Source organism: Micromonospora sp. DH14, assembly GCF_029809455.1.
Taxonomy (GTDB): domain Bacteria; phylum Actinomycetota; class Actinomycetes; order Mycobacteriales; family Micromonosporaceae; genus Micromonospora; species Micromonospora parva.
The window spans coordinates 113,245-166,182 of sequence record NZ_JARVKT010000015.1; the positions used below are offsets into that span (position 1 = coordinate 113,245).

Below are 52,938 nucleotides of genomic sequence, written 5' to 3' on the forward strand. Positions count from 1 at the left end.
GACGGCGACCGGCACCGAGTAGATGGCGAGCATCGGCAGCCCGGCCAGGGCGGGCCGACGCAACCCCACGGCCAGCACGTCCACCAGCACGGCGACCGCACCGACGCCGAGGACGGCGATGAACAGCAGCGGGTCAGTGTCCGGAACCTCGACCCCGTACGACCGCATGTCCTGCATGGAGCCGGCGAGCAGGTCACCGAAGTACGCGAAGGTGCCCGGGGTCGGCAGGATCGCGAGCAGCTCCTCGCCGCTGGGGAACAACCAGGTCAGGGCAAGCATCAGGCCGGCCAGCATGCCCAGCACCTGACCCCACAGCGGTGCCCGGACGAGTCGGGTCAGCGCGGCCACCCCGGCCACCACGGCGACCGCGATGATGGACTCGATCAACCACGTCCAGCCCTGGAAGATGGCCGACAGCGGCGCGGCGGCCAGCAGCGTGGCCACCGCCGCCACCACGCCGATGTTCCGACTGCTGATCATGAGGGGAGCCTTCCGTTCATCGCACACCGCCGGCGACCGTCTCGGCCAGCGCGGCCCGCATGGCGAACCCCTGCGCACCCCGGCCGGCCTGCGGCCACAGCGCCGGTAGCCGGCCGCCGTGGTCGACGCCGACCACCCGCCAGCCACTCTGCAACATGGCGAGGACGGCGGCGGCGTGCGCGTGTTCCGCTTCGGCGCGGGCCTTCTCGGGCAGGCTGAGCCAGGTGGAGCTGTTCAACAGGAAGCCGACGCAGGTGGCGTTGTTGCCCCGCAGCCCGGCCAGCAGCTCCGCCTCGGCCACGCTGACAGTGCCGAACAGGCCGATGATCAGACCACCGTCGGAACGCTGGCGGACCCGCTGCACGAGGCCGGTGACCTCGGCACGCTGATCCAGTCGTACCTCGGCGAGGTGGTCGAGCAGCGCCCCGTCCCCGCCGGCCTCCGAGGCGTCCACGTCCGCCCCCGCGCCGGTGACCAGCCGCAACTTGTAACCGGCCTGCCGCAGGTGGACGGCGATGCTCGCGGCGGCCGAGACCGCCCACTCGAAACTGGCCGTCGGCCCCTCGCCGCGGTGGCCGTACGCCCGGGTGTCCAGCACGACGGTGGCGCGGCTCTCCCAGGGCTGCTCCTCGCGGCGCACCATCAGCTCGCCGGTGCGGGCGGTGGACTTCCAGTGCACCCGGCGCAGGTCGTCGCCGCGCCGGTACTCCCGGGTCGCCGCGTCGTCCTCGCCGTGCACCGCCACCGAGCGGGCCCGGCTGTCGCCGCTGCCCGCGTACTCCCCGGGGAGCCGGACCGACGGCAGCGGGGTGACCTGCGGGATGACCGTCAGGTGGTCGGTGCTGGGGAACGAGCGGGTGAGCTCGCAGAGGCCGAACGGGTCGGTCATCCGGACGACCAGCGGGCCCACGTCGTAGCGGCCCCGCACGTCGGCCCGCACCGTGTACGCCACGGAGCTGGCCTGGTGCGCGCCGAGCCGCTCCAACACGACCCGGGGCCGGCTGCCCAGCGCGTAGGGCAGCCGGTCCTCCAGGAGCAGGGTGCCGGTCGGCAGCCGGGAGAGGTTCTGCAGGCGCAGCACCACCCGGGAGTTGGCCCCGACCGGAACCCGGTGCGGGTCCAGGGAACGGTTGCAGGCCAGCTTGTAGCGGCTGCGCCCGACGTAGGCGGCGGCCAGCAACGGCAGGATGGCCAACAGCACGGCCACCCGCAGCAGGTCCTTCTCGCCGAGGATGCCGGCCGAGATCGCCGCCGCGACCGCGGCGGCGAGGAAGGACCGCCCGCGGGTGGTCAGCCCGCGTAGCCCGGCACGCACGTCATGGCCTCCGCGGCTCGTAGGGCGCGCGGCCGTTTCCGGTGGCGGGCCGGGTGTCGTACGGGTTGCGCTGCCGGTCGTGGGGGAGCGGCAGGCGATGCACCAGCTCGGAGACGATGGCGTCGGTGGTGCGTCGGGCGAGCTGCGCGTCGGCGGTCGGGATGATCCGGTGGGCGAGCACCGGCACCGCCAGGGCCTGCAGGTCGTCCGGGAGGACGTAGTCGCGGCCCTCCAGGGCGGCCACCGCGCGGGCGGTGCGCAGCAACTGCAGGGTCGCCCGGGGGGACGCTCCGAGCCGCAGGTCGGGGGCCTCGCGCGTGGCGGTGACCAGGTCGATCGCGTACTGCTTGACCGCGTCCGCGACGTGCACCTGCCGGACGGTGGCGATGAGCTGTCGGACGATGGCCGCGTCGGAGACCGCGCGCAGCTCGTGCAGCGGGTCGGTGGCGCCGTGCCCGTCGAGCATGGCCAGCTCGGCGTTGGAGTCCGGGTAACCCATCGCGATGCGGGCGGTGAACCGGTCGCGCTGCGCCTCCGGCAGCGGGTAGGTCCCCTCCATCTCGATCGGGTTCTGGGTGGCGATCACCATGAACGGGGTCTGGAGCTGGTACGTCACCCCGTCGACGGTGACCTGCCGCTCCTCCATGCACTCCAGCAACGCCGACTGGGTCTTCGGCGAGGCCCGGTTGATCTCGTCGCCGACCACCAGGTTGGCGAACACGGCGCCCGGACGGAACTCGAAGTCGTGCGTCTCCTGGTTGTAGACGCTGACCCCGGTGACGTCGCTGGGCAGCAGGTCGGGGGTGAACTGGATGCGCCGCACCGTGCAGTCGATGGACCGCGCGAGGGCCTTGGCCAGCTTGGTCTTGCCGACACCTGGGACGTCTTCGATCAGGAGATGACCCTCGGCGAGCAGGACGGCCAGGGCGAGCCGCACGGTGGCGGTCTTACCCTCGATGACCTGCTCGATGTTGGCCACGATGGCCTCGCTGGCGGCGCGGAACTCGTCGTGCGGCAACAAGCCGCCCACCTCGTCCCAGGTCTGTTGTGTCACGGGCCTCCTCCTCGTCGCCGTCACGGCAGCTCTGCACAGAGAGCACCTGGACCCGCCGTTGGGTTCGCGACGCCGAGCCTCGTTTGCCGCAGGAATCTCACTGGTCTCTCAGGCTAACCATGTTTGTCGTTATCGCCGACCCCCGCAGGTAGTCCGCCGCTTACGCACCGATATTCGCCAGCTCGGGGGAACGGCTCCGAGCCGCCCGGGGGCCGGCAGGACGAACCGTGGGCGGGGTACACTGCGGGGCATGGCCGGAGTCTTCCTGCTTCTTACCGGGCCGTGCTGATGCGCTGAACGCAGCGACAGCACGGCGGCCCCTCCTGCGCGAGGGGCTTTTTTGTGCCCGCCGCCGGCCCGGCCCGGTGGTGCCGAGACGAAGCGAAGCGAAGCGAGGAGAGACGATGAGTGAGGCAGCCGCACCGGCGGGCGACATTCCCCCGTTCCGGTACACCGCGGCCCTGGCCGACGAGATCGAGATCCGTTGGCAGGACACCTGGGCGCGCGAGGGCACCTTCCACGCACCGAACCCGACCGGGCCGCTGGCCGACCCGACCCACCCGCGTGCCGGCGCGGAGAAGCTGTACGTGCTGGACATGTTCCCGTACCCCTCCGGCGCGGGCCTGCACGTCGGCCACCCGTTGGGCTACATCGGCACCGACTGCTACGCCCGTTACCAGCGGATGGCCGGGCGCAACGTGCTGCACGCGATGGGCTTCGACGCGTTCGGTCTGCCCGCCGAGCAGTACGCGGTGCAGACCGGCACCCACCCGCGCACCACCACGGTGGCGAACATCGAGCGGTACAAGGCGCAGCTGCGCCGGCTGGGGCTGGCCCACGACGAGCGCCGTTCGGTGGCCACCATCGACACCGACTTCTACCGCTGGACCCAGTGGATCTTCCTGCAGATCTTCAACTCCTGGTACGACCGCGACGCCGGCCGGGCCCGCCCGATCGCCGAGCTGATCGCCGAGTTCGAGGGCGGTAACCGGCCCACCCCGGACGGCCGCGCCTGGGCCGAGCTGAGCGTCGCCGAGCGCCGGCAGGTCGTGGACGACCACCGCCTGGCGTACGTCTCGCAGGCGCCGGTGAACTGGTGCCCGGGGCTGGGCACCGTGCTGGCCAACGAGGAGGTCACCGCCGACGGCCGTTCCGAGCGGGGCAACTTCCCGGTCTTCAAGCGCAACCTGAAGCAGTGGATGATGCGGATCACCGCGTACGGTGACCGGCTGCTGGACGACCTGGACAGCCTGGACTGGCCCGAGCCGATCAAGCTGATGCAGCGCAACTGGATCGGCCGCTCGCAGGGCGCGCACATCGACTTCGCCACGGCCGGGGCGCCGATCCGGGTGTTCACCACCCGGCCGGACACCATCTTCGGCGCCACCTACACGGTGCTGGCGCCGGAGCACGAGCTGGTCGACACGCTGGCGCCGACCAGCTGGCCGGCGGGCACGCGGGACGCCTGGACCGGCGGGCACGCCAGCCCCCGGGAGGCCGTCGAGGCGTACCGGAAGGCGGCAGCCGCCAAGACCGACGTCGAGCGGCAGTCCGACAGCAAGGAGAAGACCGGCGTCTTCATCGGCGCGTACGCCACCAACCCGGTCACCGGCGGGCAGATCCCGATCTTCATCGCCGACTACGTGCTGGCCGGCTACGGCACCGGCGCGATCATGGCGGTGCCGGCGCAGGACGAGCGGGACTGGGCGTTCGCCGAAGTCTTCGAGCTGCCCATCGTGCGGACCGTGCAGCCGACGGAGGGCTTCGACGGCAAGGCGTACACCGGGGACGGCCCGGCGATCAACAGCGCCGCGCCCGAGCACGGCCTGGACCTGAACGGCCTGGGGGTCGCCGACGCCAAGGCGGCGATCATCGCGTGGCTGGAGGCGAACGGACACGGCACCGGCGCGGTCACCTACCGGCTGCGCGACTGGCTGTTCTCCCGGCAGCGGTACTGGGGCGAGCCGTTCCCGATCGTCTACGACTCCACCGGCGCGGCCATCGCCCTGCCGGAAGAGATGCTGCCGGTCGAGCTGCCGGAGGTGGACGACTTCTCCCCGAAGACGTTCGACGCCGACGACGCCGACAGCAACCCGGAGACCCCGCTGTCGCGGCGGCGCGACTGGGTCGAGGTCGAACTGGACCTGGGCGACGGGCCGCAGCGCTACACCCGGGAAACCAACGTGATGCCGCAGTGGGCCGGCTCCTGCTGGTACGAGCTGCGCTACCTGGACCCGAGCAACTCCGACCGGTTCGTGGACGCGGAGAACGAGCGGTACTGGATGGGCCCGCGCGGCGAGGGCGACTGCGGGGGCACCGACCTGTACGTCGGTGGCGCCGAGCACGCCGTGCTGCACCTGCTGTACGCGCGCTTCTGGCACAAGGTCCTGTTCGACCTGGGGCACGTGTCGTCGTTCGAGCCGTTCCGCAAGCTGTTCAACCAGGGCATGATCCAGGCGTACGCGTACACCGACTCGCGCGGCAGCTACGTGCAGGCCGAGGAGGTCTTCGAGCGCGACGGCGCCTACTACCTGGGCGACCTGGCGGTGAACCGCGAGTACGGCAAGATGGGCAAGTCGCTGAAGAACGTGGTGACCCCCGACGAGATGTGCGCCGCCTACGGCGCTGACACCTTCCGGGTGTACGAGATGTCGATGGGCCCGCTGGAGGTGTCCCGTCCCTGGGAGACCCGGGCGGTGGTCGGCTCGTACCGGTTCCTGCAGCGGGTCTGGCGGGCCGTTGTCGACGAGCAGACCGGTGCCCTGCGGGTCAGCGAGGACCCGGCCGACGAGGCGACCCGCCGGCTGCTGCACAAGGTCATCGACGGGGTCCGTGGCGACATGGACGGCATTCGGTTCAACACCGCCATCGCCAAGCTGATCCAGCTGACCAACGGGCTGACCGGGCTGTCGGCGACGCCCCGCGAGGTGGCCGAGCCGCTGGTGCTGATGGTGGCGCCGTTCGCCCCGCACCTGGCCGAGGAGTTGTGGCGCAAGCTGGGCCACGACACCTCGCTGACGTACGCGGACTTCCCGAGCGCCGACCCGGCGTTGCTGGTGGCCGACACGGTGACCTACCCGGTGCAGGTCAACGGCAAGGTTCGTGGCCGCATCGAGGTCGCCGCCGACGCCGCCGAGGAAACCGTCCGCGCGGCGGCCCTGGACGCGGTGGCCGCGACCCTGGCCGGCAAGGAACCCCGCAAGGTCATCGTCGTGGCGGGCCGGATGGTCTCGGTCGTCGTCTGATCCCCGGCCGGTGCGGGACGCGGTGGGGTGACCGGTGTGTTCCGGCACGCTCGGTGACGGCCCGGGGTGACGAACGCGGGAACGAGCGCGATGACTCAGAGGCATCAAGATGGCTCTGAGTCATCGCGGTCTTTGGGAAATCCGCCCGCTCCCGGTGCCACGTCCCGGGCGAGAGGGCGGGGGATGAGCACGGCCGCTGGTCGGCCTCAGCACGCCGGTCGGCTCCAGCACGGGCCGCCGGTGGGCTCGGGCGTGATCAGACCGGCATGCGTCGGCGACGGCGTTCGGCGCGCCACCACTGGTGGATGAGCACCAGGCTGGCGATCAGGCCCAGGCTGGCCGGGGCGGCGGCGTACCAGTTGACCTCGCCCGGGGAACTGACCGCCGCGCCGATCGCCGCGTAGCCGAAGGCTGTGGGCGCGGACGCGATCACGCTGCCGGCCAGGAACGGCAGCACCCGGGCGCCGGTCGTGCCGTACCCGTAGCTGACCAGCCCGAAGCCGGCGATCGGCAGCAGCCGGACGGTGACCACCCCGAGCACGCTCTGCCGGGCGAACCAGCGGTCGAGGCGGGCCAGTCGACCGCGGACCCGAACGGCTACGAACTCCCGACCGAGCAACCGGCCGACGGTGAACCCGATCGCCGCGGCCAGCAGCGCGGCGCCCAGTGCGTACCCGGCGCCCTCCAGGGGGCCGAAGATCGCGCCCGCGGCGAGCGTGATGAAGGTGCGGGGCACCAGCGCCACCAGCAGCAGCGCGCCCCCGAGGATCGCCGCCACCGGGGCCAGGTCGCCCAGCCGGTCGGCGACCAACGGCAGCTGCTCCGGATCCGGATGGGGCACCAGCAGCAGCAGTAACCCGCAGGCGCCGATCAGCAGCACGAGCAGGGCGAACCGGACGGCCGACGGCTGCCGGAGCAGCCGCCGGACGGCGCGGATCATGCCCGGGCGGCGGCCACCGCGGAGCGGCGCTCGTTGCGGAGCCGGTCCGACCAGGTGTCGTCCAACGGCGGGAGCTGGTGCGCCCCGGTGGCCCAGCGCAGCAACAGGTCGGCCAGGGCCGGGTTGCGAGCCAGCGCCGGACCGTGCGAGTAGGTGCCCAGGAGCTTGCCGCGCCACGCGCCCTCGGTGGCGCCGTCGTTGCCCACCCCGGCGGTGACCCGGGCCAGCGGGGAGACCTCCGGACCGAGGTGGGTGCGACCACCGTGGTTCTCGAAGCCGGTGAGCGGAGGCAGGCCCAGCCGGGGGTCGATCTCGCCGGCCAGCTCGCCCACGGCCCGCGTCTCACCCCGGTCGGACTGCAGGTCGAGCAGCTCCAGCCCGCGGCACTGCACGCCCTTGGCGAAGAACGACGTGCCGAGCAGCTGGTAGCCGGCGCAGACGCCGAACACGACCGAGCCCTGGGCGACAGCGCGGTGCAGGCCGCCGTCGGCGAGCAGGCGCTGGGCGCCCAGCGCCTGCGGGCCGTCCTCGCCGCCGCCGACCAGGTAGATGTCGGCGGTCGCGGGCAGCCGCTCGTCCGAGCGGACCTCCAGCACCTCGACCGGCATCCCGCGCTGACGGGCCCGACGGGCGAGGATCAGGGCGTTGCCCCGGTCCCCGTAGGTGGAGAGCAGGTCGGGGTAGATCCAGACGATGCGCAGACTCTCAGATGACACGGTCCAACTCCGCTCGGATGTCCTGGAACGCGGTGTAGTTCGCGATGACCTCCAGCCGCCCGGGCGGGACCGCCCGGAGCGCGTCGTCGAACGTCCGGACGTGCTGGAACGGGACGTCGTTGACGTCCAGCCGCACCGCCAGGTCGTACGCCCGGTCGCCGGTGATCAGCACCTGCCGGCCACGGAGCGGGGCGAAGTCGACGTCGTAGAGCCAGGAGGTGTCCATGCCGTCGGGGTCGCGCGCGTTGATGGAGAGCAGGGTCGGCGCTTCGTCGGCCATGTCGAACGCCTCCAGCCAGCTGGCCGGGTTCTTGGCCAGCAGCAGCCGGATGTTGCGCCCGTCCTTGTCGACCTGCGCGTAGCGGCCGGCCACCGAGGTGACGATGCCGAGGCGGGACACCGCGTCGACCGGGCGGACGCCGAACTCGGCCGCCACCGCCAGCGCCGTCGCCGCGTTGCCGAGGTTGACCTTGCCGGGCAGCTGGAGGGAGACCTTGTGCCAGGCGCCGCTGGGGTCGAGTACGCCCTCGTCCTCGACGACCCAGTGCGGCTCCGGTCGCCGTAGCGGGCAGCCGGTGCACCACCACTGCTCGCCGGAGCGCTGGATCGTCGAGCCGCACTCCGGGCAGACCCAGGAGTCGTCGTGCCAGCGCTGGCCGGCGCTGAACCACGTCACGTGCGGCGGCTTGATGCCCCGGGCGGGGTCGCCGGGCGGGGTGGCGGCCCACACCACCAGCGGGTCGTCGGCGTTGGCCACCACCCGTACGTCGGTGTGCCGGACCAGCGCCGCGCGCCAGAGCTGCGCCATCATGGCGACCTCCTTGGCACGGTCGAGCTGGTCGCGGGAGAGGTTCAGCAGCGCGACCACGTGTGGCTCGGTCGCCTCCAGCACCTGGGCCAGATAGTGCTCGTCGACCTCCAGCACCGCGTACGGGGTGCTGCCGGCCTTGGCCAGCGCCGAGGTGTGCCCGCTGGGCATGTTGGCGCCGAACGAGTTGGTGGCGACCCGACCGAGCACGCCGACCGCGGCGGAGGTCAACCGGGTGGTGGTGGTCTTGCCGTTGGTGCCGGAGACGAGCGCGATCGCGCGCCCGGCCGACAGGTGGGCCAGCAGGTCCGGGTCGATCTTCAGGCCGATCCACCCGCCGATCACCGAACCGTCGCCACGGCCGGCCGCCCGGGAGAGCGCCGCGGCGGTCCGTGACACGGAGCTGGCCACCTTGGCCCGTAGGGGCATTTTCGCGTCCGTCACGCGAGCGAGGTTACCGGACCGCCGGCCCCACCAGATCGCCGCCGACGGTGAACCGTTCGGCCGTGGCGGCTGCGCGGGCGGCCGGGTCGGTGTCCCCCGGACGGAGTCGATCTATGTCGGAAAGCGGACCACGCCGAGGGGCGGCCGGTGCCCTCCACTCCGCTCCACCCCTCGTGACGTGCGGTTTTGCCCCCGAGCAAGGCGCGCCGCGCGGGTGAATTTGGTTGCGGGTGGAGGGAAGTGGAGTAGAGTGGGGACCAATGGTGAGGCCGGGAGGGCTCACCGGCCCGGGGGGTCAGCGGCGCCGCGAACGCCGCTCAAGGGCGAGGGGGTTGGGCCGATGTTTCTCGGCACCCACACTCCTCGCCTGGACGAAAAGGGCCGGTTGATCCTTCCGGCGAAGTTCCGGGATGAGCTGGCGGGGGGTGTCGTGGTCACCAAAGGGCAGGAGCGCTGCCTCTACGTCTTCCCGACTCCTGAGTTCCAGCGGATCGCGGAGCAGTTGCGCGCACAGCCGATGACACACAAGGCGGCCCGGGCCTACAGCCGGGTCTTCTTCGCCAGTGCGCACGACGAGGTTCCGGACAAGCAGGGTCGGGTGACCATTCCGGCCCACCTGCGCGCCTACGCCGCACTCAACCGCGAGCTGGTGGTGATCGGCGCGAGCACGCGGGTGGAGATCTGGGACAAGGTCGCCTGGGAGACCTACCTCGCCGAGAGCGAAGACGACTTCGCCGACATCGAGGAGGGGGTGCTGCCCGGCGGTCTGTAGGGCGGTAACGGCGCCCGACGTACTGCGAGATCTCCAGCCGCTTTCGAGTTCCTGGCATCACTTCCCCGGTGCCAGGCGCACGATCCAGTCACTGGGCGACGGTCCGGTGTCAGGCGGGAGCGGATGGGGATCTGGCGGTACGACGGCAGCGCCGTCCGACGACAGGCGCATGAGAAGAACGGACGTTTCAACCAGTGGGGGTCAACATGGGGGAGTTGCGCGGCACGCACGTGCCGGTGCTGCTCGAGCGGTGCCTCGAGCTGCTGGCCCCCGCGCTGGGTCGAGGCGGCCGGACGGTCTACGTCGACGCGACGCTCGGCCTGGCCGGGCACGCGGAGGCGGTGCTCGAGGCGCATCCGGAGACGGTCCTGATCGGGCTCGACCGGGACACCGAGGCGCTCGCTCACGCGCGGGTCCGGCTGGCCCGGTTCGCCGATCGGGTGCACCTGGAGCACGCCGTCTACGACGAGTTGCCGGACGTGCTGGAGCGGCTGGGCTATCCGGCCATCGAGGGCATCCTGTTCGACCTGGGTGTCTCGTCGTTGCAGTTGGACGCGCCCGACCGCGGGTTCGCCTACGCCCAGGACGCGCCGCTGGACATGCGGATGGACCAGACCCGGGGGGTGACCGCCGAGGAGGTGGTCAACACGTACGCGCATCCGGACCTGGCCCGGGTGCTGCGGGTCTACGGCGAGGAGAAGTTCGCCGGTCGGATCGCCTCGGCGATCATCCGGCAACGGGAGCGGGCCCGGATCACCTCGTCCGCCCTGCTGGCGGAGCTGGTTCGGGACTCCATTCCGGCACCAGCCCGACGAACGGGCGGTCACCCGGCAAAGAGAACGTTTCAGGCTTTACGGATCGAGGTAAACAGAGAGTTGGCAGCGCTGGAGACAGCGTTGCCAGCCGCACTCGACGCACTGACCGTGGGCGGTCGCATGGTGGTCCTGTCCTACCACTCGCTGGAGGACAGGCTCACCAAGGCGGCCCTCACGGACCGGGTCCGCAGTAAGGGCCCGATTGACCTCCCGGTCGAGCTTCCCGGGTCCGGTCCGACGTTCCGGCTGCTCAGCCGGGGCGCCGAACTGCCCGGGGAGGCGGAGGTTGCCGCGAACCCGCGGGCCGCCTCGGTGCGGCTGCGGGCCGCGGAGCGACTCGACCCGAACGCGACTGAGCTTGGGCGGACCGACCGCGAACGGTCCCGCCGACGGGTGAAGGGAATGCACCAACCGGGCACGGGGTCCGCCTGATCCGTGGGGGGTCAGGGGCACCGGGACGGCTAGAGGGACTGATGTTGAGGGGGAGGGACATGAGCATTGACAAGCGCGACCGCCGGGACGTCACCGGCGGCGGGCAGCGCGCACCGCGGTCGGGGGGCCGGACCGCGGCGGAGCGGGCTCCGCGCCTCGGTAACGGTACGTCACGCATCGATCGAGTGAACCGGCAGGGGGAGACTCGCGCCCGGGGGGCGCGCGAGTTCCCGACTCAGGGCACCGCCGCGCTGCGTCCGGTCGAGAAGGCCGGCAGTGCGCCCGTCGCCCGCCCGCCCCGGTTGCGGGTGGCGCCGCCGCCGCCGATCTCGGTGCCGCGGGCGCCGTTCGCGGCGCTGATCGTGGTGCTGGTGGTCGGCGGGGTGCTGGGCATCCTGGCGGTCAACACCAAGATCAATGAGAACGCGTTCCGGTTGGAGCGGTTGCAGCAGCAGCAGGCTCGACTGGACCTGGAGAAGCAGCAGCTGGACAAGCAGATCGCCGAGGCCGAGGCGCCGGGCAACCTGACCGCCGAGGCGCGGCGGCTGGGCCTGGTCGACGCCGGCGAGCCCGGCTACATCCGGCTGCCGGACGGCAAGACCCTCGAGGTGCCGCAGCCGGCCAACGGCCAGCCGTCGGTGACCAGCCAGGGTGCGGGAGGCTGACCGGTGCCACCGAGGTCGGACGAGCCGCGCCGGGACCCTACGGGGTCCCGGCGCGGTTCTGCACGTGATGCCAAGCCCGCCGACGGCGAGCCGCGCACCGGCGAGCCGGGCATCGGGGGCATCTCCGGCGCGCGCGCGTACACCCCGAGGGGTCGCACGGTCCGCGAGGAGCGCGGCACGCCGCCGCGCGGCCAGGGCGCCGAGCAGCGGCGTACGCCGCGTAGTACCCGCTCCGGTGACCCGTTCCGGCCGGCCTTGCAGGTGCTCGACGGCGGCCGGGCCGCCGCCCGTTCCGGCCGGCGCGACGCTCCTGCCGCCGGACGCGGTGGGGTGGTGCGGACCGTCGTGCCGCGTACCCCACGGGGTCCGGGTGGGGACGAGCCGCCACCGCGTCGCCGCACCACGCCACGCGCGCCGCGTCGCGCCGACCGGCCGGCGGCCCGGCGGCCGTCCCGCAAGCCGCGACGCCCGCCGAAGCTCGCCGACTCGCGGCTGCGGCTGCGGTTGGGCACCGTGCTCGCGCTGACCCTGTTCGCCGTCATCGGGATCCGGTTGATCTTCCTCCAGGCGGTCGACGCCCCGGCCTACGCCGGAGGTGGCGTCACCGACCGCACCCGCACCGTCGAGCTGCCGGCGCCGCGCGGCGCGATCTACGACAGCACCGGCGCGCCACTGGCCCGCAGTGTCGAGGCGCGGTACGTGTACGCCGACCCGACCCAGGTCGAAGATCCGGCCGGCACCGCGAAGGCGCTCTCCCCGCTGCTCGGCATCCCGGTGTCGAAGCTGATGGAGCTGATGAAGCCGCGCAAGCTGGAGAACGGCATCGCGTCCACGTTCGCCTACCTGGCGCGGGGCGTGGAGATCCCGACCGCCAAGCGGGTGCAGGCGCTGGAGCTGCCCGGTATCGGGGTGCACCGCGACGAACGTCGCGACGTGCCCGGCGGTGACCTGGCGGCCAACCTCATCGGCTTCACCAGCCAGGACATGGACGGCCTGGAAGGGCTGGAGGCCCGCTACGACAACGTGCTCGCGGGGCAGGACGGCAAGCGGGTGTACGAGGCCGGCCTCGGCGACCTCGGAGCGCCCATCCCGGGCGGCTACAGCCGGACCACTCCCGCCAAGCCGGGCAGTTCGCTGTCCCTCACCATCGTCCGTGACCTGCAGTTCCGCACCCAGCAGATCCTCAGCGCGGGCATGGCCAAGGTGCCGGGCGGCACCGGCGCCGCCGTGATCATGGAAATTCCCACCGGCGCGGTGCTGGCCCAGGCCAGCAACCCCACCTACGACGCGGCGAAGCCGCTTCCCAGCGACCCGGTCGCCCGGGAGGACGCCGCGACCAGCTTCGTGGTCGACCCGGGCTCGGTGCACAAGGCGATCACCTACGGCGCGGCGCTGCAGGAGGGGGTGATCACCCCGGACACCACGTTCCCCGTCGCCAACGCCATCAAGATGGGCGACACCTGGTTCCCCGACACACACCCGGCCGACGGCAAGCGGATGAGCATCCCGGGCATGCTCGCCTACTCGTCCAACGTCGGCGCCATCACTGTCGCCGACCGGCTCGGCCGGGACCGGCTGATCGACTACCAGAAGCGATTCGGGCTGGGTAAGCCCACCGGTGAGGGGATGCCCGGGGAGGCCAGCGGGCGCCTGTTGCCGGCCGACGAGTGGAGCGGGTCGTCGTACGGCTCGGTGCCGATCGGGCACAGCGTCGACGCCACACCGCTGCAGATGACCGCCGCGTACGCCGCCATCGCCAACAACGGCACGTACGTGCAGCCGCACCTGGTCAAGGAGGTGATCGGCCCGGACGGCAAGCGCACCCCCGCGCCGGCCCCGGCGACCCGCTCGGTGCTCAGCCCGCAGAACGCGGCGGCCCTGCGCACCATGCTGGAGGCGGTCACCACCGTCGACCGCGCCACCGGTCTGACCGCCGCCGTCCCCGGCTACCGGGTCGCCGGCAAGACCGGCACCGGGTGGCGGCTGGTCAACGGCAAGAAGCAGCCCGGTGAGGTGTCCTCCTTCATCGGGATGGCTCCCGCCGAGAACCCCCGGTACGTGATCTCGGTTTTCGTGTACGCACCCAACAACGGGGGCGCGGCGGTCGCCGGGCCGGCGTTCCGGGACATGATGCAGTTCACTCTGCGTCACTACCGGGTGCCACCTTCCGTCGCCGGATCCGCGCCCAAGTTTGTGGTCTATCCGCGCTGAGCAGCAATGGCGGGACATCATCGGTGAGTGCCGACGAACCACCGGGGCGGCTGTGCGGCCGGAACCGGACGACCGGGTAGGGTCTGACGCCGTGCCCGGCAATCCACGTCCACGTACCGTGACCGGAGTTCGGCTCGGTGATCTCGCCATCCGGCTCGCCGTCGACCCTCCGGCGGACGCTGCCGCGGTGGTCGTCACCGGCGTCACCCACGCCAGCCAGGAGGTTCGCTCCGGCGACCTGTACGCGGCGCTGCCCGGTGCCCGTCGGCACGGTGCGGAGTTCGCCGCCGGTGCCGCCGAGGCGGGTGCGGTGGCGGTGCTGACCGACCCGGCGGGCGCGGAGCTGGCGGCGCAGAGCGGTCTGCCGGCCCTGGTGGTGCCCGACCCGCGCGCCGTGCTCGGCGAGCTGGCCTCGGCCGTGTACGGCGACCCGACCGCCGGTGTCACCGTGATCGGGGTGACCGGCACCGCCGGTAAGACGTCCACCGCGTACCTGATCGAGTCGGGGCTGCGGGCCGCCGGGCACACCACCGGGCTGGTCGGCACGGTGGAGACCCGGCTCGGTGACCTGGTGATCGACAGTGTGCGCACCACCCCCGAGGCGACCGACCTGCACGCCATGCTGGCCACCGCGCGCGAGCGTGGGGTCACCGCCGTGGTCATGGAGGTCTCCAGCCACGCGTTGGCCATGGGCCGGGTGGGCGGGGTGCGGTTCGCCGTCGGGGGGTACACCAACTTCGGCTCGGACCACCTGGACTTCCACGCCGACAGCGACGACTACTTCGCCGCGAAGGCCCAGCTCTTCGACGGGCGCTGCGCCGTCGAGGTGCTCAACCACGACGACCCGGCGTTGAAGCCGCTGCTCAAGCCGGGCACCGTCACCTACTCGGCGGCCGGTGACCAGGGCGCGACCTGGTGGGCCGACGGGGTGGGCGGCGAGGGGTACGCGCAGCGGTTCACCGCGCACGGCCCGGACGGGGTCGCAGTGTCCGCCGGTGTCGCGTTGCCCGGTCGGCACAACGTGGCCAACGCGCTGCTGGCCATCGCCGCGCTGGTCGGCGCCGGGGTGGACCCGGTAACCGCCGCGACCGGTGTGGCCGCCTGCCGTGGCGTCCCGGGCCGGCTGGAGCTTGTCGACGTGGCCGCGCCGGTGCGCGGGGTGGTCGACTACGCCCACAAGTCGGACGCGATAGTGGCCGCGCTGGCCGCGTTGCGCGAGTTGAGCGCCGGCCGGCTGATCTGTGTGATCGGCGCCGGCGGGGACCGGGACCGGGGCAAGCGGCCGGTGATGGGCGCCGCCGCGGCGGAGGGAGCCGACGTGGTGCTGGTGACCGACGACAATCCGCGTACCGAGGACCCGGGGGAGATCCGCGCCGAGGTGCTCGCCGGGGCGTACCGGGCCGGCACGCCCGCCCGGATCATCGAGGTGGCGGGCCGCCGGGCCGCTATCGACGAGGCGGTCCGGCTGGCCGAGCCGGGCGACGTGATCGCGCTGCTCGGCAAGGGACACGAGCGTGGCCAGGAGGTGGCGGGCGAGGTGTTTCCGTTCGACGACAGCACCGAGTTGGCCGAGGCCCTGCGGGCCCGCTTCGGGGACCTGGCGGGCCAGCGGTGATCGCGCTGAGCCTGGCCGAGGTGGCCGCCGCGGTCGACGGTCGGCTGGTGTCCGCCGACCCGGACGTCACCGTCACCGGTTCGGTGGAGTTCGACTCGCGCAAGGTGGGCCCCGGTTCGCTCTTCGTGGCCTTCCCGGGGGAGAAGGTTGACGGGCACGACTACGCCCAGACGGCGATCCAGGCCGGCGCGGTGGCGGTGCTCGGCAGCCGCGAGGTGCCCGGCGTGCCGATGGTGCTCGTCGACGACGCCCTGACCGCGATGGGCCGACTGGCCCGCGCGGCGGTGGACCGGCTGCCCGGCCTGACCGTGATCGGCATCACCGGCTCGTCCGGCAAGACCACCACGAAGGACCTGATCGGTCAGCTGACCGCCCGGCTCGGGGCCACCGTGGCGCCACCCGGTTCGTTCAACAACGAGCTGGGGCACCCGTACACCGCCCTGCAGGCCGACCCGGACACCCGCTACCTGGTGATGGAGAAGGGCGCGCGCGGGGTCGGGCACGTGCGGTACCTGTGCGAGCTGGTGCCGCCCCGGATCTCCGTGGTGCTCAACGTCGGCACCTCGCACATCGGCGAGTTCGGCTCGCAGGAGGCGATCGCCCAGGCCAAGGGTGAGCTGGTCGAGGCGCTGCCGCCAGACGGGCTGGCCGTGCTGAACGCCGACGACCCCCGGGTGGACGCGATGGCGAGCCGTACGCAGGCCCGGGTGGTCCGCTACGGCGAGGCGCCCGACGCCGACGTGCGCGCCGAGGACGTCACGCTCGACGAGCGGGGGCACCCGTCGTACACCCTGGTCACCCCGGAGGGGCGCGCGCCGGTGCGGCTCCGGCTGGCCGGCCGTCACCAGGTCGGGAACACGCTCGCGGCGGCGGCGGTCGCCCGGGAGCTGGGTATGCCGCTGGCCGAGCTGGCCACGGCCCTGGGCGGGCTGGGGTTGGTCTCGACCCGCCGGATGGACGTCTTCGACCGTCCCGACGGGGTGACCGTGATCGACGACTCGTACAACGCCAACCCGGCCTCGATGTCGGTCGCGGTGCGGGCGCTGGCCAGCATGGGTCAGGGGCGGCGTACCGTCGCGGTGCTTGGTTACATGGCCGAGCTGGGCCCGTTCGAGTACGACGGCCACGCCGAGGTCGGCCAACTCGCGGCCGAGCTGGGTGTCGACCGGCTGCTCGTGGTGGGTGAGCCGGCTGCGCCGATCCACGAAGGCGCGACAGCGGTAGCGAACTGGGGAGGAGAGTCGGTGCTGCTCACCGATCAGGCGGCGGCCGTCGAGGTGCTGCGGAACGAGCTACGACCGGGTGACGTCGTCCTGGTCAAGGGTTCCCGGTACCGGACCTGGGAGGTGGCCGACGCCCTGCGCGCCGACGCCGACGGCGAGTCGGTCCGGGGCGCGAGGAGCGAGCTTGCGAGCCCCGCAGTCGCGACCGAAGGTGGCACCGAATGAGGGCGGTCATCGTCGCCATCGGGGTGGCCTTCCTCGTCTCGCTCTTCTGCACCCCGATCGCGATCAAGGTGTTCACCCGGCTCAAGGCCGGTCAGCCGATCCGGTCCGACGGCCCCGCCATGCACCAGGGCAAGAAGGGCACGCCCACGATGGGCGGCGTGGTCTTCATCCTGGCCACGGTGATCGCGTACGTGGCCGGGCACCTCGCCCTGACCACCCTGCCGGACCAGCAGATCGCCCAGGTGGAGCCGACCATCACCGCCCTGGTGCTGCTGGGTCTGATGGTCTTCTCCGGCGCTGTGGGTTTCCTCGACGACTTCCTGAAGGTGCGCAAGCGCAACAGTGCCGGGCTGAACAAGCGCGGCAAGTTGCTCGGGCAGATCCTGGTCGGTGCGGTCTTCGGGGTGATCGCGCTGTGGTTCCCGAGCACGATGACCAACGGCTCGGGTCTGGCGACCAACACCGAGACGGTGGGCAGCACCACGCTGAGCTTCATCCGGGACATCGACTTCCTGGAGGTCAGCAAGGTCGGCGCGGTGATCATCTTCATCTTCGTGGTGATGGCCGCGACGAACGGCGTCAACCTCACCGACGGTCTGGACGGTCTGGCGACCGGCGCGTCGGTGATGGTGCTCGCCGCGTACGCGCTGATCGCGTTCTGGCAGTACCGGCACTGGTGCGCCGACCCGAGCTACACCCAGCCGTACTGCTACGAGGTCCGCGACCCGTTGGAGATCGCGCTGATCGCCGGGGCGGCGGCCGGGGCCTGTGTGGGCTTCCTGTGGTGGAACACCTCTCCGGCCCGGATCTTCATGGGTGACACCGGGGCGCTCGGGCTGGGCGGTCTGATCGCCGGCATGGCGATGTCCACCCGCACCATCCTGCTGCTGCCGATCATCGGCGGGCTCTTCGTGATCATCACGATGTCCGTGGTGATCCAGATCATCTCCTTCAAGACCACCGGTAAGCGGGTGTTCCGGATGTCTCCTCTACAGCACCACTTCGAGTTGGCCGGCTGGAGTGAGGTCAACATCGTGGTGCGCTTCTGGATCATCGCCGGTATCGGCGTGGCCATCGCCCTGGGCCTGTTCTACAGCGAGTTCCTCGCCAACATGACCTGATCCCGCCGAGCCCTGAGGGCGGGTTCGACACGCCCGGTGGGGCGTTGTCGGGCGGTGGGGCGTGTTCAGCGGTGATGATGTCGGGGTGGGGGAGGAAATCGGCACCGAGGATGGGACTGTCGGACGGCCGCGACGGTCGCCGAGCGCGGCGCGTACACCGTTGACCGTCGGGGCGCGCGGCCCGGAGCCCGGCGCGGCGGCCCGTGAATCCGGGCCGGGGGCGCGGGAGTCCGGGCCGGCGGGACGCGAGCCGGAGGCCGTGGCGGCCACCCCGCTGCGCGGCATCGACGCGGCCGGTGGCCTCGCCGCGCTGCGCGGCCTGCTGGACCGACCGCTGACCTCCTACTACCTGCTGCTGTCCTGCGCCGGCCTGCTGCTGCTGATCGGGCTGACCATGGTCTTCTCGGCGACCAGCGTCAAGGACTACGCCGAGGACGGCAACGCCTCGGCCTCGGTGACCAAGCAGGCCATCTTCGCGGTGATCGGCATCGGCGCCTTCTGGATCTGCCAGCGTCTGCCGGCCAGCACCTACCGGTCGCTGGGCCGGCCGCTGCTGTTCACCTCGATCGGGTTGTTGCTGCTGCTCAACCTGCTGCTCGCCTACGCCCGGCTGACCCGGCAGGAGTCAGGGCAGATCGGCCCGATCGAGGCACGGCTGAACTGGCTGTTCATCGGCGGGATCCAGCTGCAACCGTCCGAGCTGGCCAAGTTCGCGATGGTGCTCTGGGGCGCGCACCTGGTCGCCCGCAAGGGCGCCGCGCTGGGCTGGTGGCGCGAGCTGGCCACCCCGCTGTTCCCGATCGTGGGCCTGCTCTTCGTCCTGGTCGGTTACAACGACACGGGCACGATGCTCTGCCTGCTGGCCCTGGTCGTGGGCCTGCTCTGGGCCGCCGGGGTGCGGATGCGGGTGTTCGGCGCCCTGGCGGCGGCCGGTCTGGTCGGGATCGGCCTGCTCGTCGCGGTGGCCTCGCTGGGCGCCGGTTCCGGCGAGCGCGGCGCGGACAACTACCGGCTCGCGCGGCTGGACATGTTCTTCAACCCACCGGACCCGGAGACCTGCAAACTCAACGACTGTCTCCAGTTCTACCAGGGGCGGCTGGCCATCGAGCACGGCGGCTGGTTCGGTGTCGGGCTGGGCAAGGGCAGCCTGAAGTGGGACTGGCTGCCCGAGGCGCACAACGACTTCATCTTCGCGATCATCGCCGAGGAGCTGGGCGTGATCGGCTGCACCGTGGTGCTCAGCCTGTTCGCGGTCCTCGCGTACACCGGGTTCCGGATCGCCCGGCGGGTCGACGACCCGTTCCGCCGGCTCGCCGCCACGGCCGTGACCACCTGGCTGGTCAGCCAGGCCGTGATCAATATCGGTGGGGTGGTCGGGCTGCTGCCGATCACCGGCCTGCCGCTGCCGTTCATCTCCGACGGCGGAAGTGCCCTGGTGGTGACGTTGGCCGGCATCGGCATGCTGGCGTCCTTCGCCCGCGCCGAACCCGATGCGGCCAGAGCACTGCATGCCCGTCCGCCGGCCCGGTGGGTCCGACTACTCTGGGCCCCGTTGCCGCCGCTTCCCGGCCGGCGTCGCCGGCCGGCGTCGCCGCCCGCTGGCCGAGGGTCAGTGCCCCGGTCCCGCGAGCGGCGCCACGACGACCAGGCCGTGCCGCGCGGGGTCCGCCAGGACCGCAACCGCAGGGGTACGGCGAGCGAGAGGAGACGCTGATGGGTCCGCTGCGTTCGGTGGTGCTCGCGGGAGGTGGCACCGGGGGGCACGTCTACCCGCTGCTCGCCTTCGCCGACTGCCTGCGCCGACACGACCCGGGCGTCCGGATCACCTGCCTCGGCACACCCCGGGGCATGGAGAACGACCTGATCCCGCCGCAGGGTTACGACCTGCGGCAGATCCCGGCGTACCAGCTGCCCCGGTCGGTCAACATGAACCTGGTCCGCACCCCGGGCCGGATGTGGACGGCGGCCCGCGCGGCGGGCAAGGTGATCGACGAGGTGCGCGCCGAGGTGGTCGTCGGCTTCGGCGGGTACGTCTCGGTGCCCGCCTACCTGGCCGCGTGGCGTCGTGAGCTGCCCATGGTGATCCACGAGGTGAACGTGCCACCGGGCGTGGCCAACCGGCTGGGCATGAAGTTCACCAAGAACGTGGCCGTCGGCTTCCCGAACCAGCCGAGCCAGGCCGAGTCGTTGCGGGACGCCACGGTGGTCGGGGTGCCGCTGCGCCGCGCCATCACCAGTCTGGACCGGTACGCGCTGCGCAACGCCGCCCGCGCCCACTTCGGGCTCCGCCCGGACCTGCCGGTGCTCTTCGTCTCCGGCGGCTCGTCCGGCGCCCGCTCGATCAACCTGGCGGTCTCCGGCGCGGCCAAGGAGCTGGCTCGCAACGGCGTGCAGGTGCTGCACGTGATGGGTGCCCGCAACGAGCCGGTGCCGATCCCCACCGACCTGCCGGTGCCGTACGTGACGCTGCCGTACCTGTCGGAGATGGAGCTGGGTTACGCCGCCGCCGACCTGATGCTGGCCCGGGGCGGGGCGATGACCGTCGCCGAGGTGGCCGCGATCGGGTTGCCCACGATCTACGTGCCGTACCCGCACAGCAACCAGGAGCAGCGACGCAACGCGCTGCCGGTGGTGGAGGCCGGCGGCGGGCTGCTGGTCGACGACGCGGAGCTCACCCCGGACTGGCTGGAGCGCACCGTCATCCCGCTCATCCGTGACCCCCAGCGGCTGTACACGATGGGGGCCGCCGCCGGGGCGTACGGCCGGCGCGACGGCGACGAGGCCCTGCGTTCCTTCGTGCTGGCGGCGGTGGCCCGATGACCGCGCAGTTCACCCCGGCCGGCACGCTCACCGCCGAGGACCTGGGCGCCGTCCACCTGATCGGGGTGGGTGGGGTGGGCATGCTCGGCGTGGCCCGGCTGCTGCTCACCCGGGGCATCCGGGTCTCCGGCAGCGACCTGCGGGAGTGGCCGTCGCTGGCGGGCCTGCGGGCGCTCGGCGGCACCATCCACCTCAGTCACGAGGCCAGCAACCTCGACGGGGTCGACACCGTCGTCTACTCGTCGGCGATTCCGCAGGACCACCTGGAGTTGGTCGAGGCGCGTCGGCGCGGCCTGCGGGTGCTGCACCGCTCGGAGGCGCTCGCCGCGGCGATGACCGGCCGTCGCGCGGTGGCCGTCGCCGGCACGCACGGCAAGACCACCACCACGTCGATGGTGACGATGGTGCTCCAGCAGGCCGGGGTGGACCCGTCCTTCGTGATCGGCGGGGAGATCTCCGAGGTCGGCTCGGGCGCGCACCACGGCACCGGTGAGCACTTCGTGGTCGAGGCGGACGAGAGCGACCGCTCGTTCCTCATCTACCGCCCGTACGTCTCGATCATCACGAACATCGAGGCGGACCACCTGAACACCTACGGTGACTACGCGACGCTGGAGGCGGCGTTCGTGGAGTTCGCCCGCCTCACCGACCCGGACGGGTTCATCATCACCTGCGCCGACGATCCGGGCGGTCGACGGCTGGCCGAGAGCCTGCGGTCCGAGGGGCGGCGGGTGTTCACCTACGGCGAGGCGGACGACGCCGACCTGCGGTTGACCGAGATGGTCTCCTCGGCCCGCGGGGTGCGCTACCTGGCCGCCGTCGACGGTCGGTCGCTGGGCGAGTTCCGGCTGCCGGTGCCGGGACGGCACATGGGGCTGAACAGCGCCGCCGCGGTGCTCACCGCGTACCTGCTGGAGTTGCCGCTGGAGGCGGCGGAGGCCGCGCTGGCGGTCTTCCCCGGCGTGCGTCGGCGCTTCGAGCGCAAGGGTGCCGCGGACGGCGTGCTGGTCTACGACGAGTACGCGTACCACCCGACGTCGATGACGTTGGCGATGCAGACGCTGCGCGAGGTCGCCGGGGACGGCCGGCTGATCGTGGTCTTCCAGCCGTACCGGCTGTACCGCACCCGCGACAACCAGGCGGAGATCGCCGCGGCGTTGGCCATCGCCGACGAGGTGGTGCTGTTGGAGGTCTTCGGGCCGGGTGAGCTGCGTCAGCCCGGCGAGGGCTCGGCGGCGCTGATCGCGGCGGTGGAGCTGCCCGCCGACCGCAAGGTCTTCGTGGAGTCGTGGGAGCAGGCCCCGGTCGAGGTGGCCCGTCGGGCCCGCTCGGGGGACGTGGTGGTCACCATGGGTGCCCCGCCGATCTCGCTGATGGGCGACGAGTTGCTGGCCGCCCTGGGTGAGCGTACGGCCGGCTCGGCATCCACCGCGACCGTCGACCCGGTGGCCACCTCCCCGGCGATCGGTGATCCGGTGCCGGGTGGGGCCACGTCCGGTGGCGACGGTGCGGCTCTCGGTGGCACCGCCGTGCCCGGCGGCTCGGCGCCGACGGCCGGATGAGTCCCGGCCCGGCCCGGGGGCGGACCAGCGCCGCCGACGGCGGCGCCCCGCGCCGAGGTCCGGCCCGGCGGTGGCAGCTGGTCCGGGCGGGCCGCGACGCGGTGCCGCCGTCGACCCGCCGGTTCATGGCGCGTGCCCGGCAGCGTCGCATGCGTGCGGCGCTGCCGTGGGCGGTGGCCGCCGGGGTGCTCGCCCTGGCCGGGCTGGTCGCCTGGACGGTGCTCGGCACCGGGCTGTTCGGCGTGCGTGAGGTGCGGGTGGAGGGTGCCAAGCTGGCCACTCCGGTGCAGGTGCACGACGCGGTCGGCGTTCCGGACGGGGTGCCGTTGGCCCGGGTGGACCTGGCCGCCGCGGCCCGACGGGTCGGCGCGCTGCCGGTGGTGGAGCGGGCCACTGTGTCCCGGGACTGGCCCGACGCGCTGGTGGTGCGGGTGACCGAGCGGACCGCGGTGGCGGTGGTGCCGCAGGGGGAGGCGTTCGCCATGATCGACGGGAGCGGGGTGGCGTTCCGGACGGTGGAGCGACGCCCGGCCGGCCTGCCGCAGGTGACGGTGGCCCGGCCGGCCGCCGACGACCCGGGCACCCGGGCCGGGCTGGAGGTGCTCGTCGCGCTGACGCCGCAGCTGCGCGCGGAGCTGGTGGACGTGAACGTGGAGGGGCTGGCCCGGATCAGCCTGCGGTTGCGGGGGGACCGGACGGTGATCTGGGGGGACGCGACGCGGGGCACTGACAAGGCCCGGGTGGCCACTGCGCTGCTCGACGAGGACACCGACCGGATCGACGTGAGTGCGCCGGATGTGGTGACCTTCCGTTGACCGGTGAGCGTGCGGGGACGTGACCCGTCGCGCTCCGCGCGGCGACACGCCGCCCGGGTCCTTGGCTCATCGGGCGGTGGCGCTTACGTTGCCCCGAAGAGGATCAGTGGTTGACATAACTGTAAGCCTCTAGTAGAGGGTTAGGGTTCACCCCTGATCCTCGCTGGTGACAGCTGTTGTCGGCCGCTGGGCTGGCCACGCCGTACCCGGTCGGCCGAAGCCAATCTCGAAGGAAAGGACCGGAGATGACACCTCCGCACAACTACCTGGCGGTCATCAAGGTCGTCGGCATCGGGGGTGGCGGCGTCAACGCCGTCAACCGGATGATCGAGGTTGGGCTCAAGGGCGTCGAGTTCATCGCGATCAACACCGACGCGCAGGCGCTGCTGATGAGCGACGCCGACGTCAAGCTCGACGTCGGGCGCGAGTTGACCCGTGGCCTGGGGGCCGGGGCCAACCCGGACGTCGGCAAGAACGCCGCCGAGGACCACCGCGACGAGATCGAGGAAGTGCTCAAGGGCGCCGACATGGTCTTCGTGACCTGCGGCGAGGGCGGCGGCACCGGCACCGGCGGCGCGCCGGTGGTGGCCAACATCGCCCGCAAGCTCGGCGCGCTGACCATCGGCGTGGTGACCCGGCCGTTCTCCTTCGAGGGCAAGCGCCGCCAGGTGCAGGCCGAGTCGGGAATAGACGAACTCCGCAACCAGTGCGACACGCTGATCGTCATCCCGAACGACCGGCTGCTCGCCCTGGGCGACCGCAACATCAGCATGATGGACGCGTTCCGCACGGCCGACCAGGTGCTGCTCTCGGGTGTGCAGGGCATCACCGACCTGATCACCACCCCGGGTCTGATCAACCTGGACTTCGCCGACGTCAAGAGCGTGATGAGCGGCGCCGGCAGCGCGTTGATGGGCATCGGCAGCGCCCGTGGCGAGAACCGCGCGGTCGAGGCGGCCGAGGCGGCCATCTCCAGCCCGCTGCTGGAGCAGAGCATGGACGGCGCACGGGGCGTGCTGCTCTCCATCGCCGGTGGGTCCGACCTGGGTCTGTTCGAGATCAACGATGCCGCCCAGCTGGTCACCGACGCGGCCCACCCGGACGCCAACATCATCTTCGGCGCGGTCATCGACGACGCGCTCGGTGACGAGGTGCGGGTGACGGTCATCGCGGCGGGCTTCGACGGCGGCACGCCCGCGTACAAGGCGGCCGAGCCGACCCGCAAGAGCAACACCAACCAGCCGGCACCGCAGAGCACCCCGGTGCCGGCGCCGGCCACCAACCCGGCTCCGGCCCAGTCGCCGCGTCGCGTGCTCTTCGACGACGTGGACGTTCCCGACTTCCTCAAGAACGGGTCCTGAGCACCGCCGATGACCGACAGCTCAGCCACGGTACGACCGGATCGGCGCGCCGAACTCGCGGCCGGTCTGGCACAGGTTCGGTCCCGGATCGATGACGCCTGCGCGCAGGCCGGCCGGGACCGCGCCGAGGTCACGATGATCGCGGTGACGAAGACCTACCCGGCCAGCGACGTGGTGGCGCTGGCCGGGCTCGGGGTGACCGACATGGGGGAGAACCGCGACCAGGAGGCGGCCGGCAAGGCCGCCGAGGTGGCTGCCGCCGGGGTGCGTCCCCGCTGGCACTTCATCGGCCAGTTGCAGCGCAACAAGGCCCGCTCGGTGGTCCGTTACGCCGACGTGGTGCACTCCGTCGACAGTGTCCGGCTGGCCCGGGCGTTGGCCACCGCGACCGCCGAACGGCAGGCGCCGCTCGACGCGCTGGTTCAGGTGAGCATCGACGGCGACGCGGCCCGGGGCGGGGCGCTGCCCGGCTCGGCGGATCCGGGCGCCGGGTTGGAGCCGGTGGCCGAGGCGGTGGCCGAGGCGCCCGGGCTGCGTCTGGTCGGTCTCATGGCGGTCGCCCCGCTGGGGTGGGAGCCGGAGCGGGCGTTCGCCCGGCTCGCCGAGGTCGCCGACGCCTTTCGGGTCGTCCATCCGGGAGCGACCGCGTTGTCCGCCGGAATGAGCGGAGATTTCGACATCGCGATCCGTTACGGCGCGACACATGTCCGCGTCGGTAGCGCGTTGCTCGGAATGCGTCCCACGCTGCGGTAGCCTGACCGCGAGACAAGCAAATTACATCAGTGTTGTTTCAGGGGCGGGCGTCTCCAGTCGGGGGTCGTGGCGCGCGACGCGAATCGCGCGCCGGGGGATTGCCGTTCCGGTCCGATGGGCATGGTTGTCCACTCGCGACGGGCGACATGGCACGGGGGCGCGTGCCGCACGGCGGACGGAAGGGCGCGGGATGGGTGCACTGCGCAAGGCGGGGGTCTGGCTCGGTCTGGTCGAAGAAGACGACGAGCGGGCCTACGACGACGGTGGCTACGACAAGGGTGGCTACCGCGACTCGCGTTACCGGCAGAGCCGGTACGCCGAGGAGTTCGCCGACGACGACGAGGACGACGCCGAGGAGCCGCCGGCTCCGCGGCCGCGCGACAGCGGGCGGGGTCGACTCTCCGAGCGGACGAGCGGGCGGTTGAGCGAGTCCGAGCGCGGTGACGGTGAGCGTCCGGAGCGGATCGAGCGGTCCAGCGTACGGTCGATCACCCGGTCGTCGGCGGGCGAGACCTCCGGCGCGCTGACCTACCACACCCGGGACAACCTGGCTCTCGCGCCGCAGGTCACGGCGCGCGAGCGGGCCCTGCCCGAGGAGGAGCAGCGGTACCAGATCACCACGCTGCACCCCACCACCTACCGCGAGGCGCGCACCATCGGCGAGCACTTCCGCGACGGCGTCCCGGTGATCATCAATCTCACCGAGATGGATGAGGCCGATGCCCGCCGTCTGGTGGACTTCGCCGCCGGGCTGGCGTTCGGCCTGCGCGGTACGATCGAGCGCGTGACCAATCGGGTGTTCCTGCTCTCACCGGCTAACGTCCAGGTCACGGCTGAGGACAAAGCCAAGATCGCTGAGGGCGGCTTTTTCAGTCTGAGTTGACCCCGCCCGACCCGAGGGACGTCGCTGACCGTGTTGTCGATCTTACTGCAAGTGCTGTACCTGATCCTTTATGTCTTCCTGCTCCTTCTTCTGTCCCGGTTCGTGTTGAGCGCCGTCCTGCAGTACGGCCGACGCTGGCAACCGGGGCGTGGAGCATCGGCAGGATTGGAATCCGTGTGGAGCGTCACTGATCCCCCTCTCAACGCGTTGAGGCGTGTGATCCCTCCGCTGCGAATTGGTACCGTGAGCATCGACCTGGCCTCCCTTGTGCTCCTGGTTATCCTGTTCGTGCTGATGGAGTTCGTGTTAGGGCCGTCGATCAGGGCATCTGCCTGATGACCGACGCGCTTTCGCGGCCGCAACTGACCCGAGGAGTTTCGATGCCGCTGACCCCGGCCGACGTCCACAACGTCGCCTTCAAAAAGCCGCCGATCGGCAAACGGGGGTATGACGAGGAGGAGGTCGACGCCTTCCTGGATGAGGTCGAGCGCGAGCTCGCCCGTCTCATCGAGGAGAACAACGAGCTGCGCGCCCAGGTGGAGCGCGGCGGCCGTGGCGGTGCCCCCGCCGGCCCCGGCGGCGACGCCCGACTGGCGGCGGAGCTCAACGATGTCAAGGCCCAGCTGGACCGGGTGCAGCGCGACAAGTCGGCGGCCGAGCAGGCTGCCCGCGCGATGCAGGCCGAGCTGGAGCAGGTCCGCGCGGCCGGCGGCCCGGCCGGCGGCGTCACCGGTGACGGTGAGCAGCAGGCCCTGCGCGTGCTGATGATGGCCCAGCGCACCGCCGACGACCACGTGTCCGACGCGCGCCGCGAGGCCGACCAGCTGCTGTCCGAGGCTCGCAGCAAGGCCGAGGAGGTGACCCGGGAGGCGCGCGCGAAGGCTGACGCCCTTGAGCGGGACGCCCGCCAGCGGCACCAGGAGGCCATGGGCGGCCTGGACGCCAAGCGCACGGCCCTGCAGAAGCACATCGAGGAGCTCAAGCAGTTCGAGCGCGAGTACCGCACCCGGCTCAAGGCGTACCTGGAGAGCCAGCTGCGTGACCTCGACGGTCGTGGCCAGGGCCTCGAGGCCGAGATGACCCGCTCCGAAGCCGGCCGGGTCGCCGGCGGCAACGGGCTGGCCGCAGCGGGCCTCGCTGGTTCGTACGGCGGCGGCGGGCGCTCCGGCGCCCTCGAAGCCGGACGCTGAGCACCGGCCGGCGATCGCTGTCCGCCAATGGTGACGGTCGCCGGCCCGGCCTGGACGGTTCGACGCGGCGGGGGTGAGCCGTGATAGTCGCAAGTCTGCTGCTCATCCTCGTCGCGGTGGTGCTACTGGTGCTCGGCCTGGCCGGTGGCTCCAGCTTCTTGTTGGTCATCTCCATCGCGGCCAGTCTGCTGGCCGCCGTGGCGTTGGTGGTGGGCGCCCGCCAGGCAGCCGCCAACCGCGCCATGGCGGATCCCGGCCGGACCGACCGGCGGCACCCCGACGCACCCCGCACGGCCAGCCAGGCCACGCCGGATGTCGCGTACGGGCCGCCGCTGGTCGAGCCGGAGGTGCCGGTCCAGCACACGCCCACGACGTTTGGCACCGGCGGCACCGGGTGGCGGCAACCACCCGCGCCGCCGGTCGACCACGTCCCACCGATCGACGACGCGTCGCCGTACGACTCGCGCGTCGACGAGGCGTCGCCGGTCGGGGCCGACGAGGTGCCCTCGCGGGCCCGGCCCGTCAGCCCGGCGCCGCCGACGGTGGCCCCGACCGACGACGGGTTCGACGGCGCGGTCACGGCGGTCGACGAGCCGGCCGCCCAGCAGATCACGACCGCCGAGGCGGCCCGGGTGGCCCGACTGCTCGACGCCGTCGAGGTCGTCGACGGCCGCCCCCGCTACCACCTCGACACCTGCCCCCACCTGGTTGGCTGGCAGCCCGAGACGTTGCCGGTCGCCGAGGCCGTGGAGCTCGGCTTCACGCCGTGCGCGCACTGCGCGCCGGCGACCGCTCTCCTCGCCGACGTCCGGCCGATCTGAAGCGGCGCCCGGTGCCCGCGCAGGACACGCTCACCGTGGCGGTGCGGGTGAAGCCCGGCGCCTCCCGGGACCGGGTGGGTGGTCGCTTCGACGGCCCGCACGGGCCCGCCCTCGTGATCGCGGTCCACGACCCGGCCGTCGACGGTCGGGCCACCGAGGCGGCCCGGCGGGCGTTGGCCGGCGCGCTGGGCGTCCGGCGGGCCGCGGTGTCACTGCGGTCCGGCGCGGCCAGCCGGGACAAACTCTTCATCGTCGATCGGCCCGGCCCGGAGCTGCCCGAGGTGCTGCGCCGCCTGCGCGACGGATCCGCCGGGTGAGGCCAGCCCGGGCAAGGCAGCCGTGACGCCCGGGTTGGATATCGCGCTGCTGCTCGGCGCGGCGGTGCTGCTGGTAGCGGTCGGCGCGGTGCGACTCTCCACCCGCCTCGGCGTGCCCAGCCTTTTGGTCTACCTGGCGCTGGGTGTGGCGATCGGGGAGGGCGGGCTGGGCATCCGTTTCGACGACGTCGAGCTGACCCGGACCCTCGGCTTCTGCGCGCTGATCGTGATCATCGCGGAGGGCGGCCTCACCGCCCGGTGGACCACGCTGCGCCCGGTGCTCGGGCTGGCCTCCGCGCTCTCCACTGTGGGCGTGATCGTCAGCATCGTGGTGGTCGGCGTCGCCGTGCACCTGCTGCTGGGGCTGGACTGGCGGTTGGCGCTGCTCTACGGCGCGGTGCTGTCGTCCACCGACGCGGCTGCCGTCTTCGCCACCCTGCGCCGGCTGCGGTTGCCGCCCCGGCTGGTGGCGACGCTGGAGGCCGAGTCGGGGATGAACGACGCCCCGGTGGTGCTGCTGGTGGTGTTGCTGTCCCACCAGGGCTTCTCGCACCCGTGGTGGTACGAGGTCGCGCTGGTCTGCTACGAGCTGGGCGTCGGCGCGGCGGTGGGGGTGGGCGCGGGTGTCGCCGGCACCTGGGCGCTGCGCCGGGCGGCCCTGCCCTCGGCCGGGCTCTACCCGATCGCCGCGGTGGGCATCACGGTGCTGGCGTACGCCGCCGGGGCGGTTCTGCACGCCTCGGGCTTCCTCGCCGTCTACGTGGCCGGGGTGCTGCTGGGCAATGCCCGCCTGTCGCACCGGCAGGCGATCCTCGGCTTCGCCGACGGGCTGGCGTGGCTCGCCCAGATCGGGTTGTTCGTGCTGCTCGGGTTGCTGGCCTCGCCGGGCCGGCTGGACTCGGCGGTGCTGCCCGCGGTGGTCGCCGGGCTGGCGCTGGTGCTGCTGGCCCGACCGCTGTCGGTGGCCGTCTCGGCGTTGCCGTTCGGGGTCGGGCTTCGAGAACAGGCGTTCCTGTCCTGGGCCGGGCTCCGCGGGGCGGTGCCGATCGTGCTGGCCACCATTCCGCTCTCCGAGCGGGTGCCCGGCGCTGAGCGGCTCTTCGACGTGGTCTTCGTCCTGGTGGTGATCTTCACGCTGGTGCAGACCGGGACGCTGGGGTCGTTCGCCCGCTGGTTGCGGGTGACCGCGCCGGCCGAGGCCGCCGAGATCCATGTGGAGACCGCGCCGCTGGAGCGGATGCGGGCGGACCTGCTCCAGGTGGAGGTGCCGCCGGGCTCGCGACTGGCGGGTGTGCACGTCGACGAGTTGCGGCTCCCGTTGGGCGCGTCGGTGACCCTGGTGTTGCGCGACGGGGTGGGTTTCGTGCCCGCCCCCGACACCCGGTTGAAGACCGGCGACAGTCTGCTGATCGTGGCGACCGCCGGGGTGCGGGACGCTGCGGAACGGCGTTTGCGGGCGGTCAGTCGGCGGGGTCACCTGGCCCGATGGTTTGGTGAGTACGGGGATGAGGTGGCCAATTGATCTGCTAGCGTTCCCTTTGCCCCAGTTTGGCAGGGCTAGGGGCTGTTAGACGATGCGACGGTGCGGCACGTTGTCGGACGCCTGTACGTTCCGTATTCTTGCCAACCTCCGGAGTGCGCGGCCATCGTCGCCGCGCGCCCCTTTTCGTACATAGGGGACGCCATGGTCGGCGCCCCCTGACCCAGGCGCCGCGGACCGCGCGGTTCCCCGGCCGAGGGAGCGACCCATGGCGAAGCCAGCCGACACCAGGACCGCCGGGCGCAAGCCGGTGGCCAAGGCCACCCGCAGCACGGCCGAGACCGAGAAGATCCGGGCGGCGCTGGCGGCGCGGCGGGACGAGCTTCGCGCCGAGTACGATCAGACGCTGAGTGAGATCACCGAGCTGCAGCGCGATCGGCTGACCGACTCGGCCGGGGACGACCAGGCCGACACGGGCACCAAGACGCTCGAGCGGGAGCAGGAGATCTCTCTCGCCAACAGCATTCTGGAACGGATCACGCAGGTGGAGCGCGCTCTGGAGCGTCTCGACGAGGGTGGTTACGGCTGGTGCGAGCGGTGCGGCAACCCGATCCCGGTCGAGCGCCTCGCCGCCTTCCCGTCGGCCACCCTGTGTGTGACGTGCAAGCAGCTGGAGGAGCGGCGCTGAGGTCCGCTCCCCGGCGGCGATGAGACGGTGAGCGATCACCGCCAAGACTGTCGATGGGGAGCGCATGACCGCAGCACCGTCCGCCGAACCCGGCCGCACCGACCCGGGCGGCGGCAAACGCCGGCCCCGGGCCGTCGCGATTCTGGCCGGAGTCGCCCTGGTGGCCCTGCTGGCCGACCTGGTCACCAAGCACCTCGCGCTGGCCGCGCTGACCGACCGGGAACCGGTCCGGCTGCTCGGCGGGTTCGTCTACCTGAGCCTGACCCGCAACAGCGGCGCGGCCTGGAGCATCGGTGCCGACCACACCTGGGTCTTCCCGCTGATCACCATCGGTGTGGTCGGCTGGATCGTGTGGATGGCGCTGCGCCTGCGTTCGCTGCCCTGGGCGGTCTCCCTCGGCCTGGTGCTGGGTGGCGCGTTGGGCAACCTCGTCGACCGGATCTTCCGGGCGCCGTCCCCCTTCCACGGGCACGTGGTCGACATGATCAGCCTCTTCGACCCGTACGGTCAGGTCTGGCCGGTGTTCAACCTGGCCGACAGCTCGCTGGTCTGCGGTGTGCTGCTGGCCGTGCTGTTGGAGTTGACCGGCCGGCAGCGTGACGGCCGGCGGGCGGGGCGCGACGACGACCCGGCCACCACGGACGCCGCGTCCGGCGCCGAGCAGCGGGAGCGGGCATGACCTCCGCGTTCGCCGCTGGCGGCGACCACCGTTCCCTTCCGGTCCCGGACGGCCTCGACGGCATGCGCCTGGACCAGGCCGTGTCCCGCCTGTTCGGGCTCTCCCGCACCGCCGCCGCGGCCCTGGTCGACGCCGGAGACGCGCTGGTCGACGGCGCCGCCCGGCCCAACTCGCACAAGGTCAAGGCCGGCTCCTGGCTGGACGTCACGCTGCCCGCGCCGGTCGCACCGCCGACAGTGGTGCCGCAGGCGGTGCCCGGCCTGCGCGTGGTCTACGCCGACGACGACATCGTCGTGGTCGACAAGCCGGTGGGGGTGGCCGCGCATCCCAGCCCCGGCTGGACCGGGCCGACGGTGATCGGCGCGCTCGCCGCGATCGGGCACCGCATCTCCACCAGCGGCGCCGCCGAGCGGCAGGGCGTGGTGCACCGGCTCGACGTGGGCACCACCGGGATCATGGTGGTGGCCAAGAGCGAGCAGGCGTACACGGCCTTGAAGCGGGCCTTCAAGTACCGCGAGGTCGACAAGGGCTACCACGCGGTGGTGCAGGGTCACCTGGACCCGCTGCGGGGCACCGTCGACGCGCCGATCGACAGGCACCCCACCCACGACTACCGGTGGGCGGTGGTCTCCGGCGGCAAGCCGAGCATCACCCACTACGACACCCTGGAGGCGTTCCCGGCGGCGAGCCTGGTCGACGTCCGGCTGGAGACCGGCCGGACGCACCAGATCCGGGTGCACTTCTCCACCCTGCGGCACCCCTGTGTGGGTGACCTCACCTACGGTGCCGATCCCACCCTCTCGGCCCGTCTCGGCCTGGCCCGACAGTGGCTGCACGCCCGCGAACTGAGCTTTTTGCACCCCCGAACGGGGGACGAGGTCCGGTTCGTCAGCGACTACCCTGACGACCTGGACCGTGCGCTCCAGATCCTGCGTGACTGAGCGGCGACCGCCCGACACCGATCCACAGAGGGGATCCCGCCCGTGCGCGCCGGCAACCTGCTGCGGCAGTTGGACCAGCGGCTGCTGCCGCCGCTGACCCGGGCCGTGGCCCGGCTGGGCGACCGGTCGGCGCGGTTCGGCGTGCTCAGCTGGGCCGCCGTGCTCTCCGCGGCGGCGGTGCTGGGCGCCGCCGTCTGGGCCGTCGACGACACCCCGGTCGGCGACCGGACGGTCGGCGAGGTGACCCGGGTCGGCGTCGTCGACGGCGACTCGGTCCCCGCCTACCTGCGCTCGGCCGCGGCCGACCTGGCGGCGCTGCCGGCGTCCGCCCCGGCCGCCGAGGGCACGACGTACGCGCTGGTCACGCTCGACGCGTACCTGCCTCCGCAGCGGTTGGCGACGGTGCTCGGCGACGTCGGGGTGTCGACCGTCTTCGGGCGGGTTCCGCTGCCCGGCCGACAGACCGAGATCGTCAAGATCCCCGCGATGCGGGTGCCCGACGACGTGGTCGCCGGAATGCGACAGGTGGCGGCCCGTAAGGAGACCGAGGCCGCCGACTACCGGGCCAGGGCCGCCGCTGTCGACGGCGACGGGGAGGGCGAGCGGGAGCTGCGGGAGCAGTACACCAGCGGCGCGGAGGTGGCCGCCGCCGAGGCGGCCGGTTACCGGGCCGGCTGCGCCTGCGTCTACGCGGCGGTGGTCCGCGCGACGCCGGTGGCGTTGCGCGGCGTCGCGACCCGGCCGGAGGTACGGGCTGTCGACCCCGCCCCCGAGGTGTACCGGTTGGACCGCACGGTCTTCACGCCGCCGCTGCCCGAGCAGCGCGACGTGGTGCGCCCACCGGCCGACACCGGGCCGAGCCCCACGCCGACCCGGTCCGAGCCGCCCGCGCCACTGATCAGCGCACCGGCGCCCTCGCCCTCCGTGGGCGAATCGTCGGAACCCGCACCAGCCGTGACGACTCCGTTACCCGAACCGTCGGAGCCGGAGCCCACCGAGTCGACGCCGCCGAGCGTCACCACCTCGCCGGACGCCGCCGTCGCCGAGCCGCCGTCGCCGTCGCCGTCGTCGTGATCTGCGCCGGCTGGTGTGCGCTCTGAGGTGTGGTCCGAATAGGGTTGGGTTCGTAGCCTGTCAGACAGAGATCGATGGCGCTGGGAGGGCGGGCCGTGGAGGGCAGTGAGACCGGCTGGGGCCGGCCGGCCGAACCAGCGCCGCGGTGGCGTGCGTTGTTGGACCGAGCCCGGCTGGGCGGTCGCGGCGCCGAGCAGACCGAGCCCGAGCGGCGCGGCGAGGAGCCGCCACCGGACCCGCTGCCCCGGCGTGCGGCCCCGAACGGCTACGCCGGGCGGGCACCGGCCATCGGGCATCCCGCCGACCTGTCGTACGGCGCGGAGCCCGGTTACCGGGCCGAGGCGAGCTACCGGGTCGACCCCGCCTACCGGGCCGAGCCCGGGTACCGCGCGGAACCGGACTACCGCGCCGAGCCGGACTATCGGGCGGAGCCCGCGTACCGGGCCGAGCCAAGTTACCGGGCCGAGCCGGACTACCGTGCGGAGCCGGCGTACCGGACCGAGCAGCCGGACTACCGGGCCGAACCCGGTTACCGGGCCGAGCCGGGCTACCGCGCCGATCCCGGCTACCGCGCCGAGCCGGACTACCGCGTCACGCCGGAGTACCGGGCTGAGCCGGGTTACCGGGCCGAGCCGACGTACCGGGCCGAGCCCGAGCCGCCGGCCCGCGGACCCGAGCCGGTCCCGTCGCGCTACGCCCTGCTGGACAACGGCTACCGGTCGGGTCAACCGCCGGTCGAGTCGCGGTACGCCCTGCTGGAGACCGGCTACCAGCCGGAGACCGGCTACCCGGCGGCCGCGCCACCGCCGGTCGCTCCGCCGCCAGTCGTCGCCCCGCCACCGCCGGTCGCCCCGCCGCCGGTCGTCCCGCCGCCGGTCGTCCCGCCCGTCACCCCGCCACCCGCCCCGGCGATCGGCTCTGCTGTCGCCGACCGTGCCTACCCGGCCCGGATCGAGTGGCGGTCGCAGACCGTCGACCAGGAGCAGGAACGCGCCAACGGGGTGCTCAAGCGGGACCTGGGCACGCCCCGGGTGTTCGCCTTCGCCAACCCCAAGGGCGGCGTGCACAAGACGACCGCCACCGTGCTCGCCGCCGCGACGGTCGGCAGCGTCCGCGGCCAGGGCGTGCTGGCCTGGGACGACAACGAACTGCGCGGCACCCTCGGCCTGCGCGCCGGCAGCGCCCGGCACGCCCGGACGATCCGGCACCTGATCAGCGACCTGGCCCAGATCGAGATCCTGGAGGGCGCGACCCTGCTGGACCGGCTGGACGACTACCTGCGGCACGCCTCCGACGGCTCGTACGACGTACTGGCCGGCGAGGAGAGCCCGCGCTTCGCCCAGCGACTGGACCAGTTCACCGTCCGGCGGGTGTTGGAGTTGCTGCGGCGTACCCACGACGTGGTCTGCGTGGACACCGGCAACAACGTGGAGAGCCCCAACTGGCGTACGGTCATGCAGGCCGCCGACCAACTGGTGGTGACCACGGTGCCCCGGGAGGACGCCGCGTTCAGCGCGGACTGGATGCTCGACCTGCTGCACGAGGAGGGCATGGGTGAGTTGGCGGACAACGCGATCACCCTCATCTCCTGCCCCACCCCGGGTCGCTCGACGCTCCAGGACGACCTGGAGCGGCACTTCGCCACCCGCACCCGTGGCGTGGCCGTCGTGCCGTACGACCCGGCTCTGGAGACCGGGTCGTCGATCGAGTACCACCAACTCCAGCCGGAGACCCGGCAGGCGTGGCTGCGGGCCGCGGCGATGATGGTGGAGCCGTTCGCCCGGTGAGCTGGTCTGCCGCCACCGGAGCCCCGGCCCCGCACCGGGCCTGAGAGGATCATCGGGTGAGCCCGGACAACCCCGACAGTGAGCGGCCCGTCGACGAGCCCGTCCGACCCGCGCCACCCCGTACGCCGGAGGCGGATCCGCCGCAGGCCGACCCGTCGCCCGGGGCGGCGGCGGATGGGTTCGACCCGGGTCAACCGCCCGCCTCGGCGGCGTACCAGAGCTCCTTGGAACTTCGGTTCGACGAACCGCGTCGTCCGCTGCGGGCCCTGGCGACGGTGGTGGGCGCCGTGCTCGCGCTGGCCGCACTGGGTGTCCCGCTCGGGTTGCTCTGGGCCGCGCTCGCGCCGGACACCCCGGTGCTGAAGACCGCCGAGGGGGCGATCTACGCCGAGCCGCAACCGGAGCAGCCGATCGCCGCCGACGGCTGGTTCAGCCTGCTCGGGCTCGCCTTCGGGCTGCTCGTGGCGCTCGCCGTGTGGGTCGTGCTGCGTCGGCGGCGGGGCCCGGTCGGGTTGGTCGCCGCGGTGCTCGGCACTCTGGTCGCCGCGCCGGTGGCCTGGCAGGTGGGACGGCGGATCGGCCTGGCCACCTTCGACCGGTTGCTGGCGACCGCCCCGGCCGGCCAGGCCTTCAACAAGCCCGCCGACCTGCGCGCCGGCGGGGTGGACTGGCTGCTCGGGGTGCTGCCGGTGCCGCACGGCAACCTGCTGCTGCCGGCGTTCGGGGCCGCGGTCATGTACACCCTGCTGGCCGGCTGGTCACGGTGGCCGGGGCTGCGCCCGGAGCCCGAGCCGGGGGAGTTCAGTTGGGTGTCGGCGGGGACGCCAGCTCCGCCAGCGGCACCGGAACCGCCCGCACCTGACGCAGCAGAGCCGCCTCGCGGTTGAGCAGCCGCAGCTCGGCGCGGAGCCGGGAGGCGGTGTCGTCGATCGCCAGCAGCCGTTGCCGGTCGTCGACGGTGAGCGCCGCTGTCGCCGCCACCAGGTGCGAGAGCACCGTCGGGTCCTCCGGCAGCTGCTCGGAGATCTCCTCCGGGTCGGAGCGGATCAGGCCGAGGTACTGCCGGAACACCGAGATCACCCGGGCGGCCAGCAGGTCGGCCAACTCGTCCGGGCCGCCCGGGTCGGGCAGCCACTCCACGTCGGCGGTGAGGTAGGGCTCGGTGCTGTCGTCGACCTCGGCGATCCGGAACCGGCGGCGGCCCACAGTGACGATGTCGAAACCACCGTCGGCCAGCTCGGTCACCTGCCGCAGCTCGGCGGTGCAGCCCACCTCGTGCAGGGTGACCTCGCCGACGCCCGGCGTCGCCCGGGCGCCGGGACCGGCCGGCGCGACCTCCCAGCCGGCCTGGATGGCCACCACGCCGAACTCACGCGGGGCGCCCTCGGGCAGGCCGACCAGGTGTCGGACCAGCGCCCGGTAGCGCTCCTCGAAGATGTGCAGCGGCAGCACCAACCCGGGAAAGAGCACCGTTGCGAGCGGGAACACCGGCAGCCGTGCGGTCACAGGGTCGAGCCTAACCAATCTCGCCCACCGGGGCGTGGCCCGGCTCACCGTCCCGGCGGACGGGCGGCTCGGGTGGACCTCGGATCGGCCGCCTAGACTCGCAAGGGTGCTGAATCGGATCGACCTGCGCGACGGTCTCGGAGACCCGCGCCGTCTGCTGCCCCGCGCCCAGCTCGACGTGTCCGTCGCCGTCGAGCGCATCCGGCCCCTGGTGGAGGCCGTCCGTGAGCATGGGTACCCAGCGATCCGGGAGGCCAGTGTTCGGTTCGACGGCATCTCCCCGGAGGTGCTGCGGGTGCCGGTCGAGGCGATCGCCGAGGCGGAGGGGGTGCTCGACCCGGCGGTGCGGGCCGCGCTGCTGGAGTCCATCGCCCGGGCCCGTCGGGTGCACGCCGACCAGCGGCGCACCGACCACACCACCCAGGTGGTGCCCGGCGGTACGGTCACCGAGCGGTGGCTGCCGGTCGACCGGGTCGGCCTCTACGTGCCCGGCGGCCTGGCGATGTACCCGTCGACGGTGGTGATGAACGTGGTGCCCGCCCAGGCGGCCGGGGTTCGCTCGCTGGTGGTGGTCAGCCCGCCGCAGAAGGACAACGGCGGCCTGCCCGACCCCCGGGTGCTCGCCGCGTGCGCGCTGCTCGGCGTCGACGAGGTGTACGCCGTGGGCGGGGCCCAGGCGGTGGCGATGCTGGCGTACGGCGCGGCGGTGGACCCGGCGGGTGAGCTGCGCTGCGACCCCGTCGACCTGATCACCGGGCCCGGCAACATCTGGGTGACGGCCGCCAAGCGGCTGCTGCGCGGCGTGGTCGGCATCGACGCCGAGGCCGGTCCGACCGAGATCGCCATCCTGGCCGACGACACGGCCGACCCGACGCACGTGGCCGCCGACCTGATCAGTCAGGCCGAGCACGACCCGCTCGCCGCGAGCGTGCTGGTCACCCCGTCGGTGGCGTTGGTCGAGGCGGTCGAGGCGGAGCTGGCCCGGCAGGTGCCGGCGACCAAGCACACCGAGCGGGTCACCACGGCGCTGACCGGTGAGCAGAGCGGCGTGGTCCTGGTCGACGACCTGGAGGCGGGGCTGCGGGTGGTCGACGCGTACGCGGCCGAGCACCTCGAGATCCAGACGGTCGACGCCCGGGAGTGGGCGCTGCGGGTCCGCAACGCCGGGGCGATCTTCGTGGGCGCCTGGTCGCCGGTGTCGCTCGGCGACTACTGCGCCGGCTCCAACCACGTGCTGCCCACCGGCGGTTGTGCCCGGCACTCCTCCGGCCTGTCCGTGCAGTCCTTCCTGCGCGGCGTGCACCTGATCGAATACACCGAGGCCGCGCTGCGCGACGTGGCCCCGCACGTGGTCACCCTGGCCAACGTGGAGGACCTGCCCGCGCACGGCCAGGCGGTCCAGGCCCGTTTCCCGGGAGGGTCGGCGTGAGCGGCCTGGACGACCTGCCGATCCGTGCCGACCTGCGGGGGCTGTCGCCGTACGGGGCGCCGCAACTGGACGTGCCGGTGCGGCTCAACACCAACGAGAACTCCCACCCGGTGCCGGAGCCGGTGGTCGAGGCGATCGGCAAGGCCGTCGCGGCCGAGCTGCGCGAGCTGAACCGCTACCCGGACCGGGACGCGGTGGCGCTCCGCGCCGACCTGGCCGAATATCTCGGGCACGGGCTCACCGTCGAGCAGGTGTGGGCGGCCAACGGCTCCAACGAGATCCAGCAGCAGTTGTTGCAGGCGTTCGGTGGTCCGGGGCGCAGCGCGCTCGGTTTCGTTCCGGCGTACTCGATGCACCCGCTGCTGGCCCTCGGCACCAGCACCCGCTGGGTGCCCGCCGAGCGCGGCGTCGATTTCGGGTTGACCGCCGAGGAGGCGGTCGCCCAGGTCCGCGAGCACCAGCCGGACGTGGTCTTCCTCTGCTCGCCGAACAACCCCACCGGCACGGCACTGGACCCGGCGGTGATCGCCGCGGTGCTCGACGTCGCGCCCGGCATGGTGGTCGTCGACGAGGCGTACGCCGAGTTCTCCCGACCCGGGACGGTCAGCGCCCTCGCGGTGCTGCCCGGGCACCCGCGGCTGGTGGTCACCCGGACGATGAGCAAGGCGTTCGGCTTCGCCGGCGGCCGGCTGGGTTACCTGGCCGCCGACCCGGCGGTGGTGCAGGCGGTGCAGCTCGTCCGTTTGCCGTACCATCTCTCCGCGCTCACCCAGGCCGCCGCCCGCGCGGCGGTGGCCCACCGCGATGCCCTTCTCGGTACGGTGAGCGCGATCATGGCGCAGCGGGACCGGATCGTGGCGACGCTGCGCGAGCGGGGGTTGCGGGTCGCCGACAGTGACGCCAACTTCGTGCTCTTCGAGGTGGGCGGCGACCAGACCGTCGTCTGGAACGCCCTGCTGGCGGAGGGGGTGCTGGTCCGTGACGTCGGCCTTCCCGGCTGGCTGCGGGTGACCGCCGGCACCGCCGCCGAGACCGACGCCTTCCTTTCTGCGATGGAGACTGTTCAATGAGCCGGACCGCCCGGGTGGAGCGGATCACCAAGGAGACCAAGGTCCTCGTCGAGATCGACCTCGACGGCGCCGGTGCCGCCGAGATCAGCACCGGCGTCGGTTTCTACGACCACATGCTGCACCAGATCGCCCGGCACGGCGGTTTCGACCTGACCGTGCGCACCGTGGGTGACCTGGAGATCGACGCGCACCACACGATCGAGGACACCGCGCTCGCCCTGGGTGCCGCGTTCGACCAGGCGCTGGGCGACAAGGCCGGCATCCGGCGCTACGGCTCGGCGACGGTGCCGATGGACGAGGTGCTGGTCCGGGCCGCTGTGGACCTTTCCGGTCGGCCGTACGTGGTGCACGACGAGCCGGTGCTCGCCCCGTACATCGGCCCGGTGTACGCGACCAGCATGACCCGGCACATCTGGGAGTCCTTCGGCCAGGCGGCCCGGGTCACGTTGCACGTGGACGTGCTGCGGGCGGCCCGGCCGGGCGGTCACCCGGACGCGCACCACGTGGTGGAGGCGCAGTTCAAGGCGGTCTCCAGGGCCCTGCGTGAGGCGACCTCGATCGACCCGCGTTCCGCGGGTGCGATTCCGAGCACGAAGGGTGCCCTCTAATGGGTGCGGCGTTGCCGACGTTGTTGTTGATCCTGGCCGGGGTGCTGGTGGGTGGCACCTGGTCGCTCTACCGGCAGGGCGCGCCGAAGGTCGCCGTGTTCGTCACCGCGGCGCTCGCGGTGCTCGCCACGGTCGCCGGGGTGCTGCGGCTGCTGCCGGAGAACGGGTGATCGGGGTGACGGCATGAGTGACGTGGTGGTGCTGGACTACGGCTCGGGCAACCTGCGCTCGGCGGAGCGGGCGCTGGCCGCCGCCGGAGCGGATGTCCGGGTGACCGACGACCTCGACGCCGCGGCTGCCGCCGATGGTCTGGTGGTGCCGGGTGTGGGCGCGTTCGCGGCGTGCATGGCGGCGATCGAGGCGTTGGGCGCGGGTCCGGTGATCGCCGAGCGGGTGGCCGCCGGCCGGCCGGTGCTGGGCATCTGCGTGGGCATGCAGGTCCTCTTCGAGCACGGTGACGAGCACGGCGTGGTGACCAAGGGGCTGGGGTTGCTGCCCGGCGGGGTGACCCGGCTGGCTGCCGCCCGGTTGCCGCACATGGGCTGGAACACGGTCCGGGCTCCCCGGGAGTCGGTGCTGTTCGCCGGGTTGCCGCAGCAGAGCCGCTTCTACTTCGTCCACTCGTACGCGATGGGCGACCCGGCGGCGCTGGCCGCCGCGGGGGCCACGGTGACCACCGCCCACCACGACACGGATTTCGTCGCGGCGGTGGAGCGTGGCTCGTTGTCGGCGGCCCAGTTCCACCCGGAGAAGTCCGCCGATACCGGTGCCGCGTTGCTGCGCAACTGGCTCGCCACGTTGCCCGACGGTGGGTGAGCGTCGTCGCGCGGCGCCCGGTCGGCGGGTGTCGCGGTGAGCCGGGAGCGGGCCCGCCGGCGGGCGCAGCGGGAGGCGGAGCAGGCCCGGGAGCGGGCGGTCCGGCAGCGCCAGGTCGCTCGCCGGCAGCGCCGTCGGGCGGTGGTCCGCCGGTTGACGCCGCGGCTGCGGCGGGGGCGTTCCGGGCGGCTGGCCCGGCACAGTCGGGGCGAGCGGGCCGCGATCGTGCTGCTCACCGGCGCGGCGTTGATCCTGATCTGGACGTTCGTTGACAACCTGGCGTTGCGTATCGCGCTGATCGTGCTCTTGCTGCTCGTACTGCCGGCGATCGTCGTGATCGCCCTGGACCGTCGTACCTGATCGAGGAGAAGACGTTGAGCCTCACCCTGTTACCCGCCGTGGATGTCGCTGACGGCCGGGCCGTCCGGCTCGTGCAGGGCGCCCTCGGAAGCGAGAGCGTCTACGGTGACCCGTTGGAGTCCGCGCTGGCCTGGCAGCGGGACGGCGCGGAGTGGATCCACCTGGTCGACCTGGACGCGGCGTTCGGCCGGGGCACCAACGCGCACCTGCTGGCGGAGGTGGTGCGCCAGTTGGACGTGAAGGTGGAGCTTTCCGGGGGCATCCGGGACGACGAGTCGCTGCGCGCGGCGCTGGGCACCGGGGCGGCCCGGGTGAACATCGGGACCGCCGCGTTGGAGGATCCGGTCTGGTGTGACCGGGTGGTGGCGGAGTACGGCGACCGGGTGGCCATCGGGTTGGACGTGCGGGGTCACACCCTGTCGGCGCGGGGTTGGACCCGCGATGGCGGTGACCTGTACGAGGTGCTGGAGCGGTTGGACAAGGCGGGCGCGAGCCGGTACGTGGTCACCGACATCACCAAGGACGGCACCATGCGCGGGCCGAACCTGGATCTGCTGCGCGAGGTGTGTGCCCGTACCGACCGGCCGGTGATCGCCTCCGGTGGGGTGTCCACCCTGGACGACCTGCGGGCGTTGGCGACCCTGGAGTCGGTCGGGGTGGAGGGTGTCATCGCCGGTAAGGCGCTCTACGCGGGTGCCTTCACGGTGGCCGAGGCGCTGCGGACGTTGGCACAGGCGTGACGACGACCCGGCTGGGGTCGGGTGGCCCCTGGGAGCAGCGTTACGGCTACTCCCGGGTGGTCCGTGCCGGTGAGCGGGCCTGGACGGCCGGGTGCACGGCGACGGTGGACGGCCGGGTGGTGCACGTGGGTGATCCGGCCGCGCAGACCGCGCAGGCGCTGCGGATCGGGCTGGCCGCGCTCGCCGAGGTGGGCGCGGAGCCGGGCGACGTGGTGCGCACGAGGATGTACGTGACGGACCGGTCGCACGCCGACGAGGTGGGTCGGGCCCACAACGCGGTCTTCGGTGCGGTCCGGCCGGCGGCGACCCTGGTGGTGGTGGCCGGTCTGCTGGACCCGGAGCATCTGGTCGAGGTGGAGTTGGAGGCGTACCTCGGCGATCGCTGAGGTAGGCGTCCGGTCGGTCTGCCGGCCGGCTCACGGACAGATAAGTTGTGCACAACTTAATTGTGGGCTACTTTTCAACGGTGACCGATGACCTGGTGCTGCGCCGGCAGGTGTGCTTCGCGCTCTACGCCGCGTCGCGCGCACTGACCGACGTCTACCGGCCGATCCTCGACGAGGTCGGGTTGACCTACCCGCAGTACCTGGTGCTGCTGGTGCTCTGGGAGCGTCCCGACGACGCCCCCACGGTGTCCGAGCTGGGCGCCGAGCTGCGGCTGGACTCCGGCACGCTCTCCCCGTTGCTCAAGCGGCTGGAGGGGGCGGGCCTGGTGGTGCGGCGGCGGTCGGCCCGCGACGAGCGGCGTGTCGAGGTGGGCCTCACCGAGCAGGGCCGGGCGCTGCGCGAACAGCTCTGCGACGTCCCGCTGCGAATCGCCCAGGCCACCGGGCTGGGCCTCGGCGAGCTGGTGGCGCTGCGCGACACCCTCACCCGGGTCACCGACACCATCCACCGACAGAAGGAGTAGTGAGCACCATGCAGGTTCTCTACACCGCGTCCGCTACCGCCACCGGCGACGGCCGGGACGGCCACGTCGAGACCTCCGACGGCACTGTCGCGCTCGACCTGGCCGTGCCGAAGGAGATGGGCGGGGCCGGCGGTGCGGCCAACCCCGAGCAGCTCTTCGCCGCCGGCTACGCGGCCTGCTTCCACAGCGCGCTGCGGGTGGTGGCCCGCCGGGCCAAGGCCGACGTGACCGGTTCCGTGGTCGCCGCCGAGGTGGGCATCGGCCCGAACGGCAGCAGCGGCTTCGGGCTCACCGTGCAGCTCGTCGTCGACCTGCCCGCCGCGTCCCGTGAGGTCGCCGAGCAGCTCGTCGAGCAGGCCCACCAGGTCTGCCCGTACTCCAACGCCACCCGTGGCAACGTCGACGTCACGCTGACCGTCCGCGAGGCCCTGCCCGCGTGACATCGCGGCACCCGGCCCCCACCCGCGGACGAGAGGACAACCACCCAGTGACCGGCAACCGCGAGATCCACCTGGCCAGCCGCCCCCAGGGCTGGCCCACCGAAAACACCTTCCGGCTCGTCGAGACCGACGTCCCGACGCCCGGACCGGGCCAGATCGTGGTCCGCAACCAGTTCATGTCGGTCGACCCGTACATGCGCGGACGGATGAACGACGTCAAGTCGTACGTGCCGCCGTACGCGCTCGACGCTCCGCTCGACGGGGCCGCGATCGGCGAGGTGGTGGCCAGCGAGGCGGCGGACATCGCCGTCGGGGCCACCGTCCAGCACGGGCTCGGCTGGCGGGAGTACGCGCTGCTCGACGCGACCGCCGCCCGTCAGGTCGACCCGGGCGTCGCCCCGGTCAGCGCGTACCTGAGCGTGCTCGGCATGACCGGGCTGACCGCGTACGCCGGGCTGCTGGAGGTGGCCGCGATGAAGCCCGGCGAGACGGTCTTCGTCTCCGCCGCGGCCGGCGCGGTCGGCAGCCTGGTCGGCCAGATCGCCAAGCTCAAGGGCGCCGGCCGGGTGATCGGCAGCGCCGGCTCGCCGGCCAAGGTCGAGCGGCTGCGGGCGCTGGGCTTCGACGCCGCCTTCGACTACCACGACGGGGTCCGTGAGGCGCTGCGCGCCGCCGCCCCGGACGGCGTCGACGTCTACTTCGACAACGTCGGCGGCGACCACCTGGAGGCGGCGATCTCGGCCATGAACCTGCACGGTCGGGCCGCCATCTGCGGCATGATCGCGCAGTACAACGCCACCGAACCGCCGGCCGCCCCGCGCAACCTGGCGCTCGTCATCGGCAAGCGGCTCACCCTGCGCGGCTTCCTGGTCAACGATCACCACGACGTCCGGCCGGCGTTCGTGCGCGACGTCGCGGGCTGGCTGCGCGACGGCACGCTGTCCTACGACGAGACGATCGTGGACGGCATCGAGAACGCCCCGGCGGCGTTCCTCGGCCTGCTGCGCGGCGACAACCTCGGCAAGATGCTCGTCAAGGTGTGACGCACAACTCGTGTACGGCGGTCGACCCGATCGGGCCGACCGCCGTCGCGCGTGCGGAGGATAGGCTCGTGGCATGACGGTGGCGGTACGGGTGATCCCCTGTCTGGACGTGGACGCCGGGCGGGTGGTCAAGGGGGTCAACTTCCTCGACCTGCGGGACGCCGGCGACCCGGTGGAGCTGGCCGCCGCGTACGACCGGGCCGGTGCTGACGAGTTGACGTTCCTCGACGTCACCGCGTCCTCCAGCGACCGCGGCACCATGCTCGACGTGGTGCGCCGCACCGCCGAGTCGGTGTTCATCCCGCTGACCGTCGGCGGTGGGGTCCGGCAGGTCGCCGACGTGGACACGTTGCTGCGCGCCGGGGCGGACAAGGTCGGCGTCAACACCGCCGCCATCGCCCGACCGGAGTTGATCGCCGAGATCGCCGACCGGTTCGGCCGGCAGGTGCTCGTGCTCTCCCTCGACGTGCGCCGGTCGTCGACCGCTGCCACGCCCAGCGGCTTCGAGGTCACCACGCACGGGGGTCGACGTGGCACCGGCATCGACGCCGTGTGGTGGGCACACCGGAGCGCCGAGTTGGGCGCGGGGGAGATCCTGCTCAACTCGATGGACGCCGACGGCACCAAGGCGGGCTTCGACCTGGAGTTGATCGCCGCGGTGCGGGCGGTGGTGGACGTGCCGGTGGTGGCCAGCGGGGGCGCCGGTGAGGTGGCCCACTTCCCGCCCGCGATCGGCGCCGGCGCGGACGCGGTGCTCGCCGCCAGCGTCTTCCACTTCGGCGAGCTGACCGTCGCCGAGGTCAAGGACGCGCTGCGCCTCGACGGCCACCCGGTGCGCTGAGCCGCTCAGCGCTCGCCGGAGTGCCCCTCCGGTGACCTGCGCGGGGTGGGGATCGAACGGACCGCGTACTCCTGGACAGCCGCCGCGTGGTCGGCCTCGTCCAGGATCCAGTCGGCGCTGCCGGGCGCGTGCCGGCGGGTCAACACACCCTGCACGGTGTCCACCATGGTCGCCACACCCGCGCGCGGGCGGGTGCGCCACAGCGTCTCACCCTCGGCGGTGATCCGGAACCAGCCGTCGGCGACGCTGACCAGCCCGGCGCCGACCAGCCGCTGGACCGCGGCCTCCACCTCGTGCCGCTGCGGGATCGCGTGGTTGAGGTGGTCGGCGGTGGAGAGCACGTCGGCCAGGCGAACGCCCTCCGGTCGTCGGCTTGTCGCCGACCGACGGTGCCGTCCGGCGCCGCTCGCGATGACGAGCGACACGAAGATCCAGGCGTCCGTCCAGCGCCAACCGTTCTCCCCCATGCAGAGATGATGACGGCGCGCGTCGCGGAAGGGAACACCCACCCGCCAACCGGTGTGCAGCACCACCACCACGTACCGGTTCGCGGACGGTCGGTGAGGTTTCACCCGGCGGGGGTGACCGGCGCGGGGCTGCCCGGCGGCGGTGCGGGGCTGTCGGGTGTGCCGCCCTCCGGCACGGCGAACAGCGGGATGAAGAACTGGGCCAACGGACCGATGGCCAACGCGTACGCGACGGTGCCCACCCCGACCGTGCCGCCGAGCAGCCAGCCCAGCGCCAGCACGGTGACCTCGATGACGGTGCGCACCAGCCGGACCGACCGGCCGGGCCGGCGGGCCACGTACCCGGTCATCAGGCCGTCGCGGGGGCCGGGGCCCAACTGGGCGCCGAGGTACAGAGCGGTGGCGGCGCCGTTGGCGACGATCCCGCTGATCAGCATCGCGATCCGGACGCTGAGCGGGCCACCCTCCGGCAGCAGGGCCACCGTGGCGTCCACCACCAGGCCGATCACCACGACGTTGCTGACCGTGCCGAGGCCGGGCCGCTGCCGCAGGGGGATCCAGAGCAGCAGGACCAGCGCGCCGACGCCGATGGTGACCGTGCCGAAGGAGAGCCCGGTCAGCTCGGAGAGCCCCTGGTGGAACACGTCCCACGGGTCGAGGCCCAGGTCGGAGCGGATCATCAGGGCCATGCTGACGCCGTAGAGCGTGAGCCCGAGGTAGAGCTGGACCAGCCGTCGAACCGGCCGGTGCCGCAGATTGCCAAGCAGTGCCATGCATGCCACCCTAGGTGCCAATCCTCATCGAGGAAGAAGCCAATATCCGAGGAGTGGCCATGACCGGGCAGGTACGCGGTGTCCAATTGGCCCGTCTGCTCGGGCAGTGGCATGCGCTCCCGGGTCGGCGACGCAGCCCCGACTACGCCGCGCTGGCCGGCTCGGTGCGCGGGCTGCTCGCCGACGGCCGGCTGCCGCTGGGTGTCCGCCTCCCGGCCGAACGGGAGCTGGCCGAGGCGCTGCGGATCAGCCGGACCACCGTTACCGCTGCCTACCGGCAGCTACGCGAGAGCGGGCACCTGGCCAGCCGCCGAGGCGCCGGCAGCTGGACGATGCTGCCGGGCAACCACCGGGTGGCCAGCACCGGGCTGTGGACCCCGCTGGACGACCGGGAGATGCTCGACCTCGGCGTCGCGGCGCTGGCCGCCCCGCCGCAGCTGCTGTCGGCCGCCCGGGCCGCCGCCGAGGACCTGCCCCGCTACCTGAGCGGGGCCGGCTACCACCCGACCGGCATCATCGAGCTGCGTGAGGCCGTGGCCGAGGCGTACACCGCCCGGGGCCTGCCCACCTCGGCCGACCAGATCATGGTCACCAGCGGCACCCAGCACGCACTGGACCTGGTGCTGCGGCTCGCGCTCGCCCCCGGTGGCACCGTGCTGGTCGAGTCCCCGACCTACCCCAACGCCCTCGCCGCGCTGGCCGGCCGGCGGGCCCGGATCACCACCCACGGTCTGGCCGCCGACGCCGGCTGGGAGCCCGACCTGCTGCTGGGCAGCCTGCGGCAGACCCGGCCGAAGCTGGCGTACCTGATTCCGGAGTTCCAGAACCCGACCGGGCACCTGATGCCCGCCGCACTGCGCGAGCGCGTGGTCGCCGCCGCGCACGCGGTCGGCACCGACCTGATCATCGACGAGTCCTTCGTGGACCTGTCGATGGACGGCACCGAGCCGCCACCCCCGGTCGCCACCTACGACCGGCACAGTCGGGTGATCAGCATCGGGGGGATGAGCAAGCCCTACTGGGGTGGCCTGCGGATCGGCTGGGTGCGGGCGTCCGCGCCGCAGGTGCAGCGACTGGCCGCCGTGCGGGTCGGGGTCGACATGGCCAGCCCGGTGCTGGACCAACTGGTCGCGGTGCACCTGCTCGCCGACGCCGAGGCCATCGTCGCCGACCGCCGCGTCCAGTTGGCCGTGCAGCGTGACGCCCTGCTCGGCGCGCTGGCGCACCACCTGCCCGAGTGGCGGGTCACCGTGCCACGCGGTGGCGTGACGCTGTGGGCCGAGCTGGACGGCCCGGTCTCCAGCGCGCTGGCCCGGGCCGCGGAGGAGGTCGGCGTACGACTGGCGCCCGGCCCCCGGTTCGGCCTGGACGGCACCCTGGAGCGCTTCCTGCGGCTGCCGTTCACCCTGCCCGCGGCGGACCTCGTGGAGGCCGTCGGGAGGATCGCGGCGATCCGCTACGACCTGGACCGCGCGGGTCGACAGCGCTGGCGGGAGCCGGCCGTCATCGCCTGAGCCGCCGGCCGACCATGCCCCTCGGCGTCATCGTCGCCGGTCGGCCAGCACAGGTATCGCGGTGATATGCCCGGAACACCCTATTTCGACTGCCACAATTTCCTGATGGGTGAGGACCGGGGGACGCGCGGGGTCCGCCGGAGCGCGCCGGGCTCGCGGGCGACCCCGCTCGAACTCTTCTACGACCTGGTCTTCGTCTTCGCCTTCCTGCACGTCACCACGGCCACCGCCGGCAATCCGACCGTCCGCAGCCTGGTCCAGTACCTGGTGCTGCTGGCCCTGCTCTGGTGGTGCTGGTCCGGGTTCGCCGTGCTGGGCAACCTGATCCGCACCGACCAGGGCATCGTCCCGGCGGTCGGTTTCGTCACCATCGCCGCCGCGTTCGTCCTGGCGCTGAGTCTGCCGAAGGCGTTCGTCGATCGTCCCGGTGGCCTGTTCGGTCCGCTGGTCTTCGCGACCTGCTACTTCGTGGTCCGGGCGAGCGAGTCGGTGATCTTCCTGTGGCTCGGCCGCCGGAACCGCGACGTGCGGCGACGCTGGCAACTGCTCGCCCTGCCGGTGCTGCTGGCCACGAGCCTCATCGTGGTCGCCGGGCTGCTGCCGCAGCGGCTCTTCGACGGCACGGCCGAGTCGGTGGCCCGCCTGCTGTGCTGGATCGCGGCCCTCGCCGTGGAGTACGGAGCCGGCATGGCCCTACGGGGCACCGGGTGGACGGTGCTCTCCGCCGGACACTGGGCGGAGCGGCACGGTCAGATCGTCCTGGTCGCCCTCGGCGAGGCCATCATCGCGCTCGGGTTCAGCCCCGACGAGATCCCCGGTCTGCCGCTGACCTGGCCGGTGCTGTTCGCCGCGGTCCTCGGCATCGCGGTGGCCGCGGCGATGTGGTGGGCGTACTTCGACACCCTGGCGCTCGGGATGGAACAGACCCTGCACCGCACCCGCGACCCGGACGCCCGCGCGGCCCTGGCCCGAAACGCCTACAGCTACCTGCACCTGCCGGTCATCGCCGGCATCATCCTGTTCGCGCTCGGGCTCAAGGGGCTGATCCAGCAGGGCGCCGATCCCAGTACGCCGAGCTGGGGCGTTCCGCTGCCGAGCTTCGACCTGCTCGCGCTCTACGGTGGGGTCGGGCTCTACCTGTTCGCGCTCATCGTCCTCGGCCGGAAGATGCTCGGCGCTCGCCGGTGGCCCACGATCGGCGGGATCCTGCTGCTGGTCGCGCTGGTGCCGGTCGCCGCGGTGCTGCCCGAGCTGATCGCGTTGGCGATGTTGGCGCTGGCCACGGCGTTGGCCGTGGCTGCGCAGACGGTCGTCGACTCGCGTCGGCGCAGCGGGGTCCGGCAGACGGCGTTCGAGGAACAGCTCGCCGCGGAGGAGGAACACACCCGGTGGCGGGGCCACCACCTGTGAGGTCCCGTGCCGGCTGGCCGCCCGGCACGGGACCCACTGTCGGCTCAGAGCTCGGCGAGGGTGCCGGCGTACATCTTGTCGATCTCGGCGGCGAAATTGCTCTCCACGCCACGCCGCTTGATCTTCAAGGACGGGGTGATCTCGCCGTCCTCGATCGTCAGGTCGCGCGGCAGAATCGCCACCTTCTTGATCGTCTCCCAGCGGTTGAGCTTGGCGTTGAGCTGGGCGACGTACTCCTCGACCATCGTCTGGGCCTCCGCCGAGGCGACGATCTCGGAGTAGCTGCGCCCTTCGAGGGGGCCGCCGGCCGCCCAGCCGCGGATCGCGTCCGGGTCCAGGGTGACCAGCATCGTGCAGAAGTTGCGGGCCTGACCGACGACGACCGCCTGCGAGGTGTACGGGCAGATGGCCTTGAACATCCCCTCGATGTGCGACGGCGCGATGTACTTGCCGCCCGAGGTCTTGACCAGGTCCTTCTTGCGGTCGGTGATGCGCAGGTAACCCTGCTCGTCGAGGGTGCCGATGTCACCGGTGCGGAAGAAGCCGTCCTCGGTGAACGCCGCGGCGGTCTCCTCCGGCAGGTTGTGGTAGCCGCGCATCACCGGCCGACCACGGACCAGGATCTCCCCGTCGGTGTCGATCCTGCACTCGAGGTCGCCCATCGCCCGGCCCACGGTGCCGATCCGCAGCCCGGCCGGGGGGTTGACGAAGTTGCCCGCGCTGGTCTCGGTCAGGCCGTAGCCCTCGGAGATCGGCAGGTTCGCGGCGGCGAAGAAGGTGGCGATCTCCGGGCTGAGTGGCGCGGCGCCGGACACCAGCACCCGCATCCGGCCGCCCAGGCGGGCCTGGAGCTTGCTGAACACCAGCTTCTCGGCCAACCCGTAGCGCAGCTTCAGCCCGGCCGGCACCGGCTTGCCGGCCTGCTCAAGGGTGACCTTCTCCTTGCCGACGCCGACCGCCCAGCCGAAGATCTTCGCCTTCGCGCCGCCGGCGCCCTGCGCGGTGGTCACCGCCTTGTTGTAGACCTTTTCGAACACCCGGGGTGCGCCGCACATCAGCGTCGGACGGATGACCGAGAGCAGGTCGACCAGCTTGTCCACCCGACCGTCGACGTAGGTGGGCAGGCCGACGTGGATGGCGCCGCAGAGCAGGGTCTTGCCGAACGAGTGAGCCAGCGGCAGCCACAGGTACTGCAGGTCGTCGTCGCGCAGCAGCCCCACGTCCGCCTGCGCCACCGCCTCCCAGCACCAGCCGCCGTGCAGCAGCTCGACGCCCTTGGGCTGCCCGGTGGTGCCGGAGGTGTAGATCAGGGTGGCCAGGTGGTCCGGGCCGATGCCGGCCACCAGCATGTCGATCAGATCCGGCTCGGCGGCCAACGCCTGGGCGCCGCGCTCCTCCAGCTCGGCGAGCGTCAGCTGCGCGATCGCCGCGGTCGGATCGGCGGCACCGTCGAGGAGCACCACGTGGGTGAGCGCGGGCAGGGTCGCCCCGGCGATCTTCGCCGCCTGGGCCGGGTTCTCCGCGAACAGCACCTTCGAACCGGAGTCGGCGATGATGTACGTCGCGTCGGTCGGCTCGGTGGTCGGGTAGACGGTGGTGGTCGCGCCGCCGGCGCACATGATGCCGAGGTCGGCGATCACCCACTCCAGCCGGGTGTTGGCGAGGATCGCGACCGGGTCCTCCTGGCCGATGCCCAGGCCGTGCAGGCCGGCGGCGACCGCCTTGGCGCGCTGACCGACCTGCTCCCAGGTCAGCCAGACGGGCCCCGAGCCGTCGGGGTTCGGGGATGCGAACGCGTTTCGGTCGGGGGTGGCCGCCACGCGCTTGAGAAACATGTCCGGGATGGAGCGGTACGGTACATCGAGAGCCATCGCTGTAGCCGCCTTCGGGGGTGGTGGCGTGACGGTCGTCACGTCATAATGGTTACCGAAGAGTATTGCCTGTCGCCATGCATCGGCTAGCCCTGGTGATCGTCCGGCCGTCCCATCCCACCAACCGGTACGGTCGATCAGGCGTACCGGGCAGCCACCACTGACCAGTCGTAGGTGGCCCGGACCCAGTTGCGCCGGGCCGCCAACGCGTCGCGCAGCCCGTCGTCGCCGGTGGCGCGGAGCGCCTCCTCCGCGTCCAGGTACGTCGCCAACCCCTGGTTGAACCGGTGCGCCGCGCTCCGCAGCGCGGTCGCCTCGTCCGCCTCGCTGTCGTGGGCGATCACCGTGACCAGGTTGTGCGCGTCCGGGTCGGCCTGACTCTCCTTGCCGTACGAGAAGAGGTCGTTGCACCAGCAGACCAGGTCCACCGCCAGCAGGTCCAGGGTGACCAGCCCCGGGTCGGCGCGTTGGGTCGGCCCGGAGGGTCGCCTCGACGCCAGGTCGGTCAGGGTGAGGCAGGGGTGCACGCCGCCGATGTGCCGGCGCAGTTGGACGTACTCCGCCATCTCGGGCACGCGCCGACGTTCCCGGTTGCCCGCCTCCCAGAGCAGCGCCAACAGATACTCCCGCATCTGGCTGACGAACCGCAGCAGCAGCCCGGCGTGATCGTGCAGCCGGGTCCGGCGGCAGAGGTCGTGCAGCGCGTCACCCAGGGGCCCGACGGCGGGCGGTGCCACGTCCGGGTCACCGCAGCGGTCGAGCACGTCGAGCAGGGTGCTGATTGCCGGCCCCAACCGCACCGGGTCGGCGCCGAGGCCGTCCTCGTCGCAGGCGTCATCCATCACAAAGAGCCAGCTGATCAGGTCGGTGAGCAGCCGAAGCCCCTCCACCGAGCCGTCCGGGCAGGCGCGGCCGGCCAGGCCGGCGGCGTCGGCCCGTTCCAGCCGGGAGACACGTTGGCCGGAATCGACCAGCCCGAACGTGCGTGCCCACTCGATGCTCTCACTCGCCACTTGGTCCGTGGCACCATGGCGCCCCGTGGGGAACGGCGGTTCCCGCAGCGCCGAAATCGCGAAGTCCCGCACAATGTGCCCCCACTCCGTGCCGCCCGGCGCGGTGCGGCGCGGTGAAGCGTACGGGAGGACGTATCAGCGTGCTTCGCTGGGTGTGGGGAATCCGACAGCTATTCGGTGACCGTTTACGTACAGACGGTCACATTCCCAGGCTGGCGCCGCGCAGTCGTCCCGCCGCCTCCGTCGAGCCGTTCAGTTGGACCCGGGCCACCCGTTGCCGGCCGGACAGGAACAGCACCAGCTCCCCCGGGGAGCCGACCAGGCGCAGCGGCTCACCGCCGCGACCGACGGAGATCTCACCGTGGCCGGGCGCCTGCACGAGGAGGTTCGCCGGAAAACGGCGCAGGGCCAGCCGGGCCATCGGGGTCACGCGTTTCCAGAGCGCGCTCTGCAGACCGGTGGGCAGGTCGCGCGGCTGCCACCCGGAGCCGGCCCGTCGGACGTCCTCGTGGTGGATGAAGAACTCCATCGTGTTGGCCAGTTCGTCGGTCAGCGGATTGCTGACCGGGCTCCACAGCGGCGGACGCCGTACCTGCGCCACCAGCTCGGGATACTGCTGTGCGGCGAGGCGCTGCCGGACGCGCTCGGCGTATCCGCGCAGCGGCGGCAGCAGGATCCCACCCGCCGCGTCCGGACGGCGCTCCCGCAGCACCAGATGAGCGGCGAGGTCACGGGTCGCCCAGCCCTCGTTGATTGTGGGGGCGGCCGGCCCGAGGGCCAGCAGAAGATCGGCCAGCGCCTCGCGCTCGGCTCGGGCGTACCGCGGCATGGCCCGATCGTAGGCCCGGTGGTCCGTCGGCGCGCGCCGACGGACC

At 72.6% G+C, this 52,938-nt stretch carries 51 protein-coding genes and 1 pseudogene (1 of these 52 only partly in view); 40 read left to right on the plus strand and 12 right to left on the minus strand.

Annotated elements, in window-relative coordinates:
* The 3 genes in view from QCZ28_RS20555 to QCZ28_RS20565 are tightly spaced (at most 16 nt apart) and all read right to left on the minus strand, a layout consistent with a single transcriptional unit that may run on beyond the window.
* Positions 1-480, minus strand: the beginning of a protein-coding gene (locus QCZ28_RS20555; protein ID WP_279518171.1) for a DUF3488 and transglutaminase-like domain-containing protein. 1,992 nt of this gene lie to the left of the window's left edge; only the first 480 of its 2,472 coding nucleotides appear in the window; it begins with the start codon at positions 478-480; its stop codon lies off the left edge, out of view.
* A 16-nt stretch (positions 481-496) separates the two neighbouring features.
* Positions 497-1,795: a DUF58 domain-containing protein gene (locus QCZ28_RS20560; RefSeq protein ID WP_030334538.1), complete on the minus strand. Its 1,299-nt coding sequence runs from the start codon at positions 1,793-1,795 to the stop codon at positions 497-499.
* A 1-nt stretch (position 1,796) separates the two neighbouring features.
* Positions 1,797-2,849 carry a MoxR family ATPase gene (locus QCZ28_RS20565; RefSeq protein ID WP_030334536.1) on the minus strand — a complete coding sequence of 351 codons (1,053 nt, stop codon included), beginning with the start codon at positions 2,847-2,849 and terminating at the stop codon, positions 1,797-1,799.
* Positions 2,850-3,253: 404 nt separating this feature from the next.
* Here QCZ28_RS20565 and leuS point away from each other — a divergent pair, with 404 nt between their 5' ends.
* On the plus strand, positions 3,254-6,094 hold the full coding sequence (leuS, locus tag QCZ28_RS20570; RefSeq protein WP_279518172.1) for a leucine--tRNA ligase: 2,841 nt from the start codon (positions 3,254-3,256) through the stop codon (positions 6,092-6,094).
* A gap of 256 nt (positions 6,095-6,350) precedes the next feature.
* Here the strand turns inward: leuS and QCZ28_RS20575 are convergent, their stop codons facing one another.
* Genes QCZ28_RS20575 through QCZ28_RS20585 form a run of 3 tightly spaced genes read right to left on the minus strand, consistent with a single transcriptional unit; the run spans position 6,351 to position 8,987 of the window.
* Positions 6,351-7,034 carry a VTT domain-containing protein gene (locus tag QCZ28_RS20575; RefSeq protein ID WP_279518173.1) on the minus strand — a complete coding sequence of 228 codons (684 nt, stop codon included), beginning with the start codon at positions 7,032-7,034 and terminating at the stop codon, positions 6,351-6,353.
* Positions 7,031-7,750 carry a glutamine amidotransferase gene (locus tag QCZ28_RS20580; RefSeq protein WP_030334533.1) on the minus strand — a complete coding sequence of 240 codons (720 nt, stop codon included), beginning with the start codon at positions 7,748-7,750 and terminating at the stop codon, positions 7,031-7,033. Before QCZ28_RS20580 ends, QCZ28_RS20575 begins: the two co-directional genes overlap by 4 nt.
* Positions 7,740-8,987, minus strand: a complete 1,248-nt coding sequence (locus tag QCZ28_RS20585; RefSeq protein WP_030334532.1) for a MurT ligase domain-containing protein — start codon at positions 8,985-8,987, stop codon at positions 7,740-7,742. The genes QCZ28_RS20580 and QCZ28_RS20585 overlap by 11 nt, the downstream gene beginning before the upstream one ends.
* Positions 8,988-9,342: 355 nt before the next feature.
* On the opposite strand from QCZ28_RS20585, the gene mraZ reads away from it, so the two are divergent.
* The 25 genes and pseudogenes from mraZ (at position 9,343) to QCZ28_RS20710 (ending at position 36,139) form a co-directional block, all read left to right on the plus strand.
* Positions 9,343-9,774 (plus strand): division/cell wall cluster transcriptional repressor MraZ, encoded by a 432-nt coding sequence (gene mraZ, locus QCZ28_RS20590; protein WP_030334529.1) that lies wholly within the window; start codon positions 9,343-9,345, stop codon positions 9,772-9,774.
* Positions 9,775-9,980: 206 nt separating this feature from the next.
* Positions 9,981-11,091 (plus strand): annotated as a pseudogene (gene rsmH, locus QCZ28_RS20595) (16S rRNA (cytosine(1402)-N(4))-methyltransferase RsmH).
* Positions 11,081-11,686 (plus strand): hypothetical protein, encoded by a 606-nt coding sequence (locus tag QCZ28_RS20600; protein WP_279518174.1) that lies wholly within the window; start codon positions 11,081-11,083, stop codon positions 11,684-11,686. The pseudogene rsmH and the gene QCZ28_RS20600 overlap by 11 nt, the downstream one beginning before the upstream one ends.
* A gap of 3 nt (positions 11,687-11,689) precedes the next feature.
* Positions 11,690-13,897 carry a penicillin-binding protein 2 gene (locus QCZ28_RS20605; protein WP_279518175.1) on the plus strand — a complete coding sequence of 736 codons (2,208 nt, stop codon included), beginning with the start codon at positions 11,690-11,692 and terminating at the stop codon, positions 13,895-13,897.
* 52 nt (positions 13,898-13,949) lie between these two features.
* The gene (locus tag QCZ28_RS20610) at positions 13,950-15,512 is read left to right on the plus strand and encodes a UDP-N-acetylmuramoyl-L-alanyl-D-glutamate--2,6-diaminopimelate ligase (protein ID WP_279518176.1); all 1,563 of its coding nucleotides are present in this window, start codon (positions 13,950-13,952) and stop codon (positions 15,510-15,512) included.
* Positions 15,509-16,960 (plus strand): UDP-N-acetylmuramoyl-tripeptide--D-alanyl-D-alanine ligase, encoded by a 1,452-nt coding sequence (gene murF, locus QCZ28_RS20615; RefSeq protein ID WP_279518177.1) that lies wholly within the window; start codon positions 15,509-15,511, stop codon positions 16,958-16,960. The genes QCZ28_RS20610 and murF overlap by 4 nt, the downstream gene beginning before the upstream one ends.
* Positions 16,957-18,081 carry a phospho-N-acetylmuramoyl-pentapeptide-transferase gene (mraY, locus tag QCZ28_RS20620; protein WP_279518178.1) on the plus strand — a complete coding sequence of 375 codons (1,125 nt, stop codon included), beginning with the start codon at positions 16,957-16,959 and terminating at the stop codon, positions 18,079-18,081. The genes murF and mraY overlap by 4 nt, the downstream gene beginning before the upstream one ends.
* A 259-nt stretch (positions 18,082-18,340) precedes the next feature.
* On the plus strand, positions 18,341-19,795 hold the full coding sequence (locus tag QCZ28_RS20625) for a putative peptidoglycan glycosyltransferase FtsW (RefSeq protein ID WP_279518210.1): 1,455 nt from the start codon (positions 18,341-18,343) through the stop codon (positions 19,793-19,795).
* On the plus strand, positions 19,795-20,901 hold the full coding sequence (gene murG, locus QCZ28_RS20630) for an undecaprenyldiphospho-muramoylpentapeptide beta-N-acetylglucosaminyltransferase (protein WP_279518179.1): 1,107 nt from the start codon (positions 19,795-19,797) through the stop codon (positions 20,899-20,901). Before QCZ28_RS20625 ends, murG begins: the two co-directional genes overlap by 1 nt.
* Positions 20,898-22,463, plus strand: a complete 1,566-nt coding sequence (gene murC, locus QCZ28_RS20635) for a UDP-N-acetylmuramate--L-alanine ligase (protein ID WP_279518180.1) — start codon at positions 20,898-20,900, stop codon at positions 22,461-22,463. The genes murG and murC overlap by 4 nt, the downstream gene beginning before the upstream one ends.
* Positions 22,460-23,278, plus strand: a complete 819-nt coding sequence (locus QCZ28_RS20640) for an FtsQ-type POTRA domain-containing protein (RefSeq protein WP_210866150.1) — start codon at positions 22,460-22,462, stop codon at positions 23,276-23,278. The genes murC and QCZ28_RS20640 overlap by 4 nt, the downstream gene beginning before the upstream one ends.
* Before the next feature lie 245 nt (positions 23,279-23,523).
* The gene (gene ftsZ / locus QCZ28_RS20645; RefSeq protein ID WP_030334509.1) at positions 23,524-24,639 is read left to right on the plus strand and encodes a cell division protein FtsZ; all 1,116 of its coding nucleotides are present in this window, start codon (positions 23,524-23,526) and stop codon (positions 24,637-24,639) included.
* Between the two features lie 9 nt (positions 24,640-24,648).
* Entirely contained in the window at positions 24,649-25,392 is a 744-nt protein-coding gene (locus QCZ28_RS20650) for a YggS family pyridoxal phosphate-dependent enzyme (RefSeq protein WP_279518181.1), read from the plus strand.
* A 190-nt stretch (positions 25,393-25,582) separates the two neighbouring features.
* Positions 25,583-26,275: a cell division protein SepF gene (sepF, locus tag QCZ28_RS20655; RefSeq protein WP_279518182.1), complete on the plus strand. Its 693-nt coding sequence runs from the start codon at positions 25,583-25,585 to the stop codon at positions 26,273-26,275.
* A 30-nt stretch (positions 26,276-26,305) separates the two neighbouring features.
* The gene (locus QCZ28_RS20660) at positions 26,306-26,611 is read left to right on the plus strand and encodes a YggT family protein (RefSeq protein ID WP_030334503.1); all 306 of its coding nucleotides are present in this window, start codon (positions 26,306-26,308) and stop codon (positions 26,609-26,611) included.
* A gap of 44 nt (positions 26,612-26,655) precedes the next feature.
* On the plus strand, positions 26,656-27,465 hold the full coding sequence (locus QCZ28_RS20665) for a DivIVA domain-containing protein (RefSeq protein ID WP_279518183.1): 810 nt from the start codon (positions 26,656-26,658) through the stop codon (positions 27,463-27,465).
* 80 nt (positions 27,466-27,545) lie between these two features.
* On the plus strand, positions 27,546-28,286 hold the full coding sequence (locus tag QCZ28_RS20670; protein WP_279518184.1) for a hypothetical protein: 741 nt from the start codon (positions 27,546-27,548) through the stop codon (positions 28,284-28,286).
* An 11-nt stretch (positions 28,287-28,297) separates the two neighbouring features.
* Complete coding sequence (locus tag QCZ28_RS20675) at positions 28,298-28,603, plus strand: DUF167 domain-containing protein (protein WP_279518185.1); 306 nt, start codon at positions 28,298-28,300, stop codon at positions 28,601-28,603.
* A gap of 22 nt (positions 28,604-28,625) precedes the next feature.
* Positions 28,626-30,125 (plus strand): potassium/proton antiporter, encoded by a 1,500-nt coding sequence (locus tag QCZ28_RS20680; protein ID WP_279518186.1) that lies wholly within the window; start codon positions 28,626-28,628, stop codon positions 30,123-30,125.
* Positions 30,126-30,351: 226 nt separating this feature from the next.
* A complete protein-coding gene (locus QCZ28_RS20685; protein ID WP_030334492.1) occupies positions 30,352-30,771 on the plus strand; it encodes a TraR/DksA C4-type zinc finger protein in 420 nt (139 codons plus the stop codon).
* 64 nt (positions 30,772-30,835) lie between these two features.
* Positions 30,836-31,450, plus strand: a complete 615-nt coding sequence (gene lspA / locus QCZ28_RS20690; protein WP_279518187.1) for a signal peptidase II — start codon at positions 30,836-30,838, stop codon at positions 31,448-31,450.
* Positions 31,447-32,391: an RluA family pseudouridine synthase gene (locus tag QCZ28_RS20695; RefSeq protein WP_124854348.1), complete on the plus strand. Its 945-nt coding sequence runs from the start codon at positions 31,447-31,449 to the stop codon at positions 32,389-32,391. Before lspA ends, QCZ28_RS20695 begins: the two co-directional genes overlap by 4 nt.
* 42 nt (positions 32,392-32,433) lie before the next feature.
* On the plus strand, positions 32,434-33,465 hold the full coding sequence (locus QCZ28_RS20700; protein ID WP_279518188.1) for a hypothetical protein: 1,032 nt from the start codon (positions 32,434-32,436) through the stop codon (positions 33,463-33,465).
* A gap of 74 nt (positions 33,466-33,539) precedes the next feature.
* On the plus strand, positions 33,540-35,252 hold the full coding sequence (locus QCZ28_RS20705; protein ID WP_279518189.1) for an AAA family ATPase: 1,713 nt from the start codon (positions 33,540-33,542) through the stop codon (positions 35,250-35,252).
* A 56-nt stretch (positions 35,253-35,308) separates the two neighbouring features.
* The gene (locus QCZ28_RS20710; protein ID WP_347815120.1) at positions 35,309-36,139 is read left to right on the plus strand and encodes a DUF2567 domain-containing protein; all 831 of its coding nucleotides are present in this window, start codon (positions 35,309-35,311) and stop codon (positions 36,137-36,139) included.
* Here QCZ28_RS20710 and QCZ28_RS20715 read toward each other — a convergent pair.
* Positions 36,054-36,758, minus strand: a complete 705-nt coding sequence (locus tag QCZ28_RS20715) for an LON peptidase substrate-binding domain-containing protein (protein ID WP_279518190.1) — start codon at positions 36,756-36,758, stop codon at positions 36,054-36,056. The genes QCZ28_RS20710 and QCZ28_RS20715 overlap by 86 nt on opposite strands.
* Positions 36,759-36,864: 106 nt before the next feature.
* Here QCZ28_RS20715 and hisD point away from each other — a divergent pair, with 106 nt between their 5' ends.
* The 12 genes from hisD to hisF all read left to right on the plus strand — a co-directional run bounded on the left by hisD (position 36,865) and on the right by hisF (position 45,015).
* Entirely contained in the window at positions 36,865-38,187 is a 1,323-nt protein-coding gene (gene hisD / locus QCZ28_RS20720; protein WP_279518191.1) for a histidinol dehydrogenase, read from the plus strand.
* Positions 38,184-39,257, plus strand: a complete 1,074-nt coding sequence (locus QCZ28_RS20725) for a histidinol-phosphate transaminase (protein ID WP_279518192.1) — start codon at positions 38,184-38,186, stop codon at positions 39,255-39,257. The genes hisD and QCZ28_RS20725 overlap by 4 nt, the downstream gene beginning before the upstream one ends.
* The gene (gene hisB / locus QCZ28_RS20730) at positions 39,254-39,865 is read left to right on the plus strand and encodes an imidazoleglycerol-phosphate dehydratase HisB (protein ID WP_279518193.1); all 612 of its coding nucleotides are present in this window, start codon (positions 39,254-39,256) and stop codon (positions 39,863-39,865) included. The genes QCZ28_RS20725 and hisB overlap by 4 nt, the downstream gene beginning before the upstream one ends.
* A complete protein-coding gene (locus QCZ28_RS20735; RefSeq protein ID WP_167337319.1) occupies positions 39,865-40,035 on the plus strand; it encodes a hypothetical protein in 171 nt (56 codons plus the stop codon). Before hisB ends, QCZ28_RS20735 begins: the two co-directional genes overlap by 1 nt.
* 13 nt (positions 40,036-40,048) lie before the next feature.
* Positions 40,049-40,681 carry an imidazole glycerol phosphate synthase subunit HisH gene (gene hisH / locus QCZ28_RS20740; RefSeq protein WP_279518194.1) on the plus strand — a complete coding sequence of 211 codons (633 nt, stop codon included), beginning with the start codon at positions 40,049-40,051 and terminating at the stop codon, positions 40,679-40,681.
* 36 nt (positions 40,682-40,717) lie between these two features.
* On the plus strand, positions 40,718-41,041 hold the full coding sequence (locus QCZ28_RS20745; protein WP_030334472.1) for a hypothetical protein: 324 nt from the start codon (positions 40,718-40,720) through the stop codon (positions 41,039-41,041).
* Positions 41,042-41,055: 14 nt separating this feature from the next.
* Positions 41,056-41,781 carry a bifunctional 1-(5-phosphoribosyl)-5-((5-phosphoribosylamino)methylideneamino)imidazole-4-carboxamide isomerase/phosphoribosylanthranilate isomerase PriA gene (gene priA, locus QCZ28_RS20750; protein ID WP_030334470.1) on the plus strand — a complete coding sequence of 242 codons (726 nt, stop codon included), beginning with the start codon at positions 41,056-41,058 and terminating at the stop codon, positions 41,779-41,781.
* Complete coding sequence (locus QCZ28_RS20755) at positions 41,778-42,167, plus strand: RidA family protein (protein WP_030334468.1); 390 nt, start codon at positions 41,778-41,780, stop codon at positions 42,165-42,167. Before priA ends, QCZ28_RS20755 begins: the two co-directional genes overlap by 4 nt.
* A gap of 80 nt (positions 42,168-42,247) precedes the next feature.
* Positions 42,248-42,691, plus strand: a complete 444-nt coding sequence (locus QCZ28_RS20760; RefSeq protein ID WP_279518195.1) for a MarR family transcriptional regulator — start codon at positions 42,248-42,250, stop codon at positions 42,689-42,691.
* Between the two features lie 8 nt (positions 42,692-42,699).
* Positions 42,700-43,131 (plus strand): organic hydroperoxide resistance protein, encoded by a 432-nt coding sequence (locus QCZ28_RS20765; RefSeq protein WP_279518211.1) that lies wholly within the window; start codon positions 42,700-42,702, stop codon positions 43,129-43,131.
* 47 nt (positions 43,132-43,178) lie between these two features.
* Positions 43,179-44,174: an NADP-dependent oxidoreductase gene (locus tag QCZ28_RS20770; RefSeq protein ID WP_279518196.1), complete on the plus strand. Its 996-nt coding sequence runs from the start codon at positions 43,179-43,181 to the stop codon at positions 44,172-44,174.
* 73 nt (positions 44,175-44,247) lie between these two features.
* Positions 44,248-45,015, plus strand: coding sequence for an imidazole glycerol phosphate synthase subunit HisF (gene hisF / locus QCZ28_RS20775; protein ID WP_279518197.1), 768 nt, complete (start codon positions 44,248-44,250; stop codon positions 45,013-45,015).
* Positions 45,016-45,020: 5 nt separating this feature from the next.
* Here the strand turns inward: hisF and QCZ28_RS20780 are convergent, their stop codons facing one another.
* A complete protein-coding gene (locus tag QCZ28_RS20780) occupies positions 45,021-45,482 on the minus strand; it encodes a hypothetical protein (RefSeq protein ID WP_030334457.1) in 462 nt (153 codons plus the stop codon).
* A 101-nt stretch (positions 45,483-45,583) separates the two neighbouring features.
* Complete coding sequence (locus QCZ28_RS20785) at positions 45,584-46,255, minus strand: hypothetical protein (RefSeq protein ID WP_279518198.1); 672 nt, start codon at positions 46,253-46,255, stop codon at positions 45,584-45,586.
* A 59-nt stretch (positions 46,256-46,314) separates the two neighbouring features.
* On the opposite strand from QCZ28_RS20785, the gene QCZ28_RS20790 reads away from it, so the two are divergent.
* Both QCZ28_RS20790 and QCZ28_RS20795 read left to right on the plus strand, forming a co-directional pair.
* Positions 46,315-47,769, plus strand: coding sequence for a PLP-dependent aminotransferase family protein (locus QCZ28_RS20790; protein ID WP_279518199.1), 1,455 nt, complete (start codon positions 46,315-46,317; stop codon positions 47,767-47,769).
* 105 nt (positions 47,770-47,874) lie between these two features.
* Positions 47,875-49,179 carry a low temperature requirement protein A gene (locus QCZ28_RS20795; RefSeq protein WP_279518200.1) on the plus strand — a complete coding sequence of 435 codons (1,305 nt, stop codon included), beginning with the start codon at positions 47,875-47,877 and terminating at the stop codon, positions 49,177-49,179.
* Between the two features lie 44 nt (positions 49,180-49,223).
* On the opposite strand, the gene QCZ28_RS20800 is transcribed toward QCZ28_RS20795, so the two are convergent.
* The 3 genes from QCZ28_RS20800 to QCZ28_RS20810 form a co-directional block, all read right to left on the minus strand.
* Positions 49,224-51,050, minus strand: a complete 1,827-nt coding sequence (locus tag QCZ28_RS20800; RefSeq protein WP_279518201.1) for a long-chain fatty acid--CoA ligase — start codon at positions 51,048-51,050, stop codon at positions 49,224-49,226.
* 137 nt (positions 51,051-51,187) lie between these two features.
* Entirely contained in the window at positions 51,188-52,063 is an 876-nt protein-coding gene (locus tag QCZ28_RS20805) for a terpene synthase (protein ID WP_279518202.1), read from the minus strand.
* Positions 52,064-52,262: 199 nt separating this feature from the next.
* Positions 52,263-52,892 (minus strand): TIGR03085 family metal-binding protein, encoded by a 630-nt coding sequence (locus QCZ28_RS20810; RefSeq protein WP_279518203.1) that lies wholly within the window; start codon positions 52,890-52,892, stop codon positions 52,263-52,265.
* Positions 52,893-52,938: the final 46 nt, after the last annotated feature.

Bases quoted from the DNA above. Each gene is read 5' to 3' on its own strand.
- QCZ28_RS20650 (WP_279518181.1), top strand. From the start codon at position 24,649: ATGACCGACAGCTCAGCCACGGTACGACCGGATCGGCGCGCCGAACTC.
- ftsZ (WP_030334509.1), top strand. From the start codon at position 23,524: ATGACACCTCCGCACAACTACCTGGCGGTCATCAAGGTCGTCGGCATC.
- QCZ28_RS20790 (WP_279518199.1), top strand. From the start codon at position 46,315: ATGACCGGGCAGGTACGCGGTGTCCAATTGGCCCGTCTGCTCGGGCAG.
- murG (WP_279518179.1), top strand. From the start codon at position 19,795: ATGGGTCCGCTGCGTTCGGTGGTGCTCGCGGGAGGTGGCACCGGGGGG.
- QCZ28_RS20575 (WP_279518173.1), bottom strand. From the start codon at position 7,034: ATGATCCGCGCCGTCCGGCGGCTGCTCCGGCAGCCGTCGGCCGTCCGG.
- hisF (WP_279518197.1), top strand. From the start codon at position 44,248: ATGACGGTGGCGGTACGGGTGATCCCCTGTCTGGACGTGGACGCCGGG.
- QCZ28_RS20800 (WP_279518201.1), bottom strand. From the start codon at position 51,050: ATGGCTCTCGATGTACCGTACCGCTCCATCCCGGACATGTTTCTCAAG.
- QCZ28_RS20785 (WP_279518198.1), bottom strand. From the start codon at position 46,255: ATGGCACTGCTTGGCAATCTGCGGCACCGGCCGGTTCGACGGCTGGTC.
- lspA (WP_279518187.1), top strand. From the start codon at position 30,836: ATGACCGCAGCACCGTCCGCCGAACCCGGCCGCACCGACCCGGGCGGC.
- QCZ28_RS20705 (WP_279518189.1), top strand. From the start codon at position 33,540: ATGGCGCTGGGAGGGCGGGCCGTGGAGGGCAGTGAGACCGGCTGGGGC.
- QCZ28_RS20795 (WP_279518200.1), top strand. From the start codon at position 47,875: ATGGGTGAGGACCGGGGGACGCGCGGGGTCCGCCGGAGCGCGCCGGGC.
- leuS (WP_279518172.1), top strand. From the start codon at position 3,254: ATGAGTGAGGCAGCCGCACCGGCGGGCGACATTCCCCCGTTCCGGTAC.
- sepF (WP_279518182.1), top strand. From the start codon at position 25,583: ATGGGTGCACTGCGCAAGGCGGGGGTCTGGCTCGGTCTGGTCGAAGAA.
- QCZ28_RS20780 (WP_030334457.1), bottom strand. From the start codon at position 45,482: ATGGGGGAGAACGGTTGGCGCTGGACGGACGCCTGGATCTTCGTGTCG.
- hisB (WP_279518193.1), top strand. From the start codon at position 39,254: ATGAGCCGGACCGCCCGGGTGGAGCGGATCACCAAGGAGACCAAGGTC.
- mraY (WP_279518178.1), top strand. From the start codon at position 16,957: ATGAGGGCGGTCATCGTCGCCATCGGGGTGGCCTTCCTCGTCTCGCTC.
- QCZ28_RS20600 (WP_279518174.1), top strand. From the start codon at position 11,081: ATGAGCATTGACAAGCGCGACCGCCGGGACGTCACCGGCGGCGGGCAG.
- QCZ28_RS20685 (WP_030334492.1), top strand. From the start codon at position 30,352: ATGGCGAAGCCAGCCGACACCAGGACCGCCGGGCGCAAGCCGGTGGCC.
- QCZ28_RS20810 (WP_279518203.1), bottom strand. From the start codon at position 52,892: ATGCCGCGGTACGCCCGAGCCGAGCGCGAGGCGCTGGCCGATCTTCTG.
- mraZ (WP_030334529.1), top strand. From the start codon at position 9,343: ATGTTTCTCGGCACCCACACTCCTCGCCTGGACGAAAAGGGCCGGTTG.
- QCZ28_RS20695 (WP_124854348.1), top strand. From the start codon at position 31,447: ATGACCTCCGCGTTCGCCGCTGGCGGCGACCACCGTTCCCTTCCGGTC.
- QCZ28_RS20735 (WP_167337319.1), top strand. From the start codon at position 39,865: ATGGGTGCGGCGTTGCCGACGTTGTTGTTGATCCTGGCCGGGGTGCTG.
- hisH (WP_279518194.1), top strand. From the start codon at position 40,049: ATGAGTGACGTGGTGGTGCTGGACTACGGCTCGGGCAACCTGCGCTCG.
- QCZ28_RS20765 (WP_279518211.1), top strand. From the start codon at position 42,700: ATGCAGGTTCTCTACACCGCGTCCGCTACCGCCACCGGCGACGGCCGG.
- QCZ28_RS20585 (WP_030334532.1), bottom strand. From the start codon at position 8,987: ATGCCCCTACGGGCCAAGGTGGCCAGCTCCGTGTCACGGACCGCCGCG.
- murC (WP_279518180.1), top strand. From the start codon at position 20,898: ATGACCGCGCAGTTCACCCCGGCCGGCACGCTCACCGCCGAGGACCTG.
- QCZ28_RS20665 (WP_279518183.1), top strand. From the start codon at position 26,656: ATGCCGCTGACCCCGGCCGACGTCCACAACGTCGCCTTCAAAAAGCCG.
- QCZ28_RS20640 (WP_210866150.1), top strand. From the start codon at position 22,460: ATGAGTCCCGGCCCGGCCCGGGGGCGGACCAGCGCCGCCGACGGCGGC.